Below are 57013 nucleotides of genomic sequence, written 5' to 3'. Positions count from 1 at the left end.
CCAAGAAGACCGCGACCACCGCGGCCAAGAAGGCGGCCCCGGCGAAGACCGCGGTCAAGAAGGCCACCACCGCCAAGACCGCGGTGGCCAAGAAGACCAGCGCGGCCGCGACCAAGAAGGCGACCACCGCGGCGAAGAAGACCACCACCGCGGCCACCGCCAAGAAGGCCACCGCCACCGCCAAGAAGACCGCTCCGGCGAAGAAGACCGCCACGCGGAAGACCACCGCGCGCAAGTCCACCGCCAAGTAGTCGCCCGCACCCGGCGCCGGCCCCTCCGGCACCGGGGCACCGGCCGCGCCGGTCCGGCCCGGGTTCCCCCCGGTCCGGACCGGCGCGGCCTTCGCCGTTCCCGGCCCGGGGCGGTCCGGCGGGGCGTCCCTCACCCGTTCGGCCGAGCGGACCGGTTCGGATTCCGCCCGGTCCGGGGCACTGCCGCGCCGGGTTGACGGGGCGTCGGGGCGACGTGCCGTCACCCCGCGGTTCCGCCGGGGAAAAGCGCGGAACGGGCCGGGGAATTACTCCGCCCCCGCCTCCGTATCCGCCAGCGCGAGCTCGTAGCAGATCTCCCAGCGGGAATCCGGAATGACCAGATCCGCGGTCTCCACCGGCCGCCCGGAGTCGTCCAGGTAGGTCCGTTCGATCACGGTCAGCACGTCGCCGGTGGAGAGCCCCAGCAGCGCGGCCTGCTCCGGCGTCGCCCGGGCGGGGCGCGGCCGCTCCAGCGCGCGCACCACCCGCACCCCGATCAGGGCCATCCGCTCGACCACGCTCCGGCGGTGCCACGGGCCGTAGCGGGGGAGGGTCGCCGGGGTGCCGCCGGTGACCGCCATCGGCTCCCAGGAGTCGGCGAGTTGGAGGACCTTGTGGTCCAGCTTGAACTCGTACCGGGTGTGCACCGTCAGGTCGCCGGGGGCGATCCGCAGGCGGCGGGCCACCGTCTCCGGGGCGGGGGTGAGGGCCCCGGTCTCGGACTCCCACTCGCCGTCCGGCGCCGGTTCGCCGGGGAACTCGCCGGGCGTCCGCGAGCGCAGCAGCGGCTGCCGGGGGACCGGCTCGCGGACGTAGGTGCCCGAGCCCGTCCGGCCCTCCAGCAGGCCCTCGCCGATCAGCACCTCCTGCGCCCGCTGCAGCACGTTCGGCCCGACGCCGTAGCTCTCGGCCAGCCTCGCCTGGGACGGCAGCCGCTCGCCGACCGCCCACTCCCCGGCCGTCACCCGGCGGCGCAGGTGGTCCGCGATGCGGAGGTACGGCGGGTCCTGTGAGGGCATCTGGCATCTCCCGGCGAGGGCGAAGACCTGCCGGTCAGCGGCAGGACGGGCGAATCAGCTTGACAATCTAATGCATCAGGTGGAATCTAATGACTTAGATTCACAATGAGTGACCGGCCAACTTCGGGGAGCGGCGTGGCGTGCGAAGCACGAGGGTGTTCGACCTTGCGTCCAGGCTCGCGGCGGCCACGGGGGCCGAAGCCAGGATCATCCAGCTGCCCGGCGGCGGTTACCGGGTGGAAGCCGAACTCCCGGGGGAGCCGGAGGACCACGACCACATGACGGTCCTCCAGGTCCTCTCCCTGGCCGACCGCTACGGGCACCGCTACCGCGCGCGCACCCACACCATCTGGGCCGAATTCGACCCACCCCAGGAGCCACCGTGAAGAACACGCCGCCCGGTTACACCGTCGGCATCGAGGGGATCACCGAGCCGACCTCCTTCCCCGCCCTCGCCCCCGCGCTGTCCTCGCTCTGGCAGACGCTCAACACCCTCCCGCTGGGCTGGACGCAGTACGAGGCCTACCGCTACTTCTTCGGCCCCGGCGCGGCCGAGCGCACCGAGGCGTTCCTCGCGCGGGACGGCGCACTGCAGCTCGGCTTCGCCCTGCTCGGGCGGACGCGGCTGATCCGGGTGCTGCCCGGGGGCGGCGGGCTGCCCCAACTGGTGCCCGCCCCGCTCAAGTTGGTCGACTCGCCGGAGGTCACCGCGCTGCGGCTGGAGGGCCTGGGCGGCCGCGGCAGCCGCGATGGCCGCGACGGCCGCCCGGGGCCGGAGCGGCGGTGGAGCGCCTGAACGGAGCGCTTGAACGGAGCGCCTGACGGGAGGTCAGTCCGCTTCCGGGTCCGGGAAGGTCTGCAGGGTGAGGAAGACCACCCGGCGCTCGGCGCCCTCCCCGGCGGTGCGGATGCGCACGCGCTGGCCGGCCCGGAGCAGACGCAGGCCGCCGGCGTCGAAGGCCGGTGCGTCGAAGGGGACGGGAGTGCCGTCGTCGAGCAGGACCGAGCCGGAGCGGGTGGTCGGGTCGTACGTGAACGCGGTGGCCTGCATGGGAGCCAGCATAGGGCTTCCGAGCAGGGCCGCGGTGGCCGGGCCGAGGCCGAGCAGGCGGGCGGCGGCCAGGTCCGCGGGGGTGTCCACGTCGCGGCGGACGGAGGGGGCGTCGGGCAGCAGCAGCTCGGCGGCGCCGCCCGCCAGGTGGGCGTCCCGGGAGCCGGGCCCGAACGCGGGGCGCAGCGGTTCGCCGGGCAGCCCGGCGAGCAGCACGGTGCCGGTGCCGGGGGCGTCGGCGAGGAAGGCCCGGCCCCGTGCGGGCACCGCGGCCAGCACGCGGGCGAGTTCGGCGGGCCGGAGCGCGGGCAGGTCCGCGGAGAGGGTGGTGACGGGGGAGCGGGGGTGGCGCCGGTGGGCGGCCGCGGCGCCGTGCGCGAGTGCGGGGTTGAGGCCGCCGCCCGGTTCGTCGTCCAGCACGTCGGCCCCCAGCGCGCGCAGCTCCGCGGCGGCGCGCGCGTCCCGGGTGACCACCAGGACGCGGCCGACCAGCGGGCAGGCCAGCGCCGCGGCGACGGTGTCGAGCGCGAACGCGAGGGCGAGCCGGGGCCGCAGCGGGCCCAGCGCGGACAGCCGGCTCTTCGCCCCGGCGAGCGCCTTGACCGGCACGACCACCGACCAGCCGAGCCGCAGGCCGGGCCCCGTGGGGTGCGTCCGCACCGGGGCGGTCGGCCCGACGGCGGCGGGGCGTACGGTGTCCTCTGTCATCGGCGCCATTGTGGCGTCGGCCGGGGCGGCCTGGCCAGCACGTCCCGGCGCCCGGGGCGGCGGGTCGGGGCCGGTCGACCGGCGGTGGTGGTGGCTGCTCGACACAGGCTCGGCTCCCGGGCGAGACTGGTCGGCGCCTCGGAGCCGCTGGTCGGCCCCGGCGAGGAGAGACCGCGGCGCAGTACGGGGCGCCGCACGAGTGAAGAGGAGCCAGGGGTGGCCCGCCGCTCTAACGCCAGGTTCGGAAACGCCGACTACGGGATCTGGTACCGCTTCGCGGCGGTGCTCGTGAAGCCGGTGACCAACGCCCTGGCAAAGGCGGAGTGGCGCGGCTGGGAGCACCTGCCGGAGAAGACCGGGTTCATCGCCGCGGTGAACCACAACTCGGTCATCGACCCGGTGTTCTACGCCCACTGGCAGTACAACTCGGGCCGCCCGCCGCGGATCCTCGCCAAGTCCTCGCTGTTCTCGGTGCCGTTCATCGGCTTCATGCTCCGCAAGACCGGCCAGATCCCGGTGTTCCGGGAGTCCACCGACGCCGCCGAGGCGTTCCGGGCCGCGATCGACGCGGTCGACGGCGGCCAGTGCGTGCAGTTCTACCCGGAGGGCACCCTCACCCGGGACCCGGACCTGTGGCCGATGACCGGCAAGAGCGGCGCGGCCCGGGTCGCGCTGATGACGGGCGCGCCGGTGATCCCGGTGGCGCACTGGGGCGCGCACGAGATCATCCCGCCGTACGGCGAGGGCAGGGGCAAGTACCGGCTGTTCCCGCGGCACAGGGTGATCGTCGCGGCGGGCCCCGCGGTCGACCTGAGCAGGTACCGGGGCCAGGAGATCACCACCCAGGTGCTGAAGGACGCCACCGACGACATCATGGCCGCGATCACGGCCGTGCTGGAGGACATCCGCGGCGAGCAGGCCCCGAAGGAGCGCTACGACATGCGCAGGGCCGCCAGGGACCGGGCCGCCGCGGCCCGGGCCGAGGGCGGGCGCGCCGCCGAGGAGGGCGGCCGGTGACCCGCTGCGCGGTGATGGGGACGGGCTCCTGGGGCACCGTCTTCGCGATGATCCTGGCCGACGCGGGCTGCGAGGTGACCCTGTGGGGCCGCCGCCCGGAGCTGGTCGAGGCGATCAACCGGGAGCACGTCAACCGGGACTACCTGCCGGAGCTGACCCTGCCCGCGGGCGTCCGGGCCACCACCGACGCGGCCGAGGCGCTGGCCGGGGCGGACTTCGCGGTGCTCTCGGTGCCGTCCCAGACGCTGCGTGCCAACCTCGCGCTCTGGGCGCCGCTGGTCGAGCCGCAGACGGCGCTGGTGAGCCTGATGAAGGGCGTCGAGCTGGGCACCGTGAAGCGGATGAGCGAGGTGATCGCGGAGGTCGCCGGGGTCGGCCCGGAGCGGGTCGTGGTGGTGTCGGGCCCGAACCTGGCCGGGGAGATCGCCAACCGGCAGCCCGCCGCGACCGTGGTCGCGTGCACCGACGAGGAGGTCGCCAAGCGCTTCCAGAAGGCCTGCCACACCCCGTACTTCCGCCCGTACACCAACACCGACGTGGTGGGCTGCGAGCTGGGCGGCGCGGTGAAGAACGTGATCGGCCTGGCGGTCGGCATGGCCAACGGCATGGGGCTGGGCGACAACACCAAGGCGACGCTGATCACCCGCGGGCTGGCCGAGACCACCCGGTTGGGCCTGGTGCTGGGCGCCGACGCGCACACCTTCGCGGGCCTGGCCGGGATGGGCGACCTGGTGGCGACCTGCTCCTCGCCGCTGTCCCGGAACAACACCTTCGGCACCAACCTGGGCCGCGGCATGACGCTGGCCGAGACCATCGCCGCCACCAGCCAGACCGCGGAGGGCGTGAAGTCCTGCGAGTCGGTGCTCGACCTGGCCCGGCGCAACGGGGTGGAGATGCCGATCGTCGAGGCCGTGGTGGACGTGGTGCACAAGGGCCGGCCGACCCAGGAGGTGCTGAAGGGGCTGATGGCCCGTTCGGCCAAGCCTGAACGCCGCTGACCGGAATCGGACGGTAGTCTCAACGCCGATATGAGCATCGAACAGTCCTCCCCGAACCAGGCGGCCAAGCCGCGCGTCGCGATCGTCTTCGGCGGCCGCAGCTCCGAGCACGGCGTGTCCGTGGTCACCGCCGCCAGCGTGCTGCGCTCGATCGACCGCAGCAAGTACGAGGTGCTGCCGATCGGCATCACCCACGAGGGCCGCTGGGCCCTGGTCGGCGACGAACCGGCCCGGATGGCCATCACCGACGGCCGGATGCCCGACGTCGACCAGGTCGCCGAGTCCGTCGAGGGCCAGGTCGCGCTGCCCCTCGCCCCCGGCAGCCGCGAGGTCGTGTGGAGCGAGCCCGGCGCCGCGCCGAAGGTCCTCGGCGAGGTCGACGTGGTGCTCCCGCTGCTGCACGGCCCGTGGGGCGAGGACGGCACCCTGCAGGGCCTGCTGGAGCTCTCCGGCGTCCCGTACGTCGGCTCCGGCGTGCTGGCCTCCGCGGTCGGCATGGACAAGGAGTTCACCAAGCGGATCATCGAGTCGCTCGGCCTGTACGCGGGCGAGTACACCGTGGTCAAGCCGCGCGAGTGGGACTCGGAGGCGGGCCGCTCGGCCGCCCGCGAGCGGATCGCCGCGCTCGGCCTGCCGCTGTTCGTCAAGCCCTGCCGGGCCGGCTCCTCGATCGGCATCACCAAGGTCAAGGACCTCGCCGACCTGGACGCCGCGGTCGAGGAGGCCCGCCGCCACGACCCGAAGGTGATCGTGGAGAAGGGCGTCGAGGGCCGCGAGGTCGAGTGCGGCGTGCTGGAGTTCGAGGACGGCCCGCGCGCCTCGGTGGCCGCCGAGGTGCTGGTCGACGGCGACTTCGAGTTCTACGACTTCGAGGCCAAGTACATCGACTCCTCCGAGGTGCGCATCCCCGCCGACCTCACCGCCACCGAGCAGGAGGAGATCCGCCGCCAGGCCGTCGCGGTGTTCGAGGGCCTCGGCTGCGAGGGCCTGGCCCGGGTCGACTTCTTCCTGCTGGCCGACGGCCGCTGGATGGTCAACGAGGTCAACACGATGCCCGGCTTCACCCCGATCTCGGCCTACCCCAAGATGTGGGAGGCCACCGGCGTGCCCTACGCCGAGCTGATCGACCGCCTGCTGGCCGCCGCGCTGCGCCGCTCCACCGGCCTGCGCTAGGCCCGGTCCGGGCCGTTCAGGAGGTCTCGTCCAGGCAGCCCGAGTCGGCCTTCCCGTCCCAGGTCGGGACGGTCGACCGGACGGCGCCGGCGAGCGAGCCCAGCGGGTCCGCGTAGTTGCCGTACGCGCCCGCCGGGACCTCCACCACCACGTACGCCTTGCGCAGCCCGGTGGCGAAGCGGTAGCCGCCGCTGCCGTCCTCGACCATGCCCCAGCTCACCTCGTCGACGCACGGGCCGGTGCGGGTGCCGTCGTCCAGGAACTCCGGCCGGTCCCCGCCGCAGGTCAGCACGGTGCGCGGGGAGGACGCCCAGGCCGCGGTGTACGGGGAGGCCGGGGACGGGTCCCTGCGGGCGTGCCCCAGCACCTCGGCGGGCAGCGCCGCGTCCAGCGCCCGGCAGTACTGCGCGGCGTCCGCGGACGGCTCCGGCGGGGCGACGTCCGGCTCGCCGCTCCAGGACGCGACCAGCCCCGCCGTGCAGGCCAGCAGCACGGCGGGCGGCGCCAGCCAGCGCACCGGGGCGGGCAGGCGGTTCAGCAGGTCACGGTAGGCCACCGCACGATGGTAGGCCGTCCTACAGGCGCACCACCGGACAGGTCAGGGTGCGGGTGATGCCCTCGACCTGCTGCACGTTGGCCACCACCAGGCGGCCCAGCTCGTCGATCGACTCCGCCTCGGCCCGGACGATCACGTCGTACGGCCCCGTCACATCCTCGGCGGTGACCACACCGGGGATCTTGCTGATGGACTCGGCTACCGCGGTGGCCTTGCCCACCTCGGTCTGGATCAGGATGTACGCCTGCACCACGGTGGACCTCCAGGCGGCTTGGGTGGGGGAGTTGCGACCGGCAGTCTGATCACCAACGCTACCGCGCGACCACGCGGACGGGGGAGACCCCGGACGGCCCGGAAGGCGTACGCTGCGCGCGGGGGCGGCCGCTCCCGCGACACGGGGCGCACACCATCGGACAAAACGGGGAACGCGGAGGACGGGCTGATGCAGGGGACCGTGGGCGAACTCGGCGAGTTCGGGCTCATCCGGGAGCTGACCGCACGGCTGCCGATGACCCCGGCGGTGGAGCTCGGGCCCGGTGACGACGCGGCCGTGGTCAAGGCGCCCGACGGCCGGGTGGTCGCCACCACCGACGTGCTGATCGAGGGCCGGCACTTCCGCCGCGACTGGTCCACCGCGTACGACGTGGGCCGCAAGTGCGCCGCGCAGAACCTCGCCGACATCGCCGCGATGGGCGCCGTGCCGACCGCGCTGCTGCTCGGCCTGGTCACCCCCGCCGACCTGCCCATCACCTGGGCCACCGAACTGATGGACGGGCTGCGCGACGAGTGCCAGGTGGCCGGCGCCACCGTGGTCGGCGGCGACGTGGTGCGCGGCGACACCATCACGCTCGCCATCACCGCGCTCGGCGACCTCCAGGGCCGGCGCCCGGTGGTGCGCTCCGGCGCGCAGGTCGGGGACGTGGTCGCGGTGACCGGCTGGCTCGGCTGGTCCGCCGCCGGGCTGACCGTCCTGCAGCGCGGCTTCCGCTCCCCGCGCGCCTTCGTCGAGGCCCACCGCCGCCCCGAGCCGCCGTACCACGCGGGCCCGGCCGCCAGCGAGCTCGGCGCCACCGCCATGGTCGACGTCTCCGACGGGCTGGTCGCCGACCTCGGCCACGTCGCCCGCGCCAGCGACGTCGACATCGACCTGCACGCCGCCGACTTCGACGTCCCCGCGCAGATGGCCGACATCGGGCAGGCCGTCGGCGTCGACCCGCTGGTGTGGGTGCTGTCCGGCGGCGAGGACCACGCGATCGTCGCGACCTTCCCCAAGTCCGCCGCGCTGCCCGCCCGTTGGCGGGTCATCGGCGAGGTCGTGCGGACCGCCAGGCCCGGCCGCGGCGGCACCGTCACCGTCGACGGCGCCCCCTGGGACCGCACCGCGGGCTGGGACCACTTCGCCGAGCAGTAGCCCGCGGGCGGGCCCGCGCTGCCCGGAGGGCTACCGGCTGGTACGGCCCCCGAGCGCGTAGGGTTGCCCCTGTCGGGCGGACCGACAGCGTCGACGGTCCGGTCCACCCACGTACGCGGGGGCGCACCCCCAGGAGCAGGAGCACAGCCACCATGCGAATCGGCGTTCTCACCAGCGGCGGCGACTGCCCCGGCCTCAACGCGGTCATCCGCTCCGTCGTGCACCGCGGCACCGACGTGCACGGCGACGAGATCCTCGGCATCGAGGACGGCTTCCTCGGGCTGATCGAGGGCCGCGCCCGGCCCATCACGCACGAGGACGTCACCGGCCTGCTCACCCTCGGCGGCACCGTCCTCGGCTCCGCCCGGGTGCAGCGCGAGAAGATCCGCTGGGCCGTCGAGAACTCGGAGCAGCTCGCCGCGAACCTCGGCATCGACGCGCTGATCGCGATCGGCGGCGAGGGCACCCTCACCGCCGCCAAGCTGTTCAGCGACGCCGGACTGCCCGTCGTCGCCGTCCCCAAGACCATCGACAACGACATCGACGCCACCGACGTCACCTTCGGCTTCGACACCGCCGTGCACGTCGCCACCGAGGCCATCGACCGGCTCAAGACCACCGCCGAGTCGCACCAGCGGGTCATGGTCGTCGAGCTGATGGGCCGCCACACCGGCTGGATCACCCTCACCGCGGGCATGGCCGGCGGCGCCCACGGCATCCTCATCCCCGAGAAGCCCTTCGACATCGAGGCCGTCGCCCGGATGATCGAGGAGCGCTTCCGGCGCGGCAAGAAGTTCGCCATCATCGCGGTCGCCGAGGGCGCCCAGCCGCTGCCCGGCACGCTGCGCTTCGAGCACGGCCAGGTCGACCAGTTCGGCCACCAGACCTTCGGCGGCATCGGCACCCGGCTCGCCGTCGAGCTGGAGAACCTGCTCGGCAAGGAGGCCCGGCCGGTCATCCTCGGCCACACCCAGCGCGGCGGCACCCCCACCGCCCTCGACCGGGTCCTCGCCACCCGCTTCGGCTGGCACGCCGTCGAAGCCGTCCACAAGGGCGCCTACGGGCACTTCACCGCGCTGCGCGGCACCGAGATCCACCTCACCCCGATCGCCGACGCCGTCGTCCAGCTCAAGACCGTCCCGCAGGACCGCTGGACGGAATCCGAGGCCGTGCTCTGACCCGCCGGGCCGGGTCGGTAGGTTGGGGCGCATGAGCACCTTCGCCGCCGCCCCGCCCCGAGTCCTCACCGTCGCCGGCTCCGACAGCGGCGGCGGTGCGGGCATCCAGGCCGACCTCAAGGCCATGCTCGCCCTCGGCGTCCACGGCATGAGCGTCATCACCGCCGTCACCGCGCAGAACTCGCTCGGCGTCCAGGGCTACTGGGAACTGCCCGCCGAAGCCGTCCGCGCCCAGTACCGCAGCGTCGTCGACGACATCGGCGTCCAGGCCGTCAAGACCGGGATGCTCGCCTCCGTCGAACTCGTCGAGACCGTCGCCGACCTGCTCGCCGACGCCCCCGCCCCCGTCGTCGTCGACCCCGTCGGCGTCTCCAAGCACGGCGACGCCCTGCTCGCCGCGAACGCCGTCACCACCCTCCGCAGCCGGCTCCTCCCGGTCGCCACCCTCGCCACCCCCAACCTGCACGAGGTGACCCAGCTCACCGGGATCACCGTCACCGGCGAGGACGGGATGCTCGACGCCGCGAAGGCCCTGCGCGACCTCGGACCCGACTGGGCCCTGATCAAGGGCGGCCACCTCGAAGGCGAGGCCGCCGACCTGCTGCTCGGCCCCGACGGCGAACCCCACTGGTACCGCGCCCCCCGCCACGACAACCGCCACACCCACGGCACCGGCTGCACCCTGGCCAGCGCGATCGCCGCGCAGCTCGCCCTCGGGGACCCGGTGCCGCAGGCCGTCGCCCGCGCCAAGGCGTACGTCACCGGCGCGATCGCGCACGGCTTCGCGCTCGGCTCCGGCATCGGGCCGGTGGACCACTTCTGGCGGGCCCGGAACTCCTAGGCGAACGCGGGGGAACGCACCGGGGCTCGGGGAACGGCGAGCCCCCGGCGTGCTCCCCCCGCGGCAAAAGCCGAAAGCCGACCACGGTCCCCGGAGGGGCGTGGTCGGCTTACGGGAAAACAGGTGACCGGCGGACCGGTCTGCGCGTCAGCGCGAGACCTTACCGGCCTTGATGCAAGAGGTGCAGACGTTGAGGCGCTTCGGCGTCCGCCCGATCACAGCGCGCACCGTCTGGATGTTGGGGTTCCAACGACGGGGGGTGCGGCGGTGCGAGTGGGAGATGCTGTTGCCGAAGCCCGGGCCCTTGCCGCAGACGTCACAGTTGGCAGCCACAGGAGTCACTCCAAGACTTCAGATCAGGTACTTGAACTAGCCCGGGGTGCTCCAGGCAACCGGGAGAGCATACAACGGTGACTCCCGCTCAACGAAACTACCACGATCGCGGGGGTGATCGTTCCCCCGAGCTGGGCACGAGCCTGCGGCGGGCACCCCCGCGGGGGCCGATAACCTGCCAGCATCGCCCCTCGCCCCTCGCCACCGCGTCCTGTCGGGTCCCCGTGGCGTTCATCCGGAGGAGACCTGGTGCTGGACACCCTCGACGCCCCGGCCGTCCGCACCTGGTGCCGGCTCGCGCTGGCCGCCCTCGGCCAGGCCCGCGAGGAGATCGACGCGCTGAACGTCTACCCGGTGCCGGACGGGGACACCGGGACGAACCTGTACCTGACGGTGGAGTCCGCCGCCGAGGCGCTGGACGCGGTGTTCGCCGCCGCCGAGGAGCCGGAGCTGGCGGTCGCCGCGGCCGCCGCCGCCCGCGGCGCGCTGATCGGGGCGCGCGGGAACTCCGGCGTGATCCTCGCGCAGTGGCTGCGCGGCCTGGCCGAGGTGCTGGCGGACGGCGGCGAGCTGGCCGGGGCGCTCGACCACGGCGCCCGCTCGGCGTACCGGGCGGTCGCCGAACCGGTGGAGGGCACCCTGCTGACGGTCGCGGCCGCCGCTGCGAAGGCCGCGGGCGACGCGGACGGCCTCACCGGACAGGCCCAGGAGGCGTACCGGGCGGCCCGGCAGGCGCTGCTGCTGACCCCCCACCAGCTGTCGGCGCTGGCCGAGGCGGGCGTGGTCGACGCGGGCGGCCGCGGCCTGGTCGCGGTGCTGGGCGCGCTGGTGGACGCCGTCTCCGGGCAGCAGCCGATGGGCCCGGTCGCGCTGCGCCGCGAGGTCGACCCGCTGGTGGTGGACGGCTGCGAGAGCTACGAGCGGGCGCCCGGCTCGGGCCACCCCGCGTTCGAGGTGATCTACCTGCTGGAGGCGGAGGACGAGCAGCTGCCGGGGCTGCGCGAGCGGCTGGGGCGGCTCGGCGACTCGCTGGTGATCGGCGGCGGCGACGGCCTGTGGAACGTGCACGTGCACGTGGACGACGCGGGCGCGGCCGTCGAGGCGGGCGTCGAGGCGGGGCGGCCGTACCGGATCAGGATCACCCACTTCGCCGAGGCCGCGGCCCGGGCCGGGGAGCGCGAGGAGACCGTCTCGCACGGGCGGGCGGTGCTCAGCGTGGTGACCGGCAGCGGGCTGGCGCAGCTGTGCGAGCAGGCCGGGTCGGTGGTGCTGTCGGCCGACCCGGACCGTCCGCCCGCGAGCGCCGAACTGGTCGCCGCCGTGCACCGCTGCGGGGCCCGCGAGGTGGTCCTGCTGCTCAACGACCCGGAGCTGCGGCCCGCCGCCGGTGCGGCCGCCGACCAGCTGCGCGAGGAGGGCGTGCGGATCGCCGTGCTGCCCACCCGCTCCCCGGTGCAGGGCCTGGCGGCGCTGGCCGTGCACGACGCGGGGCGGCGCTTCGACGAGGACGTGGTGGCGATGACCTCCGCGGCGGGCGCCACCCGGTACGCCGAACTGGCCGTCGCCGAGGGCGAGTCCTGGACGATGGCGGGCGTCTGCCAGGCCGGAGACGTGCTCGGCCTGATCGACGGCGACGTCGCGGTGATCGGCGCCGACCTCACCGAGACCGCGCTGACCGTGCTCGACCGGATGATCGCGGGCGGCGGCGAACTGGTCACCCTGGTGCTCGGCGAGGAGGCCCCCGACGACCTCGCCGACCGGCTGATCGCGCACGCCCGGCGCACCCGCCCCGAGGTCGACACCGTCGCCTACCGGGGCGGCCAGGAGGCGGCCCCGCTGCTCGTCGGGGTGGAGTGAGCCGGGCCGTCGGTCCGGTGGTGTGAAATGGGACGCCATGGGCGCTCTCGATGAACCGCTGAAGGAACTGGTCGGCGACCGCACCGCGAAGGTGCTGGCCGACGGTCTCAAGCTGCGCACGGTCGGCGACCTGCTGCACCACTACCCGCGCCGGTACGTCGAGCGCGGGCAGCTCACCAGCCTGGACGAGCTGGAGGTGGACGAGCACGTCACGGTGCTGGCCCGGATCGAGAAGGTCACGCTGATCCCGTTCCGCGGCCGCAAGGGCGACCGGCTGGAGGTGGTGGTCACCGACGGCCGCTCGAAGCTCTCGCTGGTCTTCTTCAACCAGGGCTGGCGGCAGAAGGACCTGCGCCCCGGCCGGCAGGGCCTGTTCGCGGGCAAGGTCGGCCTGTTCAACCGCACCCGCCAACTCGCCTCGCCCGACTACCAGTTGATCGACGACGAGGAGGGCTCCTCGGCGGCGGAGCAGTTCGCCGGGCGGCTCATCCCGGTCTACCCGGCCAGCGCCCAGCTGCCCAGCTGGAAGCTCGCGCTGTGCGTCGAGATGGCCCTCACCAAGCACCTCGCCGACGTCGGCGAACCGCTGCCCGCCGAGCTGCGCGCCGAGCACGGCCTGATCCCGCTGCCCGAGGCGCTGGAGCTGGTCCACCGCCCGCGCGACCAGGTCGAGAAGGAGCGCGCCCGCAACCGGCTGCGCTGGGACGAGGCCTTCGTCCTGCAGGTCGCGCTGGCCCGCCGCCGGGCCGCCGACTCCGCCCTGCCCGCCGTCCCGCGCCGCCCCGTCCCCGGCCGGGTGCTGGACGCCTTCGACGAGCGGCTCCCGTTCACCCTCACCGACGGCCAGCGCAAGGTCTGCGCCGAGATCTTCGCCGACCTGGCCACCGAGCACCCGATGCACCGGCTGCTGCAGGGCGAGGTCGGCTCGGGGAAGACGCTGGTGGCGCTGCGCGCCATGCTCGCCGTGGTCGACACCGGCGGGCAGGCCGTGCTGCTCGCCCCCACCGAGGTGCTCGCCCAGCAGCACCACCGCTCGATCGTCGAGATGATGGGCGACCTCGCCGAGGCCGGGATGATCGGCGGCTCCGAGATCGGCACCCGGGTCGCCCTGCTGACCGGCTCGATGGGCGCCGCCGCCCGCCGCGGCGCGCTGCTCGACATGGCCTCCGGCAAGGCCGGGATCGCGATCGGCACGCACGCCCTGATCGAGGACCGGGTGCAGTTCGCCGACCTCGGCCTGGTCGTCGTCGACGAGCAGCACCGCTTCGGCGTCGAGCAGCGCGACGCGCTGCGCGCCAAGGGCGAGCAGCCCCCGCACCTGCTGGTGATGACCGCCACGCCGATCCCGCGGACCGTCGCGATGACCGTCTTCGGAGACCTGGAGACCTCCGTCCTGGACCAGCTGCCTTCCGGCCGCTCGCCGATCTCCACGCACGTGGTGCCCGCCCTGGAGAAGCCCAACTTCCTCGCCCGGGCCTGGGAGCGCGTCCGCGAGGAGGTCGGCAAGGGCCACCAGGCGTACGTGGTCTGCCCGCGGATCGGGGACGAGGAGGAGCCGGCCAAGGGGAAGAAGAGGCGCAGGGAGGACCCCGAGGAGGTCGACGCGGGGGCGAGCGCCGAGGGCGAGGAGCGGCGGCCGCCGCTGGCCGTGGTGGAGACCGCCGAGAAGCTCGCGAAGGGCCCGCTGGCCGGGCTGCGGGTGGAGGTCCTGCACGGCCGGCTCGCCCCCGAGGCGAAGGACGACGTGATGCGCCGCTTCGCCGCCGGGGAGGTGGACGTGCTGGTCGCCACCACCGTGATCGAGGTCGGCGTCAACGTGCCGAACTCCACCGTCATGGTGATCATGGACGCCGACCGGTTCGGCGTCTCCCAGCTGCACCAGCTGCGCGGCCGGGTCGGCCGCGGCTCCGCCGCCGGGCTGTGCCTGCTGGTCAGCGACATGCCCGCGGCCAGCGCCGCCCGGGCCCGGCTGGACGCGGTGGCCGGCACGCTGGACGGCTTCGCGCTCTCCCGGATCGACCTCGAACAGCGCCGCGAGGGCGACGTGCTCGGCCAGGCCCAGTCCGGCGTGAAGTCCTCGCTCAAGGTGCTCTCGGTGCTGGAGGACGAGGAGGTCATCGCCACCGCCCGCGCCGAGGCCACCCGGCTGGTCGCCGCCGACCCCGCGCTGGAGGCCCACCCGGAGCTGCGCACCGCCCTGGAGAGCCTGCTCGACGAGGACCGCGCCGAGTACCTGGAGAAGGGCTGAGGCGGGTCGTTCGAGCACCTCGGTTGTCAGTGCCCCGGGAGAGAATGTAGTTGTTCGGGGCGCACTCCAAGTCGCGTCCCCGGCACGAGATTTGGGGGTCATTGCATGGCATTCCGTCACCTCAACGAGCTCCCGCTCGGCGACAAGGTCTTCCGGATCGAGGTCGCCAGCGAGGACGACCGCGAAGTCACCCTCACCCTGACCGGCTGGCGCGAGGGCAACTCCGCCAACCCGGTCGCCTCCGGCAAGCTCCGCCTCCCGGTGGAGGACGTCGCCTCGCTGCGCATCGCGCTCAACCGCGCCCTGCGCGCGCTGGCCATCGTCGCCGACGTCTCCGAGCCGATCCCCGACCGGGACGTGCTCCGCGAGCTCTACCCCGGCCACGGCGCCCCCTGGGTGCCGCAGCACGAGGAGGAGCTGGTCCGCCGCTTCCACGACGGCGAGACCATCGCCCGGATCGCCGCCCGCTACGGCCGCACGCCCGACTCCGTCCGCACCAAGCTGCGCGAGCTCGGCCACGACCCGCGCCGCCCCGAGCACTGCCCGCCCGACGGCTGCCTGTCCTGGTCGCGCTACGCCTCGCCGACGCTGCTGGGCGCCGCCGCCAACGAGTGAGCCCGCGGGGGAGGTGAGGAGCCGCGCGCCCGGCCGTGCCCGTTTCGTCGGCTATGGTCGGGCGCGCAGTTCCCCGCTCCCCGCTCCCCGCTGTCCTAAGGACTCGCCATGCCTCGCGTGATCGCCGGCCGTGCCGGAGGCCGCCCGCTCGCCGCGCCGCCCGGCCGGAACACCCGCCCGACGTCCGACAAGGCGCGGGAGGCGATGTTCTCCACCGTCGAGGCGCTGTTCGGCCCGATCGCCGGGGCCCGGATGCTGGACCTGTTCGCGGGCAGCGGCGCGGTCGGCCTGGAGGCGCTCTCCCGCGGGGCGGCGCACGCCCTGCTGGTGGAGGCCGACGCGGCCGCCGTCCGCACCGTGCGGGAGAACGTCCGGACGCTGGGCCTGCCCGGCGCCGAGGTGCGGGCCGACCGGGCCGAGAAGGTGATCGCGGGGGCGCCCCCGGCCGAGCCGTACGACCTGGTGTTCCTGGATCCGCCGTACGCGGTGGAGGACGCCGTGCTGCAGGAGATGCTGGTCACACTCCGCTCGGGGGGCTGGCTGTCCGCCGACGTTCTCGTCACCGTGGAACGCAGCACCCGCGGCGGCGAGTTCGCCTGGCCGGACGGCTTCGAGGGGCTGCGCTCGCGCAAGTACGGCGAGGGCACGCTCTGGTACGGTCGCGCCGCCGACGGGACTGACCAAGACTCGTAGCAGAACGTCCCGCCCCACGAGGGAGATCACGCATGCGCCGCGCCGTCTGCCCGGGGTCCTTCGACCCCATCACCAACGGACACCTCGACATCATCGAGCGGGCCTCCAAGCTGTACGACGTGGTGCACGTGGCGGTGCTGATCAACCGCAACAAGCAGGGCATGTTCTCCATCGAGGAGCGGATCGGCCTGATCGGGGAGACCACCGCGCACCTGGGCAACATCGAGGTGGAGTCGCACAGCGGCCTGCTGGTGGACTTCTGCCGCGAGCGCGGCATCCCGGCGATCATCAAGGGCCTGCGGGCGGCCGGCGACTTCGACTACGAGCTGCAGATGGCCCAGATGAACCACGGGCTGACCGGCGTCGAGACGCTCTTCGTGCCGACCTCGCCGACGTACAGCTTCCTGTCCTCCAGCCTGGTCAAGGAGGTCGCCTCGCTGGGCGGCGACGTCTCGCACCTGCTGCCCCCCGCAGTGCACCGCCGACTGGTCGAGCGGATCGCCGAACGGCGCAACTGAGCAGGGCGTTGCGAGCGGTGGGGTGGGTGGCCGTACAGTCTGTACTCCCGGCCCCGGGGCCGCACCCAGCGGTCTTCCGGGCACTGCCTCCGCCGCACCTCGGCGGCACACGGAAAGACTGAATGCGCCCGTGGACGTGCAGCAGAAACTCGACGAGATCATCGCGGTGGTCGAGAAGGCCAAGGCGATGCCGATGTCGTCGTCCTGCGTGGTCAACCGTGCCGAGTTGACCGGACTGCTCCGCGACCTGCGGGAGACCATGCCCGCGGAACTCGCCCAGGCCCAGTCGGTGGTGGCGGACCACCAGCAGATGGTGGCCGACGCCCAGGACCAGGCCGACCGGATCATCCGCGGCGCGCACGACGAGCGCGGCTCGCTGATCTCCGACACCGAGGTGGTCCGGCAGGCCCAGGCCGAGGCGGACCGGATCCTCGCCGAGGCGCGGGCCGAGGTGCAGACCAAGCGGGCCGAGGCCGACGACTACGTCGACTCCAAGCTGGCCAACTTCGAGGTGGTGCTCACCAAGACGCTCGGCGCGGTCGGCCGCGGACGGCACAAGCTGCGCGGCGAGTCCGGGGTGTACGAGCCGGAGGCGGACGGCGCCGAGGACGGCGAGGAGTTCCGCCCGCGGATCAGCCCCAGCCCGGAGGCCGACGAGTACGTCGACGTGAAGCTGGCCACCCTGGAAGCGGTGCTCTCCGCCACCCTGGAGGCCGTCGGCAAGGGCCGCGACAAGCTGCTCGGCAAGGCCCCGATCGACGAGCTGGGCGCCTACCTGGCCGCCGCCGACGAGGCCCAGCAGCTCAAGGACCGCGCCGAGGCGGTCGCGGCGGGCTTCGCCGCGGTCGGCGGCGGGCCCGAGCCCGAGCAGCAGCCGCAGGACTGGTACGCCGACGTCCCGCAGCAGCAGTCCTGGCCCGAGCAGACCCCGGCCGCGGCGGGCTGGCAGCAGCCCGGCGAGGACCCCTACGCCCAGCCGCAGGCCCCGCAGTACGCCGAGGCGTACGGCGGCGGCTACGACCCGGCCGCGGCCCCGCAGACCGACCCGTACGGCCAGCCCTACGGGCACCAGCAGCCGGTCGACCCGTACTACCAGCAGCAGCCGCAGTACCAGCAGCCGCAGGGCTTCGACCAGTGGGGCAACCCGCTGCCCGCCGACCCGTACGGCTACCCGCAGCAGGCGCCGCAGCAGGCGCAGCTGCCGCAGCAGCAGGGCGGACTGGACGAGACCAGCTTCTTCGACACCAGCATGATCGACATGACCAGGCTGCGGGAGCTGGGCGGCCGCTGAGGGGCGAGTTGGGTTCGGCGCGGACTCTCCGGTAGTCTGACCACTCCGGCCCGTTCGTGCCGGGTTCGCCGCGCGCCCGCTTCCGGGCCGCGCCGCACCGCAGGAAACCGAAACCCGCGCCGCGCAGGGATGCGTGCCGCCACCAGGAAGTCAGGAAGCCTTGAACCGCCTCGACCACCGCGACCCCCTCGTGTTCGACACGCACGAGCTCGGCCGTCGCCCCGGATCGCTGCGCAAGGTCGCCCGCACCCTGGAGGCCCCGGCGGAGCTCGGCGTCGCGGACGTGATCGGCGTTCCCGAGAAGAGCGAGATCAAGCTGGAGCTCCGCCTGGAGTCCGTGGTCGAGGGCGTGCTGGTCACCGGCACCGCCGAGGCCCGCGTCACCGGCGAGTGCTCCCGCTGCCTGGAGCCGGTGGAGGACGACCTGGAGGTCGACTTCCAGGAGCTGTACTACTACCCGGAGTCCGAGGAGCGTCACCGCGCGATCGCGGGGGACGACTTCGACGAGGAGTCCGAGGACGAGACTTACCGCCTGGAGGGCGACCTGTTCGACCTCCAGCCGGTGCTGCGTGACGCGGTGGTGCTCGCACTGCCGCTGCAGCCGGTGTGCCAGGACGACTGCCTGGGTCTGTGCTCCGAGTGCGGGGCCCGCCTGAGCGACGACCCGTCGCACCACCACGACGCCGCCGACCCCCGGTGGGCGGCTCTGCAGGGACTCTCCGCCGCCCCCGGCGACGAGGGTGACGAGGAATAAGACACAGCGGTACCCGTGAGGGCCCCGCCGTAGAACCAGGAGATTTACCGTGGCTGTTCCGAAGCGGAAGATGTCGCGCAGCAACACGCGTCACCGCCGTTCCAACTGGAAGGCCGTCGTGCCCGCGCTCGTCGCGTGCGACCGCTGCCACGAGCCGAAGCTCGGGCACACCGCGTGCCCGACCTGCGGCACGTACAACCGTCGCCAGGTCCTCTCGGTCTGATCGGCGGGGTGCACGGATCGATGTCGGACAGTGGCAGTTCCACCCGCAAGCCGAACCCCGGGACCAACGGGGGCAAGGGCGGTGGGCCGGCTTCGACCGAATACGACGTCCTGGAAGGGCGCCTCGGCTACCAGCTCGAGCGCGCCCTTCTGGTACGCGCCCTGACCCACCGCTCGTACGCGTACGAGAACGGCGGGCTGCCCACCAACGAGCGCCTGGAGTTCCTCGGCGACTCGGTGCTGGGCCTCGTGGTGACCGACACCCTCTACCGCCTCCACCCGGAGGTCGCCGAGGGCACGCTCGCCAAACTCCGCGCCGCGGTGGTCAACTCCCGCGCGCTCGCCGAGGTCGGCCGCGGCCTGGACCTCGGTGCCTTCATCCGCCTGGGCAAGGGCGAGGAGGGCACCGGCGGCCGCGACAAGTCGTCGATCCTCGCGGACACCGTCGAGGCCGTGATCGGCGCGATCTACCTCGACCAGGGCCTGGAAGCGGCCACCGAGTTCGTCCACCGCCTGTTCGACCCGCTGATCGCGGAATCCGCGCAGCTCGGCGCCGGACTCGACTGGAAGACCAGCCTCCAGGAGCTCACCGCCGCCGTCGGCCTGGGCGTCCCCGAGTACGTGGTCACCGAATCCGGCCCGGACCACGAGAAGACCTTCACCGCCGCCGCCCGGGTGGCCGGCCAGGACTACGGCTCCGGCAGCGGACGCTCGAAGAAGGAAGCCGAGCAGAAGGCCGCCGAGTCCGCCTGGCGCACCATCAAGGCCGAGAACGAGGCCGCCGCCGCAGCCAAGGCCGCCGGCGAGTCCGCCGCGACGGTCTGACCGGCCCGCCGTGCCCGAACTGCCCGAGGTCGAGGTCGTCCGCCGCGGTCTGGCCCGCTGGGCCGCCGGACGCACCGTCGCCGACGTCCAGGTGCTGCACCCGCGCGCGGTGCGCCGCCAGCCCGGCGGCGCCGACGAGTTCACCGCCCTGCTGCGCGGCCGCACCCTCGGCGAGCCGCAGCGCCGCGGCAAGTACCTGTGGGTGCCGCTCGGCGACGGCCTCTCGATGGTCGGCCACCTCGGCATGAGCGGCCAACTCCTCGTCCAGGAACCGGAGATGGCCGACTCCGTGCACCTGCGGGCCCGGCTCCGCTTCGCCGACGGCGGCACCGAGCTGCGCTTCGTCGACCAGCGCACCTTCGGCGGCCTGGCCGTCGAGGAGGCCGAGGCCGACGACCCCGAGGCCACCCCCGTCTCGCTCGCCCACATCGCCCGCGACCCGCTCGACGCCCGCTTCGACGACGCCGCCTTCGCCCGCGCCCTGCGCGCCAAGCGCACCACCGTCAAGCGCGCCCTGCTCGACCAGACCCTGGTCAGCGGCGTCGGCAACATCTACGCCGACGAGGCGCTCTGGCGCAGCCGCCTCCACTACGACCGCCCCACCGCCACCCTCACCCGCCCCGCCGCGCTCGAACTCCTCGGCCACGCCCGGGACGTGATGACCGCGGCGCTGGCCGTCGGCGGCACCAGCTTCGACTCGATGTACGTCAACGTCAACGGCGAGAGCGGCTACTTCTCCCGCGACCTCGACGCGTACGGCCGCGAGGGCCGGCCCTGCCGCCGCTGCGGCACCGCGATGCGCCGGGACGCCTGGATGAACCGCTCCAGCTACTCCTGCCCCGCCTGCCAGCGCCCGCCCCGGGCCTGACCCGAGCCGTCCGCGCGCCCAGCTCCAGGCGATCCGCTCCACCTCCTGCCGCCGGCGGGCGCCCGGGAAGTCCGGGTCGAGGGCGAGCAGCCACCGCGCCGACTCCGCCGGCCCGGGGAGAGGACGACGCCAGCCCGCCCGGTCAGTTCGACGTCCCGGCGGTCGCCTTCTCCTCCTCGGCGGCCGCGTGCAGCGCGCCGCCCTCCTCGCCGAAGTAGGCCACGCCGACGGCGCTGGCCACCGCCAGCAGGAAGCCGAGGACGGCCAGCCAGCCCAGGCCGTCCCGGGAGGAGTCGCCGAGCCAGAGCACGCCCACGGCGCCGGGGACGACCGTCTCGCCGACCACCAGGGCGGCGGTCGCGCCGTTCACCGAGCCGATCTGCAGGGCGACGGTGTGCAGGTACATCCCGCCCAGGCCGCCGACCAGCACGGCGTACAGGGCCGGGTCGGCGAGCAGCGCGCCGAGGTCGAAGGGCTGCACGCCGTCCAGGACCCGCACGCCGATGCCCAGCGCGCCGAAGCCCAGGCCGGAGAGCAGGCCCGCCACGATCGCCCCGCTCGACCCGAGCCGTCGCACCACCAGCGAACCGCCCGCGATCAGCACCGCCGAGCCGATCAGCAGCGCCCAGTGGAACGCCCGGGCCGCCTCGTGCCCGCCCTCCGGGCCGGCGGCCACCGCGAGCAGCACCAGCGCGCCGCACAGGATCCCGATCGACAGCCACTCCAACTGGCGCAGCCGCAGGCCCAGCAGCTTCACCGACAGCACCGCGGTGATCACCAGGTTGGCGCTGATGATGGTCTGCGACAGGAACAGCGGCAGCAGCCGGGCGGCCAGCGCGCCGAGGCCGAAGCCGACGAAGTCCAGCACCGTGCCGAGGATGAACTCCCAGGTGACGGCGGCCTTCGCGGTCGAGGACAGGCTCGGCCCGCCGTGCTCGGTGACGGTGCCGGACGCCGCCTCCTGCCGGGCGGAGCGGCGGGCGCCGAGGGCCTGCAGCACCGACCCGGTGCCGTAGCAGACGGACGCCGCGACGGCGGTGACGAGGCCGAGGAACACCTGGGGTCTCCTGTCGGGTGGGCTGGGCGGCGCGGAGGGCCGGGCGGGGCGGAGAGCGGGGCGGGGCGGAGAGCGGGGCGGTAGGGAAGGCCGGGGGGCGCGGAGGGCGGGTGGTGCGGAAGATCGTCACCACTATGCCTGCTCCGGCGCCCCGGCCGGGACGTCCGGGGGCAACTCCGGCCGGTCGGCGGGGGTTCCGGCGGCCCGTCTCGCCCTGGAGTAGGGGGTGGCGCCCGAGGAGGGCGTGTCGCCGACCGGTCGACCGGTACCGTCGGGAGCATGAGAACTGTGCTCCGCCGCTCCCGCGCCGCCGGGCCCGCCGCCCTCCTGGCGGTGCTGCTCGGCCTGCTGACGGTGCTCGTACCGGCCGCGCCCGCGTCGGCGTCCGGCCTGAACGACGCGGCCGACGCCATGAAGAGGGTCCAGCTCTACGTCGACCCGTCGATGAGCAGCCGCTTCTCCGCGGAGCAGGCGGAGGGGCTGGCGAAGAAGCTCAAGGACGTCGACAAGCCGATCTACGTCGCGGTGCTGCCCGACAGCGAGGCCTACCCGACGAAGAACCTGTTCGTCGACCTCCGCACCAAGGTCGGTGCCGCCGGCGTCTACGCGATCTGGCGCGGCGACCAGTTCCAGGCCCAGTCCTCCGGCCCCGAGGTGCTGGACCAGGCCACGGCCCGGAACCTGGCCGGTGCCGCGTACCGCTCCAACGGCGGGGACATCGGCGCCACCCTGAACGAGTTCGTCGACGGGGCCGCGGAGAAGGTCGAGGGCGACGGCCCGCAGCACAGCACCTCGATCGCCTGGGTGCTCGTCCCGGTGCTGCTGGTCGTGCTGCTCGGCGCGGGCGCCCTCTTGCTGGTCCGCCGCGCCAGGAGGCGCAGGGAGGAGCAGGCCCGGGCCGAACTCGCCCGGCTGCGCACCGTGGTGGACGAGGACATCACCGCGTTCGGCGAGGAGCTCGACCGGCTCGACTTCGACCCCGGCGCCCCCGACGCGGACGACGACCGGCGCACCGACTACACCGCCGCGCTGGACGCCTACGACCGCGCCAAGCGGACCATGGACGCGGCGGAGCGGCCCGCGGACGTCCGCCCGGTGACCGAGGCGCTGGAGCAGGGCCGGTTCGCGCTGGCCACCCTGGCCGCCCGCCGCGAGGGCCGCCCGCTGCCCGAGCGCCGCGTCCCGTGCTTCTTCGACCCGCGGCACGGCCCCTCCACCACCGACGTCCCGTGGGCCCCGCCCGGCGGAGCCCCGCGCCCCGTCCCGGCCTGCGCCGACGACGCGGCCCGGATCTCCGGCGGCCGCGACCCGCACGTCCGCACCGTGGAGACCGAGGACGGCCACCACCAGCCGTACTGGAACGCCGGCCCCGTCTACAGCCCCTGGGCGGGCGGCTACTTCGGCGGCGGCCTGCTGCCCGGCCTGCTGGTCGGCACCGTGCTCGGCTCGGCGCTCGCCACCCCCGGCTACGCCTACGCGGACGACCAGGGCGGCGGGGACGGCCAGGACGGCGGCGAGTACGCGGGCGACGACTTCGACCCCGGCGCCGGCGGCGGCAGCGACTTCGGCGGCGACGACTTCGGCGGTTTCGGCGGGGACGACTTCGGCGGCTTCGGCGGCTGACCCGCGCCCCGGCGCCGCCCTGCGCCGCCGGGGGCGGGGCGTGCGGTGGTGGGGAGGGTCGGTGGAAGGGGCGTGAAGCCCGTTCCGGGCGCCCCCGGAGTACCCGACTATGGTCGGACACATGCAAGGTCACGACAGCCACCGGTCCGTCCGCACCACCATCTGGGTGCGCGGGCGCGTCCAGCAGGTGGGGTTCCGCTGGTGGACCAGGGCCAGGGCCCTGGAGATCGGGCTGACGGGCTACACGAGCAACCTCGGGGACGGCCGCGTCCAGGTGGTCGCCGAGGGGTCGCGCGCCGACTGCGAGCGGCTGCTCGCCGCGCTGCGCGGGCCCGGAACGCCTGGTCAGGTCAGCGGGGTCACCGAGATCTGGACGGCCGTGGGCGACGGGTACGAGGGCTTCGCGATCCGATGAGCACACCGCAGTTGCCGGCGGGAGGAGAGCCCCCCGGCAACTGCCGGTGTCATAGGGTTGCCATCGCGGCGCACTCGTGGTTGACTCCGCAGACGTAGTGATCCACTAGCCCGGCCGATGGTGTGAGGTTCCCGCCATGCAGGTGACAGGGGCGCGGTAGCGTGCGGTGATCGTGTTGACCCGTACGGTCTTTGGTGAGACGCTGGAAACCCGCGCACAGGTTTGCGTTTAACCGGCGAGGCCACGTTTGTGAGTGTGTCACTCACCAGCGATGCCCTCGTAGTGCCCAGCCAGCACGTCCGGCGCGCAGGCGCGTGCGTATCCCTTCCCCCAAAGACCCACCGTAAACGGTTCGGTCACTCAGCGTGGAGGACCACACATCATGGCAAAGGCGCTTCTCGGGTACGTCGGCGGCCCCGACCCGCGAATGCTCTCCGAGATGCGACGGCTGCAGCAGCGCGTCCAGGACCTGGAGAACGAGCTCGTGAAGCTCCAGGCCGAGAACGACGCCCTGTCCGCCGTCGCCGACGAGCACTCGCTGCTCAGCAGCATCGACCTGGACCAGCGCGAGCCGGCCCTGACCTGATCGTTCGTGGTCCTCACGATCGACGCAGTCGTGCGCTGAGCTTCCCCCTGGCGAGGGGATGGCAGCCTGCAAGGGACGTCCGGAGCGGACGTCCCTTCGTCGTGTCCACGCCGGTCCGCTGCCGAGAGGCTGCCCGACCCGCCGCACGGTCAAACCACCGCCTGGGGCCCGTCGGTGGTGCGGCCGGATACAGTCGCAGGCGGCGGGCCGTCCCGGAGCGGAACGGCAGGTGACGGGGCGCGGCGCGGCGGTCCGCGGCGCGGCGAGAGGACGGTCGGGTGCACCTCAAGAGCCTGACCCTGCGCGGGTTCAAGTCCTTCGCCTCGGCGACCACCCTGCGCTTCGAACCCGGCATCACCTGCGTGGTCGGCCCCAACGGCTCCGGCAAGTCCAACGTCGTCGACGCGCTCTCCTGGGTGATGGGCGAGCAGGGCGCCAAGTCGCTGCGCGGCGGCAAGATGGAGGACGTCATCTTCGCGGGCACCAGCGGGCGCCCCCCGCTCGGCCGCGCCGAGGTCAGCCTCACCATCGACAACACCGACGGCGCCCTGCCGATCGACTACTCCGAGGTCACCCTCACCCGGACGATGTTCCGCAACGGCGGCAGCGAGTACGCGCTCAACGGCACCGTCTGCCGACTGCTCGACATCCAGGAACTGCTCTCCGACTCCGGCATCGGCCGCGAGATGCACGTCATCGTCAGCCAGGGCCAGCTCGACTCCGTCCTGCACGCCGACCCGATGGGGCGGCGCGCCTTCATCGAGGAGGCGGCCGGCGTCCTCAAGCACCGCAAGCGCAAGGAGAAGGCGCTGCGGAAGCTCGACGCGATGCAGACCAACCTCAACCGCGTCCAGGACCTGGTCTCCGAACTGCGCCGCCAGCTCGGCCCGTTGGGCCGCCAGGCCAGGATCGCCCGGCGCGCCGCGGGCATCCAGGCCGAACTGCGCGACGCCCGGCTGCGGCTGCTCGCCGACGACCTGCTCACCCTGCGCCGCGCCGTCGAGGCCGAGGTCGCCGACGAGCTCGCCCTGGGGCTCCGCCGCACCACGGTCGAACAGGAACTCGCCGCCGCCCTCCAGCGCGAAGCCGTCCTGGAGGCCCAGGTCGAACAGCTCGGGCCCGCCCTGGAGGCCGCCCGGCAGACCTGGTACCGGCTCTCCTCGCTCGCCGAACGCACCCGCGGCACCGTCGGACTCGCCGAGGCCCGGGTGCGCGCCGCCGCCACCGCCGGACAGCTGGAGGAGCGCCGCGGCCGCGAACCGGAGGAGCTGGAGCGCGAGGCCGTCCGGGTCCGCGAGGAGGAGGCCGCCCTCGAAGCGGCCCTGGAACAGGCGCAGGACGCCCTGGCCGAAGCCGTCGAGGAGCGCGCCGAGCACGAACGCGCCCTGGCCGCCGAGGAGACCAGGCTCCGGGCCGCCGCCCGGGCCATCGCCGACCGGCGCGAAGGCCTCGCCCGCCTGCAGGGCGCCGTCGCCGCCGCCCGCTCCCGGGCCGACGCCGCCGAGGCCGAGGCGCAGCGGCTCGCCACCGCCCGCGACGAGGCCCGGCTGCGGGCCGCCGCCGCCCAGCAGGAGCACGAGCAACTCCAGGAGCAGCACCGGGAGTTCGCCGCGGGGGAGGGGGAGAGCGAGGAACGCCACGACCGGGTCCGCAGCGCACTGCGGGACGCCGAACGGGCGGCCTCGGCGGCCCGCGAGGCGCTCGCCGCCGCCGAGAGGGAACGCGCCGCCCTCACCGCCCGGCACGACGCGCTCGCCCTCGGCCTGCGCCGCAAGGACGGCAGCGCCGCCCTGCTGGAACGCCCCGGCGTCCTCGGCCCCACCGCCGAACTCCTCACCGTCGCACCCGGGTTCGAACTCGCCCTGGCCGCCGCGCTCGGCGCCGCCGCCGAAGCCGTCGCCGTCCCCGACGCGGACGCCGCCGCCGACGCCCTGGCCTGGCTGCGCACCGCGGACGCCGGCCGGGCCGCCCTGCTGATCGCCGATGCCGATGCCGATGCCGCTGACGCCGCTGTGCCCGTGGCGGAGCCGCCCGCCGGAGCCCGGTGGGCCGGAGCCCTGGTCGACGGACCGCCCGCCGTCGCAGCCGCCGCCCGACGGCTGCTGGAACGCACCGCCGTGGTCGAAGACCTGGACGCCGCACGGAAGGTGACCGCCGCCCACCCGGGCTGGAGCGCCGTCACCCGGGACGGCGACCTGCTCACCGCCACCCTCGCCCACGGCGGCTCGCCCGGCGCGCCCAGCCCGCTGGAGACCCGGGCCGCCGTCGCCGAGGCCGCCCGCGGCATCGCCGAACTCGACGCCCGCTGCGCGCAGTCGGCGGCGGAACTCGCCGCCGCCCGCGAACACCGGGCCGAACTCGCCGCCGAAGTCGAGCAGTTGACCACCCTCCGGCGCCGCGGCGAACAGCGCCGGGCCGAACTCGCCGGAGCCCTCGGCCGCTCCGGCGGCGCGGCCCGGGCCGCCGCCGACGAGGCCGGACGCACCGCCGACGCCGCCGCCGCGGCCGAGAACGGCCTCGCCGCGGCCCGCACCGCCGCCGCGGAACTCGCCGCCCGGCTCGCCACCGCCGAGGAACTCGCCGAGGACGGCGAGGACGAACCCGACCCCGCCGAACGCGACCGGCTCGCCGCCGCCGGAACCGCCGCCCGGCAGGCCGAGGTGGAGTCCCGGCTGGCCGTCCGCACCCACGAGGAACGGGTCCGCAACCTGGCCGGCCGCGCCGACCAGCTCGACCGCGCCGCCCGCGCCGAGCGCGAGGCCCGCGCCCGCGCCGCCGAGCGCCGCGACCGCGCCCGCCGCGAGGCCGCCGTCGCCACCGCCGTCGCCACCGGCGCCCGCCACCTGCTCGGCCGGATCGAGCGGACCCTCGCCGCCGCCGAGACCGAACGCGCCGCCGTCGAGGCCGACCGCACCGCCCGCGAGGCCGAACTCCGGCAGTTCCGCGAGCACGGCCGCGAGCTCAAGGCCGAACTCGACCGCCTGGTCGACGCCGGCCACCGCGACGAGGTGCTGCGCGCCGAGAAGCGGCTGCGGATCGAGCAGCTGGAGGCCAGGGCCCTGGAGGAGTTCGGCATCGAGGGCGGCGACCTGCTCGCGGGCTACGGCCCCGACCAGCCCGTCCCCGCCCCGCCGCCCGCGGACGGCCGGGACGGCGCCGACGGCCGGGACGGCACCGGGGCCCAGGAGCCCGGCGAGCCCCGCCCCTACGTCCGGGCCGAGGTCGAGCAGCGCCTGAGGGCCGCCGAACGCGCCCACCAGCAGCTCGGCAAGGTCAACCCGCTCGCGCTGGAGGAGTTCGCCGCCCTGGAGGCCCGCCACCAGTTCCTCGGCGAGCAGCTCGACGACCTCCGCAAGAGCCGCCGCGACCTGATGGACATCGTCCGCGACGTCGACATCCGGGTCGAGCAGCTGTTCACCGCCGCCTACCACGACACCGCCGCCCAGTTCGAGGGCGTCTTCGCCCGGCTCTTCCCCGGCGGCGAGGGCCGACTGCTGCTCACCGACCCGGAGAACATGCTCACCACCGGCGTCGAGGTCGAGGCCAGGCCGCCCGGCAAGAAGGTCAAGCGGCTCTCGCTGCTCTCCGGCGGCGAGCGCTCGCTCACCGCCGTCGCCCTGCTGGTGTCCATCTTCAAGGCCAGGCCCAGCCCGTTCTACGTGATGGACGAGGTGGAGGCCGCGCTCGACGAGACCAACCTGCGGCGCCTGGTCGGGATCATGGAGGAGCTGCGGGAGAGCTCCCAACTGATCGTCATCACCCACCAGAAGCTCACCATGGAGTCCGCCGACGCCCTCTACGGCGTCACCATGAAGGGCGACGGCATCTCGCAGGTGATCAGCCAGCGGTTGCGGGTACCGGGGCAGTCGGAACGCAAGGACGGGCACAGGACAGCGCTGGAACCCGCGGAACCGGGCCCGGCATAGGCGCTAAGTGATACTGGACGGGTTATGGAATACGTGATCCTTGCCGTTGTCATCGCGGTGGTCGCCATCGGCGCGATCACCGGACTCGTCGTCTCCGGCAGACGACGCAAAGAACTGGACAGGCCGAGCCAGGCGCCGACCATCACCGCGCCCGCCCCGGCCAAGCCCGCCCCGACCGAGCCCGAGGCGGAGGTCGAGCCCGGAGCGGAGGTCGAGCCCGGGGCCGCGGTCGAGCCCGGGGCCGAGCAGCCGGCTGCCCAGCAGCCGACCGCCGAGGAGCCGACCGCCGAGGAGGTGCGGGCCGAGGAGGCCGAGGCCGCGCCCGCGATCGAGGTGCCCGAGCCCACGGCCGGCCGCCTGGTCCGGCTGCGCTCCCGGCTCTCCCGCTCGCAGTCGACCCTCGGCAAGGGCCTGCTGACCCTGCTCTCCCGGGACCGCCTCGACGAGGACACCTGGGAGGAGATCGAGGAGACCCTCCTCACCGCCGACGTCGGCGTCGCCGCTACCCAGGAGCTCGTCGACAACCTGCGCACCCGGGTCAAGGTCCTCGGCACCCGCACCCCCGACGAACTGCGCGGCCTGCTCCGCGAGGAGCTCGTCAAGCTGATCGGCACCGACAGCGACCGCACCGTCCGCTCGGTCAAGCACGAGGACGGCCCGGCCGTGGTCCTGGTGGTCGGCGTCAACGGCGTCGGCAAGACCACCACCACCGGCAAGCTCGCCCGCGTCCTGGTCGCCGACGGCCGGAAGGTCGTGCTCGGCGCCGCCGACACCTTCCGCGCCGCCGCCGCCGACCAGCTGCAGACCTGGGGCGAGCGGGTCGGCGCGCACACCGTCCGCGGCCCCGAGGGCGGCGACCCGGCCTCGGTCGCGTTCGACGCCGTCAAGCAGGGCATCGCCGACGGCGTCGACACCGTCCTGGTCGACACCGCGGGCCGCCTGCACACCAAGACCGGCCTGATGGACGAGCTCGGCAAGGTCAAGCGCGTCGTCGAGAAGCACGGCCCGGTCGACGAGGTGCTGCTCGTGCTCGACGCCACCACCGGACAGAACGGCCTGGTCCAGGCCCGGGTGTTCGCGGAGGTCGTCGACATCACCGGCATCGTGCTCACCAAGCTCGACGGCACCGCCAAGGGCGGCATCGTCATCTCGGTGCAGCGCGAACTCGGCGTCCCGGTCAAGCTCATCGGCCTCGGCGAGGGCGCGGACGACCTCGCCCCGTTCGAACCCGGCGCCTTCGTGGACGCCCTGCTCGGCTAGCGCCGGCGCAACACCCGAAAGGTCCGTTCCGGGAGGGAGCCCCCTCCCGGAACGGACCTTTCCGCGTGCCGGACGCGGCCCTAGCTGGCGAACTCGCTCTGCCGGTCCCGGGTGCGGTGGCAGGCGTACGCGAGGGTGCCGAGCAGCAGGCGGGCCTCGGGCGGGGCGCCGTCGGCGGTGGGGCGGCGCAGCCACCGCATCGGGCCGAGCGGCCCCAGCGGGGTGGGCGGGGCGGCCAGGTAGGAGCCGAGGCCGTGGCAGGTGAGGTCGAGGGAGGCGTCGTCCCAGCCCATCCGGTAGAGCAGGTCGGGCAGGCGCTCGGCGGTGCCGGGGGCGACGAAGAGCAGCAGCCGGCCGGCCGGGGAGGCCAGCACCGGGCCGACCTGGGTGCCCATCCGCTCCAGCCGGACCAGGGCCTGCAGGCCGGGCTGGGCCGGGACATCCAGGACGTCGAACTGGTGGCCCGTCGGGAGCAGCAGCGGGGCGTCGGCCGGACAGCGGGCGGCGAGTTCGGCGGCGGTCGCGCCGGGGGCGATCGCCGGGCCGACCCGCAGGTGCAGGTTGGGCGCGGCGCAGTGCGGGACGCCGCAGTCGCAGGCCGTCCCGGCGCGGGAGGTCGGGCTGCCGGCGGCCAGCGTCCAGCCCCAGCGCTCGGAGTACTCGGCGGCTGCCTGCAGCGCGGTGGGCCGGGTGCGGCGGCGGGCGCCGAGGGGGGTGAGCCGCAGGGTGCCGAACAGCTTGTCCATGCCACCCCCAACCGGTTCCGGTCGCCGCTGGTTACGGGACGGTGACGGCGCGTCGCCCGTCGGGCGCGTGGTGCGGGGTGCGCTGGAGGCGCGCGCGGACCGGCGCACACCGATCCGGGTGGCGCGGGCCAGCAGGCGCCTTGCACCGGCGCTTCGGATGCCGGATCGTCGTTGCCGCACGCGTGCCTCCGTCGGGTTCCGTCGGGTCCGGGCATGTGCCGGGGTCATGCCGGGCTGACTCATAGTGAAGCGCGCCCGCCGGTCCGGTAGTTCACTCGTGGGGGTGGCGAAAGGTGGCGTTTCTCCGACGTTGCTCCCCCGGATGGCGGAGGGGCGCTACGTTCGGCATACGGAACGCAGCCGACCGGTCACGCGGGCGGTGATGGATAACGGGTCAGGGCGAAGAGGGGCCCCGGGTTCGGGGCGGGATGGGGACGGTCCCATGGGTGAGAAGCAGCCGAACGAGAAGCTGGGCTCCTGGTTCGCGCGCAGCGGCTGGTCGAAGGGCGAGCTGGCGCGACAAGTGAACCGCAGGGCACGGCAGATCGGCGCGCACCACGTCTCCACCGACACCTCGCGGGTGCGCCGGTGGCTGGACGGCGAGCAGCCCCGCGAGCCGATCCCGAAGATCATGTCGGAGCTGTTCTCGGAGCGCTTCGGCTCGGTGGTCTCGGTCGAGGACCTCGGCCTGCGCGCGGTGGTCCAGGTGACCACCGTCGGCAGCGGGGTGGACCTGCCCTGGAGCCCGCAGCAGACCGTGCAGGCGATCAGCGAGTACTCGCGCAGCGACCTGATGCTCAACCGCCGCGGCTTCCTGGGCACTTCGCTCGCGCTGACGGCCGGCGCGGCGCTGATCGAGCCGATGCAGCGCTGGCTGACCCCCGGCCCGAACGGCGCGCCCACCCCGATCCTGGCGGCGGCCAACGGCGGCCACCAGTTCTCCGGGCGGCTGTCCGAGCCGGAGATGCAGCTGCTGGAGCAGACCACCGAGATGTTCCGCAAGTGGGACGCGCAGAACGGCGGCGGCCTGCGCCGCAAGGCGGTGGTCGGCCAACTCCACGAGGTCACCGACCTGTTGCAGGAGACCTACCCCGAGGCGACCACCAAGCGGCTGTTCCGGATCACCGCCGAACTCGCCCACCTGGCGGGCTTCATGTCGTACGACGTGGGCATGCACCCGAGCGCGCAGAAGTACTACGTGCTGGCGCTGCACGCGGCCAAGGAGGCGGGCGACCGCCCGTTCGGCGCGCACGTGCTGACCGACATGAGCCGGCAGATGATCCACCTCAACCGCGGCGAGGACGCGCTGGAGCTGATCCACCTCGCCCAGTACGGCAGCCGGGACACCGCCACCGCCCGCCAGCAGTCGCTGCTGTACGCGATGGAGGCGCGCGCGTACTCCAACATCGGCGAGGTCAACCGCTGCGCCCGGGCGGTCCGGCTGGCGGAGGACACCTTCAGCGACATCCGGGAGAGCAACGAGGAGACGCCGACCTGGCTCAAGTTCTTCTCGTACGCCGAGCTGTGCGCGGAGAACGGGCACTCCTACCGGGACCTGGCCTACACCTCGGACCGCGGCCTCGCGATGGCCAAGGCCGCCGAGCCGCTGATCACCGAGGCGGTCGACCGGTTCCGGGAGGACGGCGAGCACGTCCGCACCTACGCGTTCAACCTGGTCGGGATGGCCTCGGTGCGGCTGCTGCAGAACGAGCCGGAGGACGCGGCGAAGTACTGCGAGGAGGCGGTGGACATCGCCAAGAAGGTGCGCTCCGAGCGGCTGAACACCCGGGTCCGCAAGACCTCCGAGGCCGCCAGCCGGGACTTCCGCGGCGCCCCCGGGGTGGACCGGCTGGCCGAGCGGGTGGTGCACGACATCCCGGAGTTCGTCTCGGTGGTCTGACCCCGCCGCGGCCCTTCCGGTTCCGCTCCGCCGCGGCCCTTCCGGTTCCGCTCCGCCCCGGCCCTTCCGGTTCCGCTCCGCCCCGTCTCCCGCGGCCGTCCGACCCGCCCGTCCGGACGGCCGCGGCAGTATGACACGCGCTGTCCAGTACGCGTCACCTGCCGTGGTTCACGTGCCCGTAACGGGCGCGCCAACCGCGTCACTGCGGCGAAACACCGAGCCGCATCGGCCGAAACCCGCCTTCGGCACTCTCCTCTCATCGCCGACACGCCGGGATGGCACGGGACAGGTATCCCGGTCGTGGTGCGGCTCTCATTTCGGAGGAGACGCCGATGCCGGACGGCTTCAGCGCGGGCGATACCGCCTTTGTGTTCATCTGTGCGGCCCTGGTCATGTTGATGACCCCGGGCCTGGCCTTCTTCTACGGAGGCATGGTCAGGGTCAAGAGCACCCTCAACATGCTGGTGATGAGCTTCGTCTCACTGGCCATCGTCACCGTGCTCTGGGTCCTGTACGGCTACACGCTGGCCTTCGGGCCGGACGCCGGGGCGGGTCTGATCGGCAACCTCGACTACCTGGGCATGCGCGGCATCGACCTGAACGCGCTCACCGGGACGATCCCGGTGACCGGCTTCGCGGCCTTCCAGCTGATGTTCGCGATCATCACCCCGGCGCTGATCAGCGGCGCCATCGCGGACCGGGCGAAGTTCGCGGCCTGGAGCCTGTTCGTGGCGCTCTGGGTGACCGTCGTGTACTTCCCGGTCGCGCACTGGGTGTTCTTCTTCGACGGCGGCAACGGCGGCTGGCTCGGTGACCGCAACGGCGTGATCGACTTCGCCGGCGGCACCGCGGTGCACATCAACGCCGGTGCGGCGGGCCTCGCCCTGGCGCTGGTGCTGGGCAAGCGGATCGGCTTCAAGAAGGACCCGATGCGCCCGCACAGCCTGCCGCTGGTGATGCTCGGCTCCGGCCTGCTGTGGTTCGGCTGGTTCGGCTTCAACGCGGGCTCGGCGCTGGCCGCCAACGGCGTCGCGGGCATGGCCTTCGTCAACACCCAGGTCGCCACCGCCGCCGCCGTCCTCGGCTGGCTGGCCTACGAGAAGATCCGGCACGGCGCGTTCACCACCCTGGGCGCGGCCTCCGGCGCGGTGGCCGGCCTGGTCGCCATCACCCCGGCCTGCGGCTCGGTCTCCCCGCTCGGCTCGATCGCGATCGGCCTGATCGCCGGTGCGCTGTGCGCCGCGGCGATCAGCCTGAAGTACAAGTTCGGCTTCGACGACTCGCTCGACGTGGTCGGCGTCCACCTGGTCGGCGGCATCGTCGGCTCGCTGCTGATCGGCTTCTTCGCCACCGGCCACGTCGGCCAGACCGCGTCCGGCCTGTTCTACGGCGGCGGCCTGGGCCAGCTCGGCAAGCAGGCGTTCGGCGTGGTCGTGGTCCTGGTCTACTCCTTCGTGCTCTCCTGGCTGCTGGGTCAGGCGATCCAGAAGACCATCGGCTTCCGGGTCTCCGAGGACGTCGAGGTGTCCGGCATCGACCAGGCCGAGCACGCCGAGTCCGCCTACGACTTCACCGCCGTCGGCGCCAGCCTCGCCCGCCCCGTCGCCGCCCCCGCCGCTGCCGTCCCCGCCGAGAAGACCGAGGTCGACGCCCGATGAAGCTGATCACCGCCGTCATCAAGCCGCACCGCCTGGACGAGGTCAAGGACGCCCTGCAGGCCTTCGGGGTGCACGGCCTGACCGTCACCGAGGCCAGCGGGTACGGCCGGCAGCGCGGCCACACCGAGGTCTACCGCGGCGCCGAGTACACCGTCGACCTGGTGCCGAAGGTCCGGATCGAGATACTGGTCGAGGACGAGGACGCCGAGCAGCTGATCGACGTGGTCGTCAAGGCGGCCCGCACCGGGAAGATCGGCGACGGCAAGGTCTGGTCGATCCCGGTCGAGACCGCCGTCCGGGTCCGCACCGGCGAGCGCGGCCCCGACGCCCTCTGAACCAGCGCTGAGAACCACCGCTGAAAACCCTCCTGGCGGACCTGCCCTCGCGGCAGGTCCGCCGAAGGCGTATCCGGCACCAGCACGCACCGGGAGCAGACGTGAGCAGCACCGACCCCGCCGAGTACGGCTACCCCGCCGAACGCGCCCGGCTGCTGGCCGACCGCGCCGCCGCGGGCCCGCAGCGGCGCGCCGCCCTCGCCCGGCTCACCGACGACTGGCTGTCCGGCCTCTACCGGGCCGCCGGGGCGCCCGCCCGCACCGCCCTGGTCGCCGTCGGCGGCTACGGCCGGGCCGAGCTCTCCCCGCGCAGCGACCTGGACGTGCTGCTGCTGCACGAGGGCCCGCTCGCCGCCGGCCTCGCCGAACGGATCTGGTACCCGGTCTGGGACGGCGGCGTCGCCCTCGACCACGCCGTCCGCACCCCCGCCGAGGCCCGCAAGGTCGCCGCCGAGGACCTCAAGGCCCAGCTCGGCCTGCTCGACGCCCGCCACCTGGCGGGCGACCCGCAGCTCACCGCCGACCTGCGCTCCGCCGTCCTCGCCGACTGGCGCGCCGCCGCCCCCGCCCGGCTCCCCGAGCTCCAGGAGCTCGGCCGGGCCCGGGCCGAGCGCCACGGCGAGCTGTCCTTCCTGCTCGAACCCGACCTCAAGGAGGCCCGCGGCGGCCTGCGCGACCTGGTCGCGCTGAACGCCGTCGCCGCCACCTGGCTCGCCGACGCCCCCCGCGACGGCCTGGACGCCGCCGCCCGCACCCTGGCCGACGTCCGCGACGCGCTGCACCTGACCACCGGCCGGGCCACCGAGCGGCTCTCCCTCCAGGACCAGGACCAGGTCGCCGAACGGCTCGGCGTGCTCGACGCCGACACCCTGCTGCGGCAGGTCTACCAGGCCGCCCGCACCGTCGCGTACGCCTCGGACGTCACCTGGCGCTCGGTCGAGCGGGTGCTGGCCGCCCGCCGCAGCCCGGCGCCGCGCCGCGCCGTCCGGTTCGGCTTCCCGTTCAACGGCGCCCGGCGCGCCCCGGCCGGCCCCGCCGCGCCCGAGCGCCGCCCGCTCGCCGAGGGCGTGGTCGAGCAGGACGGCGAGGCCGTGCTCGCCCAGGCCGCCCGGCCCGCCACCGACCCGGTGCTGCCGCTGCGCGCCGCCGCCGCGGCCGCCCAGGCCGGGCTGACCGTCGGCTACGCCACCGTGCGCCGGCTGGCCGCCGAGACCAGGCCGCTGCCGGTGCCCTGGCCGGACGAGGCCCGCGAGCAGCTGGTCACCCTGCTCGGCGCGGGCGAGGCCTGCCTGCCGGTCTGGGAGGCGCTGGAGGCGGAGGGCCTGATCAGCCGGATGCTGCCCGACTGGGAGCGGGTCCGCTGCCGCCCGCAGCGCAACGCCGTGCACCGCTGGACCGTCGACCGGCACCTGATCGAGACTGCCGTCCGAGCCGCCGCGATGACCCGCCGCACCGCCCGCCCCGACCTGCTGCTGGTCGCCGCCCTGCTGCACGACCTCGGCAAGGGCTGGCCCGGCGACCACTCGGAGGCCGGGGAGGTGATCGTCCGCGACGTCGCCGTCCGGATGGGCTTCGGCAAGCGCGACACCGACACCCTGGCGCTGCTGGTGCGCCACCACCTGACGCTGGTCGACACCGCCACCCGCCGCGACCCCGACGACCCCGCCACCGCGGACCTGATCGCCAAGACCGTCGGCACCCAGGGCCACCTGGAACTCCTGCACGCCCTCACCGAGGCCGACGCCACCGCCACCGGCCCCGCCGCCTGGTCCGGCTGGCGGGCCTCGCTGGTCGCCACCCTGGTCGAGCGCACCGCCGCCCGGCTGGCCGGGGAGACCCGCCCGCCGGCCACCGACCCCGAGGTCACCGCCGACCAGGAGCGGCTCGCCGTCGAGGCCGCCCGCACCGGCGGCCCCGCGCTCGCCCTGACCGCGCACGCCGAGGCCGCGCCGGAGGGCGGCGGCGCCGAGCCGATGGGCGTCGAGCTCACCCTGGCCGTCCCGGACCGCCCCGGCCTGCTCGGCACCGTCGCGGGCGTGCTCGCCGTGCACCGCCTCGCCGTCCGCAAGGCGGGCCTGCGCGAGCTCGACCCGGTCGGTGCCGGGCCGGTCCTGCTGCTGTCCTGGACGGTCGCCGCCGAGTACGGCGACCTGCCCGAGGCCGCCCGGCTCCGCGCCGACCTGCGCCGCGCCCTGGACGGCTCGCTGGACGTCGCCCGCAAGCTCGCCGAGCGCGACGCCGCCGCGCCGCGCCGCCGCGGCATCAGCACCCCGCCGCCGGTGGTCACCGTCGCCCCGCACGACGCCTCGCGGTCCGCCACCGTGCTGGAGGTCCGCGCGCACGACGCGCCCGGCCTGCTGCACCGGATCGGCCGGGCCCTGGACACCGCCGGGGTGCGGGTCCGCACCGCGCACGTCTCCACCCTCGGTGCGGAGGCCGTCGACGCCTTCTACCTCACCTCCACCGACGGCGGCCCGCTGGAGGCGGCCCGCGCCGAGGAGGTCGCGCAGGCCGTCCGGACCGCTCTGGAGGCGCACTGACCCCCGGTTCCCGCGGGGGCGCAGACCGCCCGCCGGGGTACGGCTACCCTTGGGGGCGACGACAGTACCCGTACTCGATGCCGCAAGGGACCCGCGACCGACGTGTTCGACACTCTCTCCGACCGCCTCGCAGCGACGTTCAAGAACCTCCGGGGCAAGGGCCGTCTCAGCGAGGCGGACATCGACGCCACCGCGCGCGAGATCCGGATCGCCCTGCTGGAGGCGGACGTCGCGCTCCCCGTGGTCCGCGCCTTCATCAAGCAGGTCAAGGACCGGGCCCTCGGTTCCGAGGTCTCCGGGGCGCTGAACCCGGCCCAGCAGATCATCAAGATCGTCAACGAGGAGCTGATCAGCATCCTCGGCGGCGAGACCCGCCGCCTGCGGTTCGCCAAGACCGGCCCGACCGTGATCATGCTGGCCGGCCTCCAGGGCGCGGGCAAGACCACCCTGGCCGGGAAGCTCGGCCACTGGCTCAAGAGCCAGAAGCACACCCCGCTGCTGGTCGCCTGCGACCTCCAGCGCCCCAACGCCGTCACCCAGCTCGGCGTCGTCGCGGAGCGGGCCGGCGTCGCCTTCTACGGCCCGCAGCCCGGCAACGGCGTCGGCGACCCGGTGCAGGTCGCCCGCGACTCCGTCGAGTACGCCAAGCAGAAGCAGTACGACGTCGTCATCGTCGACACCGCCGGCCGCCTCGGCATCGACGCCGAACTGATGCAGCAGGCCGCCGACATCCGCGCCGCGGTCGACCCGGACGAGGTCCTGTTCGTGGTCGACGCCATGGTCGGCCAGGACGCGGTCACCACCGCCCAGGCCTTCCTGGAGGGCGTCGACTTCACCGGCGTCGTGCTCTCCAAGCTCGACGGCGACGCGCGCGGCGGCGCGGCCCTCTCGGTCGCCCACGTCACCGGCCGCCAGATCATGTTCGCCTCCAACGGCGAGAAGGTCGACGACTTCGACGCCTTCCACCCCGACCGGATGGCCTCGCGCATCCTCGGCATGGGCGACGTCCTCTCCCTGATCGAGAAGGCCGAGCAGACCTTCTCCCAGGCCGAGGCCGAGAAGATGGCCGCCAAGCTCCAGGGCGGCGGCAAGGACTTCACGCTCGACGACTTCCTGTCGCAGCTGGAGCAGGTCCAGAAGATGGGCTCGATCTCCAAGCTGCTCGGCATGCTGCCCGGCATGGGCCAGATCCGCGACCAGATCAACAACCTGGACGACAAGGACGTCAACCGGGTCGGCGCGATCATCAAGTCGATGACCCCGGCCGAGCGCGCGGACCCCAAGCTCATCAACGGCTCGCGCCGCCTGCGCATCGCCAAGGGCTCCGGCGTCCAGGTCGGGGAGGTCTCCGGCCTGGTCGAGCGCTTCTTCGAGGCCCGCAAGATGATGTCCGCGATGGCCTCCGGCAAGGGCATCCCGGGCATGCCGGGCATCCCCGGCATGGGCGGCGGCGCCAAGCGCTCCGGCAAGAAGGCCCCGGTCGCCAAGGGCAAGCGCAAGAGCGGCAACCCGCTCAAGCGCGCCCAGGAGGAGGCCGCCGCCGCCGAGCGCAAGGCCCTCGGCCCCGGCCAGGGCGCCCAGCCCGGCGGAGCCTTCGGCCTCCAGCCGGGCAAGGGGCCGACGGACTTCGACCTCCCCAAGGAGTTCAAGGACCTGCTGTAGGCGTGGGGGAGCGGGGGCGCGGGGAACTGCGCGTGCGCGTCCGGCCTGGTCCAGAATGGGCCAATGCGCGTGACGATCCGAGCCCCCCGCCCCGATGACGTCGTCCCCTACGCCGAGGCGGTGCGGCGCTCCGCCGCGCACATCGGGCGGTGGAACCCCGTCGAGCCCGACGCCATGCCGGACCTGCTGAGCCGTCAGGGCGCGGGCCTGCGCACGTTCCTGATCGTCGACGCGGAGACCGGCGGCCTGGTCGGCAAGTGCAACGTGGCGAACATGGTGATGGCGCGGTTCTGCAACGGCGTGCTGGGCTACGACTCGTACGAGCCGTTCGTCGGGACGGGCCGGATGTCGGAGGGCATGCGGCTGGTGGTGGAGCGCTGCTTCACGCCGTCGGAGCTGGGCGGGCTGGGGCTGCACCGGCTGGAGATCAACGTGCAGCCGGACAACGAGCGGTCGATCGCGATGGCGCGCCGACTGGGTTTCCGGCACGAGGGGTTCACGCCGCGGATGCTGTTCCTGCAGGGCGCCTGGCGCGACCACGAGCGGTTCGCGCTGACCGCGGAGGAGTGGCCGACACCGGTGCGCTGACCCGGCGGGGTGCGCCCGGGGCGCGGCGTTGCGCACCGTCCGACGTGCACGATGTCCGTATTGTCCGATGGATGAGCAACCCCGTGCCGCCGCGCCAGACCCCCGACCAGCCCTGGCGGTCCGAGGGGGCGCCGCCCCCGCCGCCGCCGAAGAAGAGGATGCCGGGCGGCTGGACGGGCCTGATCCTCACCGCACTGGTGGTGTTCCTGCTCTCCGACCTGCTGCTGAGCTTCTTCGGCAACGGCGGCTCGACCACGATCTCGTACACCGAGTTCACCAAGCAGCTCAACGGCGGGAACGTCACCAAGATCTACTCCAAGGGCGACGCCATCGAGGGCACGCTCAAGGAGAAGCAGCCCAAGCCGGACGGCGGCAAGGGCGACTACACGGAGTTCACCACCCAGCGCCCGGCCTTCGCCAGCGACAACATCTGGGGCACCCTGCAGTCGCAGAACGTCGAGGTGACGGCCCGTCCGGTGGTGCAGCAGCGCAGCTTCCTGGCGAACCTGCTGATCTCGCTGGCGCCGATGCTGCTGCTGATCGGGGTGTGGGTGCTGATCGCCCGCCGGATGTCGGGCGGGATCGGCGGCGGCGCGCTCGGCCGCAAGGCCCCGCCGAAGCCGGTGGACACCAGCCAGGGCAAGCGCACCACCTTCCAGGACGTGGCGGGCATCGACGAGGTGCGGGACGAGCTCAGCGAGGTGGTCGACTTCCTGAAGAACCCGCAGGCCTACCGCAGGCTCGGCGCGAAGATGCCGCGCGGCGTGCTGCTGACCGGCCCGCCCGGCACCGGCAAGACGCTGCTGGCCCGGGCCGTCGCGGGGGAGGCGGACGTGCCGTTCTTCTCCGCCTCGGCCTCCGAGTTCATCGAGATGATCGTCGGCGTCGGCGCCAGCCGGGTCCGCGAACTGTTCTCCGAGGCGCGCAAGGTCGCCCCCGCGATCGTGTTCATCGACGAGATCGACACCATCGGGCGGCAGCGCGGCGGCGGTGGCGGCATGGGCGGCCACGACGAGCGCGAGCAGACCCTCAACCAGATCCTCACCGAGATGGACGGGTTCTCCGGCTCCGAGGGCGTGATCGTGATCGCCGCGACCAACCGCGCCGAGATCCTCGACCCGGCGCTGCTGCGGCCCGGCCGGTTCGACCGCCGGATCACCGTCAGCCCGCCCGACCGGACCGGCCGCGAGCAGATCCTGAAGATCCACACCCGCCAGGTCCCGCTCGCGAAGGGCACCGACCTGGGCGCCGTCGCCCGCACCACGCCCGGCATGACCGGCGCAGACCTGGCCAACCTGGTCAACGAGGCCGCGCTGCTCGCCGTCAAGCGCCAGCAGGACGCGGTCGACCAGGAGAACCTCTCCGAGGCCCTGGAGAAGGTCCAGCTCGGGGCGGTGCGCCCGCTGGTGATGCCCCAGCAGGAACGCGAACGGACCGCCTTCCACGAGTCCGGACACGCCCTGCTCGGCATGCTCCAGCCCGGCGCCGACCCGGTCCGCAAGATCACCATCGTGCCGCGCGGCCGCGCCCTCGGCGTCACCCTCTCCACCCCCGACACCGACCGCTACTCCTACACCGAGCCCTACCTGCGCGGCCGGATCATCGGCGCGCTCGGCGGGATGGCCGCCGAGCAGGTGGTCTACGGGGTGGTCACCACCGGCGCCGAGAGCGACCTCGAACAGCTCACCACCATCGCCCGCTCGATGGCCGGGCGCTGGGGCATGAGCGACCGGGTCGGCCGGGTCACCGCCGTCCCCAACGACAGCCAGTCCCCGTACGGCCTGGCCGCCGCCCCCACCACGCTGGACGCGGTCGACGAGGAGGCCCGCCGGATCGTCGCCGAGTGCTGGGAGGAGGCCGTCGCCCTGCTGCACCGCCACCGCGACCGGCTCGACGCGCTGGCCGCCGCCCTGCTGGAGGCCGAGACCCTGGACGAGGACGCCGCGTACGCCGCCGCCGGGCTCGGCCGGTCCTGACGCCGAGAGGGCCTAGCCGCGGGGTTTCGTCCCGACCGCCCAGCGGAACTCGTTCGCCATCCGCACCGAGCCGTCCGGCCGCAGGTACGGGTGCAGCGCCTCCTCCAGCTCCTTCGCCACCAGCGCCGCGCCCGCGGCCTCCTCGGCCCGGTCGAACAGGCCGGTCGAGAGCAGGCCGCGGACCGCCGAGTCCAGGCCCGCGTAGGCGAACGGGCAGCCCACCCGGCCGCTCCCGGACGGGCGCACCCCGGCCGAGGCGAGCAGCGACTCCAGCACGCCGGGGCGGGACGCGGCGAACGGGTCCGGCGCACCGAGCGGGGCGTGCCGACGGGCGACCCCCAGCACGGCGGCGCTCTCGCAGCGCTCCGCCGGGGCCCACGACGCCACCACCAGCTGCCCGCCGGGCAGCGTGCGGGCGACCGACCAGGCGAGCAGCGCGGGCGTCGGCGGCTGCTCGAAAACCGTCACCAGGGAGTGCGCCGGGCGGGGGACGGGGGGCGCCGAACGGGCGACGTCCGCGGCCCGCCCGCCGGGCGACACCTGCAGCCCGCGGGCCGCCGCGAGCTCCCGCAGCCCGCTGTCCGCCTCCACCCCCGCGACCTGCGCGCCGCGCCCGGCGGCGAGCAGCAGCGCCAGCCCGGAGCGGCAGCCGACGCCCAGCAGGCTGGTGGCCGAGCCGACCTCCAGCTGCCGGTAAACGTCCTGGTAGAGGGGGACGAGCATGCGCTCCTGGATCTCCGCCCAGTCCCGCGCCCGACCGCTGCGCCCCGCCGGGGAGTCCGTCCGGACCCGGTCCACGGTGCTGCCGGTCACCTGCGCTGAAGCCATCGCGGCCTCCCAATCGGTCCTCGGAATCGGCTGCGGCCCCCGCAGCCCTGCCCCCCGGCCCCTCTCCCAGCGAACAGCGGGTCGCCCCCGCCGTCCAGAGGGGTGCGAGCAGGTATCCGTGCGCCGCGGGTGTGCGCCCCGGGGTGTGCGCGGGCGCGACGCAGTCCGGCCGGTCCGGCCCCCGGGGTTCGGGACGGCGCGGCGGGCGCGGGCGGTGGGCGCGGGCGGTGGGCGCGCGGCCGTACGGTGAACCGGATTCACGGTCCGGCCCCGGTTTTCCGTACCATTCGGCCCATGGCTAAGGCACCCGTTCTCACCCCCCAGGCGGAAGACTTCCCCCGCTGGTACCAGGACCTCATCAACAAGGCAGAGCTGGCCGACAACGGCCCGGTCCGGGGCACCATGGTCATCCGACCGTACGGCTACGGCCTGTGGGAGCGGATGCAGCAGGAGATGGACGCGCGGATCAAGAAGGCCGGCGCGCAGAACGCCTACTTCCCGATGTTCATCCCGCAGTCCTACCTGACCAAGGAGGCCGAGCACGTCGAGGGCTTCGCCCCCGAGCTCGCGGTGGTCACCCACGGCGGCGGCAAGGAGCTGGACGAGCCGGTCGTCGTCCGGCCCACCTCCGAGACCATCATCAACGAGTACTTCTCCAAGTGGGTGCAGAGCCACCGCGACCTGCCGCTGCTGATCAACCAGTGGGCCAACGTGGTCCGCTGGGAGCTGCGCCCGCGCGTCTTCCTGCGCACCACCGAGTTCCTCTGGCAGGAGGGCCACACCGCCCACGCCACCTACGAGGACGCCCGCGCGTACGCCTCGCGGATCCACACGGACGTCTACGGCGACTTCATGACCAACGTCCTCGGCATCGACGTGGTGCTCGGCCGCAAGACCGCGAAGGAGCGCTTCGCCGGGGCCATCAACACCCTCACGCTCGAAGGCATGATGGGCGACGGCAAGGCGCTGCAGATGGGCACCAGCCACGAGCTGGGCCAGAACTTCGCCAAGGCCTTCAACACCACCTACCAGCTGCAGGGCGCCGAGCGCGAGCACGTCTGGCAGACCTCCTGGGGCGTCTCCACCCGCATGGTCGGCGGCCTGATCATGTCGCACGGCGACGACAACGGCCTGCGGGTGCCGCCGCGGCTGGCCGCCGTGCAGGCCGTGGTGCTCGCCATCAAGGGCGAGGACGCGGTGCTGGCGAAGGTCCGCGAGATCGGCGCCCAGCTGGAGGCCGCGGGCGTCCGGGTGGTCGTCGACGACCGCACCGACACCCCGTTCGGCCGCCGCGCCGTCGACTGGGAGCTCAAGGGCGTCCCGCTGCGCATCGAGGTCGGCCCGCGCGACCTGGAGGCCGGCACCGCGATGCTGGTCCGCCGGATCGCCGGCGGCAAGGAGCCGGTCTCGGTCGACTCCCTGGCCGCGATCGTCCCCGGCATCCTGGAGGAGGACCAGGCGCAGCTGCTGCGCGAGTCCCGCGAGCGCCGCGAGTCCCGCACCGTGGACGTCAAGGGCATCGACGAGGCCGTCGAGGCCGCGGCCACCGGCTGGGGCCGGATCTCCTGGGCCGACCTCGGCCCCGCGGGCGAGGCCAAGCTGGCCGAGCAGGGCGTCTCGGTGCGCTGCCTGGTCGCCGCGGACGGCTCCGTTCCGGCCGCCGACGACCAGCCCGGCAACTACGCGCTGGTGGCCCGCGCGTACTGACCGGAACCGCGGGCCGGGGGGCGGAGGAATCCGGAACCCCGGTCCGCGCACTGGCAGTTGAGACTACTGACCAGTCAACTCCCCGAGGTACTCCGCAAGCGGTACGGTATACGGCCCGTGGCCCTGTCAATTTTCGGACAGGTCGCGGGCCGTCCGTCGTGGGGATGTTGGGCTCCGCGGCGGGTGCCGAAGCCCGGCGAAACCCGCCGGGCCCACACGTGCAGGGGGTTGGTCTTGCGTCAGTCCGGAGCCGCGCAATTCGCGCGCAGAAGTGCATTCCTGAAAGTCCGCTGTGAGTTCCCCGACTCGGGCGCCCGCCGGAACACCGGCTCTCTCCGCATCGTTGGTACAGCGTGAGCACGACACAGCCCCTCGTCCTCGCGGCCGAACTGGCCGCCGCCTGGAGCGACATCCAGGCCCACCACCGGGACCTGCCCGACCTGGCGTCGCCCGAGGCGCTGATCGGCGAATCCTCGTCCGCCTGCGGCACCCAGCTCAACTTCGAGCGGCTGCTGCACGAGGCCGCCCACGGCCTGGCCGCCGCCCGGGAGATCCGCGACACCTCGCGGGCCGGCCGGTACCACAACCGCCGCTTCCTGCTGCTCGCCTCCGAGCTGGGCCTGGCCCACCCGGTCGAGCCGCACGCCAGCAGCGGCTTCTCCCAGGTCACGATGGGGCACGAGACCCGCGACCGCTACGCCGGGACCATCGAGCGCCTCGACCGCGCGCTCGGGGCGCACCAGCTCGCCGTCGCGGGCGAGGGCAACCACCGCGCCTTCCGCGGGCCGGCCGCGCGGCACGGCTCCTCGGGCGGCGGCGTCCGGGTCAAGGCGGTCTGCGGCTGCGGTCGCAACGTCCGCGTCGTCCCGTCCGTGCTGGCGCAGGCCGCGATCGTCTGCGGCGCCTGCCAGCAGCCGTTCAAGATCGCCTGAACCCCCCCGTACGACGCCGGACCGAACGGTGCCCGCCAGCGGACGCCGTTTGGCCGGAACGGGTGCTTGACCGGGCGGTGCCCGACGCCCGGCCGGACGGTGCTCGGAGCGGGGTGCGGGCGGGGTGCCCGCGGCCCGTCGGACGGCTGCGGAAAGCTGCCGGGGAGTCCGTCGCAGGGGCCGTCGGAGAGTTGTCGGAGGTCCTGCCGTGCCGTGCGGGGGCGCGGTCCGGGGGGACTTCGGCGGTGTGGCACAATGGACAGCTGAGTACTCGGCAGCCAAGACAGGACCCTCTCTCCTAACGGCTGGCGTGTCCCTTGAACGGCACCTCGCGCCGCAGCCCCACGCGGCGGAGCGCTGCTCACCCACGTCAAAACCAGGAGAATCCACACCCGTGGCTGTCAAGATCAAGCTGAAGCGTCTGGGCAAGATCCGCTCCCCGCACTACCGCATCGTCGTCGCCGACTCGCGCACCAAGCGTGACGGCCGCGCGATCGAAGAGATCGGCATCTACCAGCCGACCTACAACCCCTCGAAGATCGAGGTCGACGGCGAGCGCGCCCAGTACTGGCTGTCCGTCGGCGCCCAGCCGACCGAACCGGTGCTCGCCATCCTCAAGCTGACCGGCGACTGGCAGAAGTTCAAGGGCCTGCCGGCTCCGGAGCCGCTGAAGGTGGCCGAGCCCAAGGTCGAGGACTTCTCGCACCTGTTCGCCAAGGCCGTCGCCGGCTTCGAGGACGCCACCACCGGTGTCGCCATCACCCCGAAGGCCAAGAAGTCGGACAAGGCTGACGAGGCCGAGGCCGCTTCCACCGAGGCCTGAGCATGATCGAGGAAGCCCTCGACCACCTGGTGAAGGGCATCGTCGAGCACCCCGACGAGGTGCAGGTCCGCTCGCGCAACCTGCGCCGCGGTCACACCATCGAGGTGCGCGTGCACCCCGACGACCTCGGCAAGGTGATCGGCCGGGGCGGCCGCACGGCTCGCGCACTGCGCACCGTGGTCGGCGCCCTGGGCGGACGCAACGTCCGGGTCGACCTGGTCGACGTGGACAGCCTGCGCTGACCTCCGCTCGACCGCCGAGGGCGCCGACCACCAGGTCGGCCACCGGGTCTCAGGACCGGCCGGGACGCATCCGTCCCGGCCGGTCCTTCCCGTTTCCGGGGCCATCGCCGTCCCGCCCCGCCGCAAGTACCTTCCAGCTCCATCACCTCTCAGGAGAACGATCACCGTGCAGCTCGTCGTCGGCAAGATCGGCCGCGCCCACGGCATCCGGGGGGACGTCAGCGTCGAAGTCCGCACCGACGAGCCGGAACTGCGGCTCGGGCCCGGCGCGGTCCTCCTCACCGACCCCGCCGCCACCGGACCGCTGACCGTCGAGAGCGGCCGGGTGCACAGCGGGCGCCTGCTGCTGCGCTTCGCCGGGGTCAAGGACCGCACCGCCGCCGAGGCCCTGCGCGGCACCGTGCTGATCGCCGAGGTCGACCCGGACGAGACCCCCGAGGACCCGGACGAGTACTACGACCACCAGCTCATCGGCCTGGACGTGGTGCTGGCCGACGGCACCCCGGTCGGCGAGCTCACCGAGGTGGTGCACCTCCCGTACCAGGACCTGCTGACCGTCGAGCGCCCCGACGGCACCGAGGTGCTGATCCCGTTCGTCGAGCAGATCGTCCCCACCATCGACCTGGACGAGCAGCGCGTCGTCATCACCCCGCCGCCCGGCCTGATCGACCCCGTCGACGCGGGTGACGCGGGCGGTGCGGCTGTCGCGGGCGGTGCGGGCGACGCGGGCGGTGCGGGCGACGCGGGCGAGCAGGGGGGCGGCGCGTGAGCGACATGCGGATCGACGTCGTCACGATCTTCCCCGAGTACCTGGAGCCGCTGAACGTCTCCCTGGTCGGCAAGGCGCGGGCCCGCGGCCAGCTGGACGTGCACCTGCACGACCTGCGCTCGTGGACGACCGACATCCACCGCACCGTGGACGACACGCCCTACGGCGGCGGCCCCGGCATGGTGATGAAGCCCGAGCCGTGGGGCGCCGCCCTGGACGCCGTCCTGGCCGCCGGGCCCGAGGGCGAGGTGCCGACCCTGGTGGTGCCCACCCCCAGTGGGCGCCGCTTCACCCAGGACCTCGCCCAGGACCTCGCCGCCCGCCCCTGGCTGGCCTTCGCGCCCGCCCGCTACGAGGGCATCGACCGGCGGGTCATCGAGGAGGCCGCGACCCGGATGCCGGTGGTCGAGGCGTCCATCGGCGACTACGTGCTGGCCGGCGGCGAGGTCGCCGTGCTGGTGATGGTCGAGGCGATCGCCCGGCTGCTGCCCGGCGTCCTCGGCAACGCCGAGTCGCACCGCGACGACTCCTTCGCCCCCGGCGCCATGGCCGACCTGCTGGAGGGCCCGGTGTACACCAAGCCCGCCGAGTGGCGCGGCCGGGAGGTGCCGGAGATCCTGCTCAGCGGCCACCACGGGAAGATCGCCCAGTGGCGGCGCGAGCAGGCCTTCGCCCGCACCCACGCCAACCGGCCCGACCTGGTGGCCCGGTGGCAGCGCGAGTCGTTCACCAAGAAGGAGCGCGAGGCCCTGAGCGTGCTCGGCCTGGCCTGGGACGAGGCCGAGGGCCGATTTCGGTCCGTGGCCGAGCCTGTGGAAGAATAGGCGACTGTTGTCTGCCGCCCGGTTCCCCCCGCGGGGAGCCAGTGGACCGGTGCCCCCGCCACGGGGGGACCACCGCCAGCCGAAGCGGCCCGCAACACCACCCAGTTGAATCGAACTTCCGTGGGCGGCCCGTGGCGCCTGCGATGGAGAGCAACGATGAGCAACAAGCTCGCTGCTGTCGACGCGGCCTCGCTGCGCACCGACATCCCCGCCTTCCGCCCCGGCGACACCCTCAAGGTGCACGTCCGAGTCATCGAAGGCAACCGCTCGCGCGTCCAGGTCTTCCAGGGCGTCGTCATCCGTCGTCACGGCGCCGGCATCGGTGAGACCTTCACCGTTCGCAAGGTCAGCTTCAACGTCGGCGTCGAGCGCACCTTCCCGGTGCACACCCCGGTCGTCGAGAAGATCGAGGTCGTGACCCGCGGTGCGGTCCGCCGCGCCAAGCTGTACTACCTGCGTGACCTCCGCGGCAAGGCCGCGAAGATCAAGGAGAAGCGCGACGCGTGATCGCGCAGGCTCGACGGGGGTCGGCCCTCCAACCGGTGTAGACCGGGGGGATAAGCTCACCTCCGATGAGCACGCACGAGCCACCGACGGACCGCGACGGCAGTCCCGCACCCACGGGTGCGGACTCGCCGACGCGGTCCGCCGTCGTTTCCGCCCCCGGGACGGCTCCCGACGCCGACGCCGGGGAGGGCTCCGGCCCGGCCCCTGACGCGGAGTCCGACTCCGGCCGCGGTGCCGCTTCCGGTGCCGGTGCCGACTCCGGATCCGCTGAGGGCGAGGGCGAGGGCGAGGGCCAGGGGGACGAGGACGACAGAGACGGCGGGCGGCGGTGGTCGCGGGACCTGCTGTGGATCGGCGCGGTGTGCGTGGTCGTGCTGCTGCTGGTGAACGCCTTCGCGGTACGGCCGTTCGCGGTGCCGTCCGGGTCCATGGAGGGGACGCTGGAGCCGGGTGACCGGGTGCTGGTCAACCAGCTCGCGTACGCCTTCGGCGGCCACCCGCAGCGGGGCGACGTGGTGGTCTTCGACGGCATCGGCTCCTTCCTGCCGTACCGGAACGAACCGTCCGGTGTGAAGCGACTGCTGGCCGGGGCGGGCCTGGCCCCCGCGGGCGACACGGTCTACGTGAAGCGGGTGATCGGTCTCGGCGGGGACCGGATCACCTGCTGCGGCACCGACGGCCGGCTCAGGGTCAACGGCGTGCCGCTGGACGAGAGCGCGTACCTGTTCCCCGGCGACGCACCGTCGGCGGTGCCGTTCGACATCGTGGTTCCCGACGGGAAGCTGTGGGTGATGGGCGACCACCGCAGCGCCTCCCGCGACTCCCGCGACCACCTCGGCGAGCCCGGCGGCGGCGCCGTGCCCGAGGACAAGGTGATCGGCCGCGCCGACTGGGTGATGTTCCCCCTCGGCCGTGCCACCTCCCTCGACCGACCGGCGGCGTTCGCCGCGATTGAGGGGACCGGTGGCCATGGGGAGCAGAGGTAGACCCAGGCCCGCCGCCACCGACGGCCAGCCCGGCCCCACCGGCCCGGGCCGCGCCCCCCGCACCGGCCCCGCGCCCGACGTCGAGCCCGAGCCCGCGTCCGTGTACCTCTCCTCCGGGAGCGAGGACGAACCGCTGGGTGCGGACGACCGCGGTGACAACTTCGGTGGCGACGGGCACAGTGGCGACGGACCCGGTGGTGGCGGGTACGGCGTGGAAGGCACGGACGGCGCGGAGGCCGGAGGGAGCCGCCCCGTGCGGGGCCGTGCCGAGCGCCGCCGCGCCGCCAAGCGCGCCGCGCGCCGCAAGCGGCGCTCCTTCCTGCGCGAGCTGCCGGTGATCGTGCTGGTGGCCCTGGTCATCGCGCTGGTGATGAAGACCTTCCTGCTCCAGGTGTTCGTGATCCCCTCCGGTTCGATGGAACAGACCCTGCAGATCGGCGACCGGGTCGTCGTGGACAAGCTCACCCCGTGGTTCGGCGCCGAGCCGGAGCGCGGTGAGGTGGTGGTCTTCAAGGACCCGGGCGGCTGGCTGGAGAACGACCACAAGCCGTCCACGGACGGGCCCGTCGTGCGGAACGTGAAGTCGGTGTTCTCCGCGGTGGGGCTCCTTCCCTCCGACGACGAGCGGGACTTGATCAAGCGGGTGATCGGCGTCGGCGGCGACACCGTGGAGTGCTGCGACGAGCACGGCCGGGTGAGCGTGAACGGCACCCCGCTGGACGAGCCGTACATCGCGGCCGGGAACTCGCCCTCGCGGATCACCTTCAAGGTGACGGTCCCGCAGGGGCGGCTCTGGGTGATGGGCGACCACCGCGACCTGTCGGCCGACTCCCGCTACCACATGGGCAATCCGGGCTCCGGGACGATTCCGGTGGAGAACGTGGTGGGGCGCGCCTTCGTGGTCGCCTGGCCGCTCTCCCACTTCGGTCAACTGGGCGTTCCCGATTCACTCTCCTCCCTGCCGGTGCGGACAGCAGGGTCCGCCGCCGTTGAGCCGGTTCCTGCGGAACCCCCGCTCGTTATGGGTGTGTTGGGCGTCCTTCCGCTCCTCACCCGGTGCCGCAGGACGGGCCGGAGGGTCGAGCCGGTGGCCGACTGACGTTCCGGCCGGCGCGTGGGAGCACGGGCGCGTCGACCGGGAGTGATAGAGAAGTGTGAAGTGCTCGGTTCCGGCCTGGTGTCGGGCCTGCCCAGGTAGGGCAAGCCAGAGGCGGGCCCTCGACTGATCGCAGAGTGTGGTGCCCGCTGTGCGGCACTGGTGAGCGCGGGCGCGCAGGCGTCCGCACAGCAGGGAGGAGATGTCGTGGGGGATCTGGTGATCGGTGCCCGGTCAGGTGCTCCGGAGCCCGACGGGGAGCCCGTCGGCAACCAGGGAGGGCTGTCCGCCGGCGACGGGGAGGAGCTCCGGGACGCCGAGGCCGACTCGGAGACCGACGGGGACGCCGAGAATCCGCCGAGGCGGGCTCCCCGGCAGCGCTCCTTCTGGAAGGAACTGCCGATCCTGATCGGCATCGCGCTGATCCTGGCCCTGGTGATCAAGACCTTCTTCGTCCAGGCGTTCTCGATCCCCTCGGGGTCGATGGAGAACACGCTCCAGGTCGGCGACCGCGTCCTGGTCGACAAGCTCACGCCGTGGTTCGGCTCGGAGCCGGAGCGCGGCGAGGTGGTGGTCTTCAAGGACCCGGGCGGCTGGCTGAACGACGAGCCGACCCAGCGCAGCGACAACTCCTTCGTGCGCGGCGTGCAGGACGTGTTCAGCTTCATCGGGCTGATGCCGTCCAGCGACGAGAAGGACCTGATCAAGCGCGTCATCGCGGTCGGCGGCGACACCGTCGAGTGCCAGGGCTCCGGCCCGGTCAAGGTGAACGGCGTGGCGCTCGACGAGCCGTACATCTTCCCCGGCAACACCCCGTGCGGGGAGAAGCCGTTCGGGCCGGTGAACGTGCCCAAGGGCACCATCTGGGTGATGGGCGACCACCGCGGCAACTCGCTGGACTCGCGGTACCACATGGACCAGCCCGGGGGCGGCACCGTCCCGGTCGACAACGTGGTCGGCCGTGCCTTCGTGGTGGCCTGGCCGATCGGCGACTGGGCGACGCTGCCCGTCCCGGAGACCTTCGACCAGAAGGGGCTCGCTGCCGCCGGGCCGCTGGCCCCGATGACGGCCGGGGCGGCGCTCGCCGTGCCCGCCGTGTGGTGGGTGCGTCGGCGCCGCCGCTGAGCGGGCAGCGATCGACCGGGAACGCCTCTTGCGCGGGCCGTGGTACTGGCGAGTAATCTGCTCGCACGTGCCGCGGCCCGCAGCGCTGTCCGGACCGGGACGGCCGGCCGCGGACCGGCCGCGGGCGTTCGACCGGAGCCTCCGACGGCGAGGAGAGGGCGGAGCCGATGAGCAGCGTCGCGGAGCGGGCACCGCTGGCCGGGACCGGACCGGCCCGGCGCCGGAGCGTCGCGTCGGTCGTGCAGGGCGTGGTGATCGCGCTCGGCTTCGTGATGCTGGTCGGCGGCTTCGCGGTGCTCGCCCTCCAGTACCGGCCCTACAAGATCCCCACCGGCTCGATGAGCCCGACCCTGGCGGTCGGCGACACCGTCCTGGCCCGCACCGGCGGGTCGGTCGGCCGCGGCGACATCGTGGTCTTCCAGGACCAGGACTGGGGCAACGCGACCCTGGTGAAGCGCGTGGTCGCGGTCGGCGGGGACACCGTCTCGGGCGACCGCGAGGGGCGGATCACCGTCAACGGGCACCAGGTGTCCGAGCCCTACCTCGCCCCGCTCCGGATGGGCACGACCGAGTTCTCGGTCACCGTGCCCGAGGGGCGGCTGTTCCTGCTCGGCGATTTCCGGGGGAACTCCCTGGACTCGCGGAGCCACCTCGACGTGGCGTTCGGCTCGGTGCCGGTCTCCGGGGTGAAGGCGAGGGTGGAAGCGGTGATCCAGCCGTTCTCCCGGGCCGGGCTGGAGCAGCGCACCCCGTCCTTCGACGGACTGGGTGCTCCCGGTGCCCACCGGGCCGGTCCGCTGCTGCCCGCCGCGTGGACGTCGGCCGGCGGTGCGGTGCTGATCGTGGCCGCCTCCGCGGTGGGCGGGGCGCTCTCGCTGGCCCGCCGACTGCGGCGACGGAGCGCCTGACCCCGCGGCGGAGGACGGACCGGCCCCGGCGCCGGTGCCGACGAGGAGACGCGCCCAGCGCCTCAGGACGGAGCTGAACCAGGTGGTGGCCGAGCAGCGCAGGGCCGTCCGGGTGCTGTTGCTGGACCAGGACGACCGCGTCCTGCTGCTGCGCGGGACGGACCCGGCCGAGCCCGGCACCACCTGGTGGATCACGCCGGGCGGCGGAATCGAGCCGGGCGAGAGCCCGCTGGAGGCGGCCCGGCGCGAGCTGGCCGAGGAGACCGGGCTGACGGACGTGGACTGGGGACCGCTGGTCGCGTACGGCACGGTGGAGTTCTCCTTCCGGGGCAGGGAGTACCGACAGGAGCAGTGGTTCCGACTGGCCCGCACCCCGCGGACCTCGGTGTCACTGACGGACGGCGGGGCGGACGAGCACGCGCTGCTGCTGGCCGTCCGCTGGTGGACGCTGGGGGAGTTGAGGGCCACCGCGGAGACCGTCCACCCGCGCGGGCTGGCCGAACTGGTGGCACGCGTTCTGACGGATGGGCCGCCAGAACCGCCAGTAAGGCTCTGAGCACGGGCTCGGTGGTCCACAATGGGGTGGACGTGACGAGTGAGGGGACGCTTGGAATGAGTGCCGAAGACCTCGAGAAGTACGAGACCGAGATGGAGCTCAAGCTCTACCGGGAGTACCGGGATGTCGTCGGCCTGTTCAAGTACGTGATCGAGACAGAGCGACGTTTCTACCTGACGAATGACTACGACCTCCAGGTGCACTCGGTGCAGGGCGAGGTGTTCTTCGAAGTGTCGATGGCGGATGCGTGGGTCTGGGACATGTACCGACCGGCCCGGTTCGTCCGGAAGGTCCGCGTGCTGACGTTCAAGGACGTGAACATCGAGGAGTTGGCCAAGAGCGACCTCGAACTGCCCTCGGACGACTCCGCCTTCGGGAACTGACCGCGCTGCGGCAGCGCCCGGGCCACCGAGACTGACCCGGCCGCTCGGACGCTGTCCAGCGCATTTCTCGATCCGCGGGGATCTGTAGCTCGAACGGGTGAGTGGAGTTATCCACAGGCCCGGGTTATCCACAGGCTCGACGATCCCGCTGGCCCGCCTCCGGCTCCCGACGGCAACCTTCCGGTCGGAGGTGATTGCCGTGCAGAACCCCAACAAGACGTCCACCAACAACGGCCTCGGGCGCTACGGCGAGGAGGTCGCCGCCCGTCGGCTCGCCGCGGACGGGCTGTGCATCCTGGAACGCAACTGGCGCTGCGTCGAGGGTGAGCTCGACATCGTCGCGCTCGACGGGGACACCCTCGCGATCTGCGAGGTGAAGACCCGCTCCGAACGGGGCTTCCAACAGCCCGCCGAGGCGATCGACCAGACCAAGGCCGACCGGCTGCGCCACCTCGCCGAGCGCTGGCTCGCCGAACGCTGGCCGGTGCACTTCTCCCGCCTCGCCCTCGCCGCCGAACGGGCCGGGGGAACCGGGGGAGCCGAACCGCAGCCCGACGCGGAGAGCGGCGGGCCGGCCCCGCCGCCGCCCGGCGGGGTCCGCATCGACGTGATCGCCGTGGTCAACCCCCGCCGGGGCGCCGCCGCGGTCGAGCACCTGCGCGGGGCGGTGTGAGATGGCGTTCGCCCGCACCTGCTCGGTGGCCCTGGTCGGGGTGGACGGTGTCGTGGTCGAGGTCCAGGCCGACCTCGAACCCGGACTCGCGGCCTTCAGCCTGGTGGGCCTCGCCGACAAGGCCCTGCTGGAAGCCCGTGACCGGGTGCGCGCCGCTGTGTCCAACAGCGGCGAGAAGTGGCCGCTGCGAAAACTCACCGTGGGCCTCACGCCGGCCTCCGTGCCCAAGAGCGGCAGCGGGTACGACCTGGCGGTGGCCTGTGCAGTCCTGGCAGCCGCCGAACGGCTCGACCCCGCATCGATCGACGGCCTGCTGATCATCGGGGAACTGGGGCTGGACGGCCGTGTGCGCCCGGTGCGCGGAGTCCTGCCCGCGGTCCTCGCGGCGGCCGACGCGGGCTACCGACAGGTCGTGGTCGCCGAGCAGACCGCCGCCGAAGCGAGACTGGTGCCCGGAGTCTCCGTCCTCGGAGTGCGCAGCCTGCGCCAGCTCATCGCGATCCTCACCAACGCCCCCGTCCCCGACGAACCACCGGACCAGCCCACCGGCCGCCCCGACTCCTCGTTCGCCGGGCTGCTGCTACCCGGCCTCGGAGTCCGCGACCTCACCTCGGAACAGTCCGTCCGCCCCGACCTCGCCGACGTGGCCGGGCAGTACGAAGCCCGCCGAGCCCTGGAGATCGCCGCAGCGGGCGGTCACCACCTCTATCTGAAGGGCCCGCCCGGGGCCGGCAAGACGATGCTGGCCGAACGGCTCCCGGCCCTGCTCCCACCACTCACCCCCGCCGAAGCCCTCGAAGTGACCGCGATCCACTCCGTGGCCGGCCTGCTCCCACCCGACCGCCCCCTGATCGACACCCCGCCCTACTGCGCCCCGCACCACTCGACGACCATGCCCGCCATCGTCGGCGGTGGAACGGGACTGCCCAGGCCCGGAGCCGTCTCCCTCGCCCACCGCGGCGTGCTGTTCCTCGACGAGGCACCCGAGTTCCCGGTCCGGGTCCTCGACGCGCTGCGCCAACCCCTGGAATCGGGGGAGGTGATGATCGCCAGAGCCGCGGGCTCGATGCGGCTGCCCGCCCGCTTCCTGCTCTGCCTGGCCGCCAACCCCTGCCCCTGCGGCCGCTATTCACTGAGAGGAGAGGGATGCGAATGCACACCCGTCATGGTCAACCGCTACCAGGCGAGGTTGTCAGGTCCGTTGTTGGACCGGGTGGACCTCCAAGTCCAGGTCACCGGAGTCACCAAGGCCGAGTTGATGCAGCAAGGCGGAAGGGCCGAGAGCACGGAGACGGTCGCCGCACGCGTGCGGGAAGCCCGGGCACGGGCCGCCGCTCGCCTCGTCGACACCCCGTGGCGGACCAACGCCGAAGTGCCCGGGCACGAACTGCGCACGCGCTGGCAACTCGCACCCGGTTCGCTGGCCGACGCCGAACATGACCTCGACCGAGGCCTGCTCACCGCACGCGGACTCGACCGCGTCCTGCGGGTCGCCTGGACGGTGGCCGACCTCGCCGGTCGGAGCCGCCCCGACCGGTCCGACATCCAGAGCGCGCTGACCCTCCGCACCGGCGTCCAGCGCGCCGCCCGTCCGACGGACCGCAGGAGCGACTCGTGCTACCCGTACGCCGACGCCCCCGCCGACGCCGGTGCAGGGCAGGAGCTCTGATTGCCCCTTGCCCCCTTGCCCCTCGCCCTCCGCGGTGCCGAGGCCCGGCCGGACCGCTTCGTGCGACCGGTCCCGTCCACCCCGCCACCGCCCGCACCGCAGAAGCGGACGGCGGCGCGAACAGATCCGAGCAGAAGGAGCACCGATGACCGCGCACCCCGCCCCCCGCGCACACGCCGACCAGCCCGCCGTCCCGTCGGACGCCCCGACCGCCGATCAGGTCGGCACCCGGGCGGGATGCGACGCCGGCGAGCGGCTCCGGCACCTGGTCCGCGGCGCGGGGCCACCGTCCGTGCACCGCTCGCGCCACGGGCCGACGGAACCGCTCCGGACGGTGCCGACGACGGACGGCAGCCCGGGCCCGGCCAGCCCGACTGGTCCGGCCCGCCCGTCGCCCGACGGCCGACCCGGCCAGCCGCACCGGGCGGCAGCGGCCCTCGCCGCGGACCGGCCTGCCCGTACCGGGACGGCACGGAGCGAGCACCGGGTCATCCGCCCCACGGCGTGGGCCGCGCCGACGGTCCCGCCGGACCCGCCCGAGCCCGAGCGGATCTCCCGGGCGGCGCTCACCAGGCTGATCGAACCGGGCGACGCCGCGATCGGCCGGGCGGTCCAACGCCTCGGCGTGGTCCAACTGCTGCAGGGGTTCTACGAAGGAGCACCCGCGAACCGGCTCGGGCTCGGTGCCGACCGGATCGCGGCTTACCAGGAGAGGTTGCGAAAGTTCAACCCGGTCACCGACCTGGAACGCATCGCCAAGCTCGGTGGGAGGTTCATCATTCCGGGCGACAGCGAGTGGCCCTCCCAACTCGACGACCTCGGCGACAGTCGCCCGATCGGGCTGTGGATCCGCGGCCTCCCCTCCCAACGGTTGCCGTCGCTGCGCCTGCTCGCCCTGAGGTCGGTGGCCGTGGTCGGATCCCGGGCCTGCACCGCGTACGGGCGGCACGTCGCCGGTCAGCTCGGGTCCGAACTGGCCGAGCGGGGCTGGGTGGTGGTGTCCGGGGCGGCCTACGGAGTGGACACCGCCGCACACCTGGGGGCGTTGGCGGTCAACGGGATGACGATCGCCGTGCTCGCCAGCGGAGTCGACATCTGCTACCCGCGCGGGAACGAGGGGCTGATCGAGCGGATCGGACGCGACGGGCTGCTGGTGAGCGAGCTGGCGCTCGGGATGAACCCGACCAGGTTCAGGTTCGTGCTGCGGAACCGGGTGATAGCGGCGCTCACCCGCGGCACGGTGGTGGTCGAGGCCGCACCGCGCAGCGGCGCGCTCAGCACCGCACGCCGTGCGCGGGACCTCAACCGGCACACCATGGGCGTCCCCGGCCCGGTCACCTCCGAACTCTCGGCGGGCGTGCACACGTTGATCAGGGCCGGGACGGCCACCATGGTCACCAGCGGAGCAGAGGTGGGCGAGCTGATCGGTGCCATCGGAGCCGACCTGGCGCCGGAACGGGTCGGCCCGATCCTGCCCAGGGACGCACTGGAACCACCGGTGGCCCGCGTCCTGGAGGCGGTGCCCGCCAGCGCGGACGGCGCGCCGGTCCAACGACTCGCCCACTACGCGGCCCTGTCCGAGGCCACCACCGTCCAGCACCTCCACGAACTGAGTTCGCTCGGCTTCGTGGAACGGCACGGAGCACATTGGAGGTTGGTGCGTCGGAAGTGATCACATTCGGGCAGGGCCGGACGGGCTGACGGGCATCGAGCGGGGCAACTGGTCAACAGGAGGTGGTGCAAGGCGAGTTGAGGGACGATGACGGAGCGACGACCCGGGCCCGGGTGCCGCGGGGGCGGCCGGATCCGAGTGCTCGACGGGGTGCACGGGCGAGCGCCGGTCGGCGCCGGTCGGCGGGCAGGCCGGGCCGGAAGCGGGGCCCGGGCGGTTCGGGCGCCCGGTCCGCGACGCGCCGACGTTGCCCTTTGCTGCCACCGGATCGGGCGACGCCCGAGTGGCGGTAGCACTGTGCAGCGACTCGGTCACGCTACGCTCGCTCATGGCGTCCCTATCAGCACATGACTCGGCAGAACGGCGCAGACCAACGCATGCCCACTCACATTCCCGGACACAGGGTGACCGGTGACGGTCGGTCCCCGGGCGGGACGGGGGCCGAGACCCACAACGCCGCGGAACTGCGGGCCAGGTCCGGGGGAGTCGTGGGAATGACACGACCGGGCAACTCCCCGGCCGCACCCCCGCAACCCCAGCCCCCCCCCCGCTCTTCATATTTTTTCTCCCTTCCCACACCCCCCCCCTCAATTTTTCCCCGTGCCGTTCCACGA

Annotated in this window: 55 protein-coding genes (1 of these 55 cut by a window edge); 47 read left to right on the top strand and 8 right to left on the bottom strand. The window is 73.8% G+C overall.

What is annotated here, in order from left to right; translation table 11 throughout:
• On the top strand, positions 1 to 251 hold the final stretch of the coding sequence (locus tag OO57_RS13820) for an HU family DNA-binding protein (protein ID WP_033252717.1). The gene continues 427 nt to the left of window position 1, outside the view; 251 of the gene's 678 nt are visible here — the last part of the coding sequence; the start codon falls outside the window, past its left edge; it ends in the stop codon at positions 249 to 251.
• Positions 252 to 517: 266 nt separating this feature from the next.
• Here OO57_RS13820 and OO57_RS13815 read toward each other — a convergent pair whose 3' ends face one another.
• Positions 518 to 1270: a GntR family transcriptional regulator gene (locus tag OO57_RS13815; protein ID WP_033252716.1), complete on the bottom strand. Its 753-nt coding sequence runs from the start codon at positions 1268 to 1270 to the stop codon at positions 518 to 520.
• A 140-nt stretch (positions 1271 to 1410) separates the two neighbouring features.
• Here OO57_RS13815 and OO57_RS13810 point away from each other — a divergent pair, with 140 nt between their 5' ends.
• Both OO57_RS13810 and OO57_RS43805 read left to right on the top strand, forming a co-directional pair.
• Positions 1411 to 1656, top strand: a complete 246-nt coding sequence (locus OO57_RS13810) for a hypothetical protein (protein ID WP_033252715.1) — start codon at positions 1411 to 1413, stop codon at positions 1654 to 1656.
• Positions 1653 to 2066: a hypothetical protein gene (locus OO57_RS43805; RefSeq protein WP_033252714.1), complete on the top strand. Its 414-nt coding sequence runs from the start codon at positions 1653 to 1655 to the stop codon at positions 2064 to 2066. Before OO57_RS13810 ends, OO57_RS43805 begins: the two co-directional genes overlap by 4 nt.
• A gap of 33 nt (positions 2067 to 2099) precedes the next feature.
• Here the strand turns inward: OO57_RS43805 and cofC are convergent, their stop codons facing one another.
• A complete protein-coding gene (gene cofC, locus OO57_RS45460; protein WP_418909884.1) occupies positions 2100 to 3029 on the bottom strand; it encodes a 2-phospho-L-lactate guanylyltransferase in 930 nt (309 codons plus the stop codon).
• Between the two features lie 216 nt (positions 3030 to 3245).
• Here cofC and OO57_RS13795 point away from each other — a divergent pair, with 216 nt between their 5' ends.
• The 3 genes from OO57_RS13795 to OO57_RS13785 are packed head-to-tail and all read left to right on the top strand — an operon-like array spanning position 3246 to position 6217.
• Positions 3246 to 4046, top strand: coding sequence for a lysophospholipid acyltransferase family protein (locus OO57_RS13795; protein ID WP_051777514.1), 801 nt, complete (start codon positions 3246 to 3248; stop codon positions 4044 to 4046).
• A 14-nt stretch (positions 4047 to 4060) separates the two neighbouring features.
• Positions 4061 to 5044, top strand: a complete 984-nt coding sequence (locus OO57_RS13790) for an NAD(P)H-dependent glycerol-3-phosphate dehydrogenase (protein WP_063737558.1) — start codon at positions 4061 to 4063, stop codon at positions 5042 to 5044.
• A gap of 30 nt (positions 5045 to 5074) precedes the next feature.
• Positions 5075 to 6217 carry a D-alanine--D-alanine ligase family protein gene (locus OO57_RS13785; protein WP_033252712.1) on the top strand — a complete coding sequence of 381 codons (1143 nt, stop codon included), beginning with the start codon at positions 5075 to 5077 and terminating at the stop codon, positions 6215 to 6217.
• A gap of 16 nt (positions 6218 to 6233) precedes the next feature.
• On the opposite strand, the gene OO57_RS13780 is transcribed toward OO57_RS13785, so the two are convergent.
• Both OO57_RS13780 and OO57_RS13775 read right to left on the bottom strand, forming a co-directional pair.
• Positions 6234 to 6773 (bottom strand): DUF3515 domain-containing protein, encoded by a 540-nt coding sequence (locus tag OO57_RS13780; protein WP_051777511.1) that lies wholly within the window; start codon positions 6771 to 6773, stop codon positions 6234 to 6236.
• Positions 6774 to 6792: 19 nt separating this feature from the next.
• Positions 6793 to 7026: an Lrp/AsnC family transcriptional regulator gene (locus OO57_RS13775; protein WP_033252711.1), complete on the bottom strand. Its 234-nt coding sequence runs from the start codon at positions 7024 to 7026 to the stop codon at positions 6793 to 6795.
• A gap of 189 nt (positions 7027 to 7215) precedes the next feature.
• On the opposite strand from OO57_RS13775, the gene OO57_RS13770 reads away from it, so the two are divergent.
• From OO57_RS13770 to thiD, 3 genes are all read left to right on the top strand, one after another.
• A complete protein-coding gene (locus OO57_RS13770; RefSeq protein ID WP_033252710.1) occupies positions 7216 to 8184 on the top strand; it encodes a thiamine-phosphate kinase in 969 nt (322 codons plus the stop codon).
• A gap of 152 nt (positions 8185 to 8336) precedes the next feature.
• A complete protein-coding gene (locus OO57_RS13765; protein WP_033252709.1) occupies positions 8337 to 9362 on the top strand; it encodes a 6-phosphofructokinase in 1026 nt (341 codons plus the stop codon).
• Positions 9363 to 9393: 31 nt separating this feature from the next.
• Positions 9394 to 10203, top strand: coding sequence for a bifunctional hydroxymethylpyrimidine kinase/phosphomethylpyrimidine kinase (thiD, locus tag OO57_RS13760; RefSeq protein WP_033252708.1), 810 nt, complete (start codon positions 9394 to 9396; stop codon positions 10201 to 10203).
• A gap of 147 nt (positions 10204 to 10350) precedes the next feature.
• Here thiD and rpmB read toward each other — a convergent pair whose 3' ends face one another.
• Complete coding sequence (gene rpmB, locus OO57_RS41035) at positions 10351 to 10536, bottom strand: 50S ribosomal protein L28 (RefSeq protein ID WP_014138233.1); 186 nt, start codon at positions 10534 to 10536, stop codon at positions 10351 to 10353.
• Positions 10537 to 10785: 249 nt separating this feature from the next.
• Between rpmB and OO57_RS13755 the strand changes: the two genes are divergently transcribed.
• From OO57_RS13755 to mutM, 10 genes are all read left to right on the top strand, one after another.
• A complete protein-coding gene (locus tag OO57_RS13755; RefSeq protein ID WP_033252707.1) occupies positions 10786 to 12393 on the top strand; it encodes a DAK2 domain-containing protein in 1608 nt (535 codons plus the stop codon).
• Between the two features lie 37 nt (positions 12394 to 12430).
• A complete protein-coding gene (gene recG, locus OO57_RS13750; RefSeq protein ID WP_033252706.1) occupies positions 12431 to 14641 on the top strand; it encodes an ATP-dependent DNA helicase RecG in 2211 nt (736 codons plus the stop codon).
• Between the two features lie 105 nt (positions 14642 to 14746).
• Positions 14747 to 15256, top strand: a complete 510-nt coding sequence (locus tag OO57_RS13745) for a hypothetical protein (protein ID WP_033252705.1) — start codon at positions 14747 to 14749, stop codon at positions 15254 to 15256.
• 108 nt (positions 15257 to 15364) lie between these two features.
• On the top strand, positions 15365 to 15949 hold the full coding sequence (gene rsmD, locus OO57_RS13740) for a 16S rRNA (guanine(966)-N(2))-methyltransferase RsmD (protein WP_033252704.1): 585 nt from the start codon (positions 15365 to 15367) through the stop codon (positions 15947 to 15949).
• A gap of 32 nt (positions 15950 to 15981) precedes the next feature.
• Positions 15982 to 16467, top strand: coding sequence for a pantetheine-phosphate adenylyltransferase (gene coaD, locus OO57_RS13735; protein WP_033252703.1), 486 nt, complete (start codon positions 15982 to 15984; stop codon positions 16465 to 16467).
• Positions 16468 to 16597: 130 nt separating this feature from the next.
• Positions 16598 to 17758, top strand: a complete 1161-nt coding sequence (locus tag OO57_RS13730) for an ATP synthase F0 subunit B (protein WP_033252702.1) — start codon at positions 16598 to 16600, stop codon at positions 17756 to 17758.
• 160 nt (positions 17759 to 17918) lie between these two features.
• Positions 17919 to 18512: a YceD family protein gene (locus OO57_RS13725; protein WP_033252701.1), complete on the top strand. Its 594-nt coding sequence runs from the start codon at positions 17919 to 17921 to the stop codon at positions 18510 to 18512.
• Between the two features lie 49 nt (positions 18513 to 18561).
• On the top strand, positions 18562 to 18735 hold the full coding sequence (rpmF, locus tag OO57_RS13720) for a 50S ribosomal protein L32 (protein WP_033252700.1): 174 nt from the start codon (positions 18562 to 18564) through the stop codon (positions 18733 to 18735).
• Between the two features lie 20 nt (positions 18736 to 18755).
• Positions 18756 to 19559 carry a ribonuclease III gene (gene rnc, locus OO57_RS13715; RefSeq protein ID WP_033252699.1) on the top strand — a complete coding sequence of 268 codons (804 nt, stop codon included), beginning with the start codon at positions 18756 to 18758 and terminating at the stop codon, positions 19557 to 19559.
• A 10-nt stretch (positions 19560 to 19569) separates the two neighbouring features.
• On the top strand, positions 19570 to 20427 hold the full coding sequence (gene mutM / locus OO57_RS13710) for a bifunctional DNA-formamidopyrimidine glycosylase/DNA-(apurinic or apyrimidinic site) lyase (protein ID WP_033252698.1): 858 nt from the start codon (positions 19570 to 19572) through the stop codon (positions 20425 to 20427).
• A 142-nt stretch (positions 20428 to 20569) separates the two neighbouring features.
• On the opposite strand, the gene OO57_RS13705 is transcribed toward mutM, so the two are convergent.
• The gene (locus OO57_RS13705; RefSeq protein ID WP_033252697.1) at positions 20570 to 21484 is read right to left on the bottom strand and encodes a hypothetical protein; all 915 of its coding nucleotides are present in this window, start codon (positions 21482 to 21484) and stop codon (positions 20570 to 20572) included.
• Between the two features lie 279 nt (positions 21485 to 21763).
• Between OO57_RS13705 and OO57_RS13700 the strand changes: the two genes are divergently transcribed.
• From OO57_RS13700 to ftsY, 5 genes are all read left to right on the top strand, one after another.
• A complete protein-coding gene (locus tag OO57_RS13700) occupies positions 21764 to 23107 on the top strand; it encodes a membrane protein (RefSeq protein ID WP_033252696.1) in 1344 nt (447 codons plus the stop codon).
• A gap of 121 nt (positions 23108 to 23228) precedes the next feature.
• Positions 23229 to 23522 (top strand): acylphosphatase, encoded by a 294-nt coding sequence (locus tag OO57_RS13695; protein ID WP_033252728.1) that lies wholly within the window; start codon positions 23229 to 23231, stop codon positions 23520 to 23522.
• A 382-nt stretch (positions 23523 to 23904) separates the two neighbouring features.
• On the top strand, positions 23905 to 24108 hold the full coding sequence (locus OO57_RS13690) for a hypothetical protein (RefSeq protein WP_030458828.1): 204 nt from the start codon (positions 23905 to 23907) through the stop codon (positions 24106 to 24108).
• A gap of 278 nt (positions 24109 to 24386) precedes the next feature.
• Positions 24387 to 28034, top strand: coding sequence for a chromosome segregation protein SMC (smc, locus tag OO57_RS13685; RefSeq protein WP_033252695.1), 3648 nt, complete (start codon positions 24387 to 24389; stop codon positions 28032 to 28034).
• Positions 28035 to 28058: 24 nt separating this feature from the next.
• Positions 28059 to 29294 carry a signal recognition particle-docking protein FtsY gene (gene ftsY, locus OO57_RS13680; RefSeq protein WP_033252694.1) on the top strand — a complete coding sequence of 412 codons (1236 nt, stop codon included), beginning with the start codon at positions 28059 to 28061 and terminating at the stop codon, positions 29292 to 29294.
• An 80-nt stretch (positions 29295 to 29374) separates the two neighbouring features.
• Here the strand turns inward: ftsY and OO57_RS13675 are convergent, their stop codons facing one another.
• Positions 29375 to 30040 (bottom strand): bifunctional DNA primase/polymerase, encoded by a 666-nt coding sequence (locus OO57_RS13675; RefSeq protein ID WP_033252693.1) that lies wholly within the window; start codon positions 30038 to 30040, stop codon positions 29375 to 29377.
• A gap of 442 nt (positions 30041 to 30482) precedes the next feature.
• Here OO57_RS13675 and OO57_RS13670 point away from each other — a divergent pair, with 442 nt between their 5' ends.
• The 7 genes from OO57_RS13670 to ftsH all read left to right on the top strand — a co-directional run bounded on the left by OO57_RS13670 (position 30483) and on the right by ftsH (position 40699).
• Complete coding sequence (locus tag OO57_RS13670; RefSeq protein ID WP_033252692.1) at positions 30483 to 31940, top strand: hypothetical protein; 1458 nt, start codon at positions 30483 to 30485, stop codon at positions 31938 to 31940.
• 332 nt (positions 31941 to 32272) lie between these two features.
• Entirely contained in the window at positions 32273 to 33598 is a 1326-nt protein-coding gene (locus OO57_RS13665; protein ID WP_033252691.1) for an ammonium transporter, read from the top strand.
• Positions 33595 to 33933, top strand: coding sequence for a P-II family nitrogen regulator (locus OO57_RS13660; protein WP_033252690.1), 339 nt, complete (start codon positions 33595 to 33597; stop codon positions 33931 to 33933). The genes OO57_RS13665 and OO57_RS13660 overlap by 4 nt, the downstream gene beginning before the upstream one ends.
• A gap of 101 nt (positions 33934 to 34034) precedes the next feature.
• Complete coding sequence (locus OO57_RS13655; RefSeq protein ID WP_033252689.1) at positions 34035 to 36473, top strand: [protein-PII] uridylyltransferase; 2439 nt, start codon at positions 34035 to 34037, stop codon at positions 36471 to 36473.
• Between the two features lie 102 nt (positions 36474 to 36575).
• Entirely contained in the window at positions 36576 to 38135 is a 1560-nt protein-coding gene (gene ffh, locus OO57_RS13650; protein WP_033252688.1) for a signal recognition particle protein, read from the top strand.
• Positions 38136 to 38198: 63 nt separating this feature from the next.
• A complete protein-coding gene (locus tag OO57_RS13645; protein ID WP_033252687.1) occupies positions 38199 to 38723 on the top strand; it encodes a GNAT family N-acetyltransferase in 525 nt (174 codons plus the stop codon).
• A gap of 71 nt (positions 38724 to 38794) precedes the next feature.
• A complete protein-coding gene (gene ftsH, locus OO57_RS13640) occupies positions 38795 to 40699 on the top strand; it encodes an ATP-dependent zinc metalloprotease FtsH (protein ID WP_033252686.1) in 1905 nt (634 codons plus the stop codon).
• Positions 40700 to 40711: 12 nt separating this feature from the next.
• Here ftsH and OO57_RS13635 read toward each other — a convergent pair whose 3' ends face one another.
• Positions 40712 to 41527, bottom strand: a complete 816-nt coding sequence (locus tag OO57_RS13635; protein ID WP_051777507.1) for a hypothetical protein — start codon at positions 41525 to 41527, stop codon at positions 40712 to 40714.
• Positions 41528 to 41821: 294 nt separating this feature from the next.
• On the opposite strand from OO57_RS13635, the gene proS reads away from it, so the two are divergent.
• From proS to dprA, 16 genes are all read left to right on the top strand, one after another.
• Positions 41822 to 43234 carry a proline--tRNA ligase gene (gene proS, locus OO57_RS13630; protein ID WP_033252684.1) on the top strand — a complete coding sequence of 471 codons (1413 nt, stop codon included), beginning with the start codon at positions 41822 to 41824 and terminating at the stop codon, positions 43232 to 43234.
• Positions 43235 to 43587: 353 nt separating this feature from the next.
• Positions 43588 to 44166: a hypothetical protein gene (locus OO57_RS13625; protein WP_033252683.1), complete on the top strand. Its 579-nt coding sequence runs from the start codon at positions 43588 to 43590 to the stop codon at positions 44164 to 44166.
• A gap of 394 nt (positions 44167 to 44560) precedes the next feature.
• Positions 44561 to 44989, top strand: coding sequence for a 30S ribosomal protein S16 (gene rpsP / locus OO57_RS13620; RefSeq protein ID WP_014138264.1), 429 nt, complete (start codon positions 44561 to 44563; stop codon positions 44987 to 44989).
• A gap of 2 nt (positions 44990 to 44991) precedes the next feature.
• Positions 44992 to 45231, top strand: coding sequence for an RNA-binding protein (locus OO57_RS13615; protein WP_014138265.1), 240 nt, complete (start codon positions 44992 to 44994; stop codon positions 45229 to 45231).
• A gap of 166 nt (positions 45232 to 45397) precedes the next feature.
• Complete coding sequence (rimM, locus tag OO57_RS13610) at positions 45398 to 46000, top strand: ribosome maturation factor RimM (RefSeq protein WP_033252682.1); 603 nt, start codon at positions 45398 to 45400, stop codon at positions 45998 to 46000.
• 5 nt (positions 46001 to 46005) lie between these two features.
• Positions 46006 to 46824 (top strand): tRNA (guanosine(37)-N1)-methyltransferase TrmD, encoded by an 819-nt coding sequence (trmD, locus tag OO57_RS13605; RefSeq protein WP_033252727.1) that lies wholly within the window; start codon positions 46006 to 46008, stop codon positions 46822 to 46824.
• 156 nt (positions 46825 to 46980) lie between these two features.
• Positions 46981 to 47331, top strand: coding sequence for a 50S ribosomal protein L19 (gene rplS, locus OO57_RS13600; protein WP_030458810.1), 351 nt, complete (start codon positions 46981 to 46983; stop codon positions 47329 to 47331).
• A gap of 65 nt (positions 47332 to 47396) precedes the next feature.
• Positions 47397 to 48317 (top strand): signal peptidase I, encoded by a 921-nt coding sequence (lepB, locus tag OO57_RS13595; RefSeq protein WP_033252681.1) that lies wholly within the window; start codon positions 47397 to 47399, stop codon positions 48315 to 48317.
• A complete protein-coding gene (lepB, locus tag OO57_RS38455; RefSeq protein ID WP_199811260.1) occupies positions 48301 to 49416 on the top strand; it encodes a signal peptidase I in 1116 nt (371 codons plus the stop codon). Before lepB (OO57_RS13595) ends, lepB (OO57_RS38455) begins: the two co-directional genes overlap by 17 nt.
• 213 nt (positions 49417 to 49629) lie before the next feature.
• Positions 49630 to 50538 (top strand): signal peptidase I, encoded by a 909-nt coding sequence (gene lepB, locus OO57_RS13585; RefSeq protein WP_033252726.1) that lies wholly within the window; start codon positions 49630 to 49632, stop codon positions 50536 to 50538.
• 167 nt (positions 50539 to 50705) lie between these two features.
• Positions 50706 to 51446, top strand: a complete 741-nt coding sequence (lepB, locus tag OO57_RS13580; RefSeq protein ID WP_033252680.1) for a signal peptidase I — start codon at positions 50706 to 50708, stop codon at positions 51444 to 51446.
• 82 nt (positions 51447 to 51528) lie between these two features.
• On the top strand, positions 51529 to 52002 hold the full coding sequence (locus OO57_RS13575; RefSeq protein WP_033252725.1) for an NUDIX hydrolase: 474 nt from the start codon (positions 51529 to 51531) through the stop codon (positions 52000 to 52002).
• 56 nt (positions 52003 to 52058) lie between these two features.
• The gene (locus OO57_RS13570; RefSeq protein WP_030458804.1) at positions 52059 to 52385 is read left to right on the top strand and encodes a DUF2469 domain-containing protein; all 327 of its coding nucleotides are present in this window, start codon (positions 52059 to 52061) and stop codon (positions 52383 to 52385) included.
• A gap of 190 nt (positions 52386 to 52575) precedes the next feature.
• Positions 52576 to 53058 carry a YraN family protein gene (locus OO57_RS13565; protein ID WP_033252679.1) on the top strand — a complete coding sequence of 161 codons (483 nt, stop codon included), beginning with the start codon at positions 52576 to 52578 and terminating at the stop codon, positions 53056 to 53058.
• A gap of 1 nt (position 53059) precedes the next feature.
• Positions 53060 to 54727 carry a YifB family Mg chelatase-like AAA ATPase gene (locus tag OO57_RS13560; RefSeq protein WP_081973658.1) on the top strand — a complete coding sequence of 556 codons (1668 nt, stop codon included), beginning with the start codon at positions 53060 to 53062 and terminating at the stop codon, positions 54725 to 54727.
• A gap of 490 nt (positions 54728 to 55217) precedes the next feature.
• Positions 55218 to 56399 (top strand): DNA-processing protein DprA, encoded by a 1182-nt coding sequence (gene dprA / locus OO57_RS13555; RefSeq protein WP_051777521.1) that lies wholly within the window; start codon positions 55218 to 55220, stop codon positions 56397 to 56399.
• Positions 56400 to 57013 lie beyond the last annotated feature (614 nt).

The organism is Kitasatospora phosalacinea, from assembly GCF_000717185.1.
GTDB lineage: Bacteria > Actinomycetota > Actinomycetes > Streptomycetales > Streptomycetaceae > Kitasatospora > Kitasatospora phosalacinea_A.
The sequence above is the reverse complement of the archived record's forward strand: the minus strand, read 5'-3'. Positions and strand labels throughout refer to the sequence as shown.

What these genes read in the sequence shown, in the direction of transcription:
- OO57_RS13815 (WP_033252716.1), bottom strand. Translation starts at nt 1,270, where the DNA reads ATGCCCTCACAGGACCCGCCGTACCTCCGCATCGCGGACCACCTGCGC.
- cofC (WP_418909884.1), bottom strand. Translation starts at nt 3,029, where the DNA reads ATGACAGAGGACACCGTACGCCCCGCCGCCGTCGGGCCGACCGCCCCG.
- OO57_RS13790 (WP_063737558.1), top strand. Translation starts at nt 4,061, where the DNA reads ATGGGGACGGGCTCCTGGGGCACCGTCTTCGCGATGATCCTGGCCGAC.
- OO57_RS13785 (WP_033252712.1), top strand. Translation starts at nt 5,075, where the DNA reads ATGAGCATCGAACAGTCCTCCCCGAACCAGGCGGCCAAGCCGCGCGTC.
- OO57_RS13770 (WP_033252710.1), top strand. Translation starts at nt 7,216, where the DNA reads ATGCAGGGGACCGTGGGCGAACTCGGCGAGTTCGGGCTCATCCGGGAG.
- OO57_RS13765 (WP_033252709.1), top strand. Translation starts at nt 8,337, where the DNA reads ATGCGAATCGGCGTTCTCACCAGCGGCGGCGACTGCCCCGGCCTCAAC.
- thiD (WP_033252708.1), top strand. Translation starts at nt 9,394, where the DNA reads ATGAGCACCTTCGCCGCCGCCCCGCCCCGAGTCCTCACCGTCGCCGGC.
- recG (WP_033252706.1), top strand. Translation starts at nt 12,431, where the DNA reads ATGGGCGCTCTCGATGAACCGCTGAAGGAACTGGTCGGCGACCGCACC.
- OO57_RS13745 (WP_033252705.1), top strand. Translation starts at nt 14,747, where the DNA reads ATGGCATTCCGTCACCTCAACGAGCTCCCGCTCGGCGACAAGGTCTTC.
- rsmD (WP_033252704.1), top strand. Translation starts at nt 15,365, where the DNA reads ATGCCTCGCGTGATCGCCGGCCGTGCCGGAGGCCGCCCGCTCGCCGCG.
- coaD (WP_033252703.1), top strand. Translation starts at nt 15,982, where the DNA reads ATGCGCCGCGCCGTCTGCCCGGGGTCCTTCGACCCCATCACCAACGGA.
- rnc (WP_033252699.1), top strand. Translation starts at nt 18,756, where the DNA reads ATGTCGGACAGTGGCAGTTCCACCCGCAAGCCGAACCCCGGGACCAAC.
- OO57_RS13700 (WP_033252696.1), top strand. Translation starts at nt 21,764, where the DNA reads ATGAGAACTGTGCTCCGCCGCTCCCGCGCCGCCGGGCCCGCCGCCCTC.
- OO57_RS13695 (WP_033252728.1), top strand. Translation starts at nt 23,229, where the DNA reads ATGCAAGGTCACGACAGCCACCGGTCCGTCCGCACCACCATCTGGGTG.
- OO57_RS13690 (WP_030458828.1), top strand. Translation starts at nt 23,905, where the DNA reads ATGGCAAAGGCGCTTCTCGGGTACGTCGGCGGCCCCGACCCGCGAATG.
- ftsY (WP_033252694.1), top strand. Translation starts at nt 28,059, where the DNA reads ATGGAATACGTGATCCTTGCCGTTGTCATCGCGGTGGTCGCCATCGGC.
- OO57_RS13675 (WP_033252693.1), bottom strand. Translation starts at nt 30,040, where the DNA reads ATGGACAAGCTGTTCGGCACCCTGCGGCTCACCCCCCTCGGCGCCCGC.
- OO57_RS13670 (WP_033252692.1), top strand. Translation starts at nt 30,483, where the DNA reads ATGGGTGAGAAGCAGCCGAACGAGAAGCTGGGCTCCTGGTTCGCGCGC.
- OO57_RS13665 (WP_033252691.1), top strand. Translation starts at nt 32,273, where the DNA reads ATGCCGGACGGCTTCAGCGCGGGCGATACCGCCTTTGTGTTCATCTGT.
- OO57_RS13660 (WP_033252690.1), top strand. Translation starts at nt 33,595, where the DNA reads ATGAAGCTGATCACCGCCGTCATCAAGCCGCACCGCCTGGACGAGGTC.
- OO57_RS13645 (WP_033252687.1), top strand. Translation starts at nt 38,199, where the DNA reads ATGCGCGTGACGATCCGAGCCCCCCGCCCCGATGACGTCGTCCCCTAC.
- ftsH (WP_033252686.1), top strand. Translation starts at nt 38,795, where the DNA reads ATGAGCAACCCCGTGCCGCCGCGCCAGACCCCCGACCAGCCCTGGCGG.
- OO57_RS13635 (WP_051777507.1), bottom strand. Translation starts at nt 41,527, where the DNA reads ATGGCTTCAGCGCAGGTGACCGGCAGCACCGTGGACCGGGTCCGGACG.
- proS (WP_033252684.1), top strand. Translation starts at nt 41,822, where the DNA reads ATGGCTAAGGCACCCGTTCTCACCCCCCAGGCGGAAGACTTCCCCCGC.
- OO57_RS13615 (WP_014138265.1), top strand. Translation starts at nt 44,992, where the DNA reads ATGATCGAGGAAGCCCTCGACCACCTGGTGAAGGGCATCGTCGAGCAC.
- trmD (WP_033252727.1), top strand. Translation starts at nt 46,006, where the DNA reads ATGCGGATCGACGTCGTCACGATCTTCCCCGAGTACCTGGAGCCGCTG.
- rplS (WP_030458810.1), top strand. Translation starts at nt 46,981, where the DNA reads ATGAGCAACAAGCTCGCTGCTGTCGACGCGGCCTCGCTGCGCACCGAC.
- lepB (WP_033252681.1), top strand. Translation starts at nt 47,397, where the DNA reads ATGAGCACGCACGAGCCACCGACGGACCGCGACGGCAGTCCCGCACCC.
- lepB (WP_199811260.1), top strand. Translation starts at nt 48,301, where the DNA reads ATGGGGAGCAGAGGTAGACCCAGGCCCGCCGCCACCGACGGCCAGCCC.
- lepB (WP_033252680.1), top strand. Translation starts at nt 50,706, where the DNA reads ATGAGCAGCGTCGCGGAGCGGGCACCGCTGGCCGGGACCGGACCGGCC.
- OO57_RS13570 (WP_030458804.1), top strand. Translation starts at nt 52,059, where the DNA reads ATGAGTGCCGAAGACCTCGAGAAGTACGAGACCGAGATGGAGCTCAAG.
- OO57_RS13560 (WP_081973658.1), top strand. Translation starts at nt 53,060, where the DNA reads ATGGCGTTCGCCCGCACCTGCTCGGTGGCCCTGGTCGGGGTGGACGGT.